The following is a 44,462-nucleotide window of genomic DNA, read 5'->3' on the forward strand; positions in this document are numbered from 1 at the left end:
GAGAGCACCTCCCTTACAAGGAGGGGGTCACTGGTTCGAGCCCAGTAGCGACCACCATATTCTGTAATACATAAGTTATATCCCAGGTCGCTTAGCTCAGCTGGGAGAGCACCTCCCTTACAAGGAGGGGGTCACTGGTTCGAGCCCAGTAGCGACCACCATATTCTGCAATACACAAGTTACATCCCAGGTCGCTTAGCTCAGCTGGGAGAGCACCTCCCTTACAAGGAGGGGGTCACTGGTTCGAGCCCAGTAGCGACCACCATATTTATCCCCCCAATAAACTTTACCAACACGCTGACTCAACTATGCTTGATCTCAATCAGCGAGTGCTAAATTTTACTATTTCGCCTTTTATAATCCGTAAAATACCAAGCTCTATCGACACTCAGCCTGATTTCATTCTGCTTTTAGCATTGTTTGGAGATCAACATTATGGCCAGCGTCAGTCAATCCGCTTCTCTTGCCAATATTGCCGCATATTTAAAGCATACCCACGCTTGCGATGAGCAAACGGCGCTCAAGGAAGCACGGGAAGTCATGCATAATCTCGTCAGTATGCGCCAAAAGGGCTTTATTACCGGTTGGTACTTTGACGAACAAGGCCACTTAGAGTTGTTGCCTAGCGATGCGATCCTAAAACGTATCCTTTTAGATGATGATTAACTGCACCAACTGTCCCTTTGTCTTGATTGACGACAAACACCATCGACTTGACCACAATTGACCATACAATCAGCCTAAATTCATATCCCGAAATAACCCATCACGCATTTTCAGCGTAGCGCATACTTTTGCGGCATTTTTTGATCTCAAAATAACTAAGTTTGTTTAATAAACCTGCACCGCTAAGGGTTATCTATTTGAGGCAGATCCGCGCCATGGGTGGGTTTCCACCCAAATACAAAATCACTGTGAGCGAGATCTCACCCACAAAACTAAAAGTGTGACAAACATCAAATGAACTACACTTTAGTAACCAAACACTTACAGAAGTCAGTGTAAGTTGGCGTGGTATTTGCCTTTAGTAAGACAGACCTCAGGGAAATCAAGGCTGTATTCCTACTCAAACTTGGTAACAAACTAACCAAGACTGAGGACAAATCCTAACAACAGAAAAAGGAACTCAAGATGACATTGAATCAACAAACTGGATTGACCCGTCCACTCAAAACCTTAGTCAAAATGCTCGCCGTTGCCTCCGTGTTCGCAACCAGCTTTAACGTATTTGCAGAACCTATTGAAATTAAGTTTTCGCACGTTGTGGCAGAAAATACGCCCAAAGGCCAAATGGCACTTAAGTTTAAAGAACTCGTTGAACAACGTTTACCGGGTGAATACAAGGTCAGTGTATTTCCTAACTCACAGTTATTTGGGGATAACAACGAGTTAGCGGCACTACTGTTAAACGACGTGCAATTTGTTGCGCCGTCACTCTCAAAATTTGAACGTTACACTAAACGCCTACAAGTATTCGATTTACCTTTCCTCTTCAATGATATGGATGCGGTAAACCGTTTCCAACAAGGTGAAGCAGGTCAAACACTGCTGAACTCTATGACCCGTAAAGGGATTGTCGGTCTAGGCTATTTACACAATGGTCTGAAACAGTTCTCGGCTAACACGCCACTTAAAAATCCTGCTGATGCAAAGGGCTTGAAGTTCCGCGTAATGGCGTCTGATGTTTTGGCGGCTCAGTTTGATGCTGTCGGCGCTATTCCAGTGAAAAAACCTTTCTCTGAAGTATTTACCCTGCTGCAAACCCGCGCTATCGATGGTCAAGAAAACACATGGTCAAATACTTACTCACAAAAGTTCTATGAAGTGCAAAGCCAAATCACTGAAAGTAACCACGGTGTGCTCGACTATATGGTCGTGACCTCTGACACTTTCTGGAAAGGCTTACCCGCTGACAAACGTAAGATCATCAAAGAAGCTTTAGATGAATCTATCGCATTAGGTAACAAAATTGCCGCTGAGAAAGATAACCAAGACAAACAGTTAATCCTAGATTCTAAACGTTCACAGTTAGTGACTTTAACGCCTGCTGAACGTCAAAAATGGGTCGATGTGATGAAACCAGTTTGGGCTAAGTTTGAAGAGCAAATCGGTAAAGATGTGATTGATACTGCTGTAGCTGCAAATAAATAATAATGATGATAGCCGCTTAATCTCAGCCGAGGTTAAGCGGCCATTTCAGCGAGGGGATTATGGCTGTGATATCGCGAATATTTGGTTATTTTGAAGAAGGTGTGCTCAATTTATTGATCACTCTGATGACGTTGTTAGTGTTTTCAGAAGTCGTCGCACGATTCTTCTTCAATACGGGTTTTCTGTGGATCCAAGAACTCACACTGACCTTTTGCGGTTGGTTTGTGTTGTTTGGTATGTCTTATGGGGTAAAAGTTGGCGCGCACATTGGTGTCGATGCCTTCGTTAAAAACTTAGCGCCTCGGGCCAAAAAGATAACGTCCCTCGTTACCGCCTTTGTCTGTATTGTCTATTGCGGACTCTTTTTAAAAGGCAGTTGGGATTACTTAAGCCAGATGTATCAAATTGGTGTGCCTATGGAGGATATTAATTTCCCCCAATTTTTGTTAAAAAGCCTCGACCCAGACTTTGCTTGGAACACCTTACGGATTGATGTTGAAGATGGCGCGGTACCGATTTGGTTATCCCAGAGCATCTTGATCATTGGTTTTTCGATGTTGACTTGGCGATTCGCCGAACTCTTTATTGCCATCCTACGTGACCAAGTCACTGGCTTCCAATTTGCTGATGAAGCGAAAGAAAGTATGCATTTAATCGATGAAAGCGTTAAAAACGCCAATGAAGAACCCGTCTCTGACGAAAAGGAGACTAAATAATGGCGATTGCAACCCTATTTACCGCCCTATTAGTGTGTATGTTTCTCGGTATGCCTATCGCTATCGCGTTAGGTTTTTCCAGCATGCTCACCATTTTGTTTTTCTCGAATGACTCCTTAGCCTCAGTGGCACTCAAACTGTATGAGTCTTCATCGGAGCATTACACCCTACTCGCTATCCCCTTCTTTATTCTGTCATCCGCCTTCCTCTCAACCGGTGGCGTCGCGAGACGGATTATCGATTTTGCCATGGACAGTATTGGACATGTCCGTGGTGGATTAGCGATGGCATCTGTTATGGCCTGTATGCTGTTTGCGGCGGTTTCAGGCTCATCACCCGCAACCGTAGCGGCGATTGGTTCAATCGTGATTGTGGGCATGGTTAAAGCGGGTTATCCCGAGAAGTTTGCGGCGGGGGTTATCACCACCTCAGGCACACTTGGTATTTTGATCCCACCGTCCATTGTGATGTTGGTGTATGCGGCAGCGACCGAAGTGTCCGCAGCCAGAATGTTTATGGCAGGTTTAATTCCAGGCTTAATGATGGGATTCATCCTGATGATCGTTATCTACATAGTCGCCCGCTTTAAGAACCTGCCTTCGCGTCCTTTTCCAGGCTTTAAACAACTGGGGATTTCAAGCGCTAAAGCTTTGGGTGGATTAGCACTCATCCTTATCGTACTCGGCTCTATCTATGGCGGCGTTGCTAGCCCGACTGAAGCTTCAGCTGTGGCTTGTATGTATGCGTACTTTATTGCGGTATTTGGTTACCGTGATATTGGGCCATTAAAAGAGGTGGCTTGGCGCAATCAAGGTGAAAGCTTACCTAAAGCCGCTGCACGTAACTTAGGTCACATGTTCCTAGGGCTAATTAAAACGCCTATCGACAAAGACATACGTAACGTAGTGCGTGATGGTGCTAAGGTCAGTATCATGCTGCTGTTTATCATAGCTAACGCTATGTTGTTCGCGCATGTATTAACCACTGAGCGTATCCCGCATATTATCGCTGAGCATATCGTTAACATGGGTTTACCCGCTTGGGGCTTCCTGATCATCGTTAACTTACTGCTGCTTGCTGCCGGTAACTTTATGGAGCCATCGGCGATTGTACTGATTATGGCGCCGATCCTCTTCCCTATCGCGACTCACTTAGGAATAGATCCTATTCACTTAGGTATCATCATGGTGGTAAACATGGAGATAGGTATGCTCACGCCGCCGGTGGGGCTCAACCTCTTTGTTACCGCGGGGATCACGGGTAAGAGTATTGGTTGGGTCATTCAATCGGTTCTGCCTTGGTTACTGCTGATGTTAGCCTTCTTAACCTTGATCACTTACGTGCCACAGATTTCGCTCTTCTTACCAGAATGGTTGGATTCGATGCGTGGTTATTAATCTGCAATGCAAGGTTGTGAGATTACCCCTTGATTATAGTTAGTTTTTAAGCGAGCCTAGTCAGGCTCGCTTTGTTTTATGATGCACAGTCTCAGTGATTGATACCGTCGCTTTATCAGGATAGCCACCATGTTGCCCATGACGCCTAAGGCCAAGAAACGCCTCTTTCTCACTGTAGTGTTACTTGCAGGCCTATTTGCAACGCTCAAACTGACCTATTGGGTGCATTTGCATCAAGGTAAAATAGAGATCCAAGCGCAATCGGAGAAACAACTAAAAGAATTAGTCAGCTTTCTCGATGGTGCATTATCGCGCTACGAAAGCATTCCCCACGTGCTCTCGACGAACCCTATGCTCGCCAATGTACTCAACGACCAACAAAACCCCGATAAGATCCAAGAACTTAATTTATATCTCGAAGAAATACAGCATGTCACTGAGGCGTCCGATATTTATCTGATTGATGCCTTAGGGATCGCGATTGCCGCCAGTAACTGGCAACAGAGTTTCTCCTTTATTGGCAAGGATTATTCCTTTAGACCCTATTACACCGATGCTATTTCGGGCAATTTAGGCCGTTATTATGCCGTGGGTACCAGCTCAGATAAGCGTGGGTTTTACTTTTCTTACCCTATTTATCAGCAAGGCGGTAAAGGCATACTCGGCGCTATCATAGTCAAAGTGGACATTAGCGGTATCGAGCAGCAAAGCACGAGCATTGCCATTGCGGGTCAATACCAATTCCTTATCAGCGACCCTGAAGACATTGTTTTTATCTCTAGCGTCGATGAGTGGCGGTTAAAGTCACTCACTCCACTTACCCAAGCCAAACAATATGCGCTTAATGCATCAAAGCGTTACGCGGAACGCCCCATAGGTGAACTGTTGATGAAACCACCCTATGAGAGTGGCAGCCAAGCCATGATCTACCAATTGCAAACGGGCAGAGATCATGAGCAATACATGGATAATCATCAGTTAATGGCCAAAGCTGGCTGGCGGGTGCACATCTTAGCGCCCATCAAACCCTTGATGTCGTCTTTACCTGCACTAATGTTACTGTCAGCCAGTATTTATCTGTTGCTGGCACTCAGCATCTTATTTAGCGCCGAGCGTCGCCGCAACCTACAGCGCATGCAGCTGGCACAAAGCCTGTTAGAACAGCGAGTCGAAGAACGGACTCAGGACTTGCAGCAGGCGAACCATCAGCTGAAAGACACTCAGGATGAACTCATCCAAGCTGCAAAACTCACAGTGATCGGCAGTTTATCCGCCAGCATTAACCATGAGCTTAATCAGCCGCTTGCGGCACTGCGCAGCTACGCCCAAAATACTCAAACCTTTCTAGCCCGTAATATGCAAGATAAGGCACTGGATAATATCAAGATTATTATTGAACTAACCGATAGATTGGCCGATATTGTCGGCCAATTTAAAAGTTTTACTCGCAAGAGCCAAGGCACGGATAGCGCCACCGATATTGGCCGCTGTATCAAACAAGCGTTGACCATAGTTCAGCCCGCAATAGACAAGCAAGGCGTTGAACTCGATGTGCAGTTACCCAATGGCAACTATCAGGTTTGGGGCGATAAAGTCCGATTACAGCAAGTGTTTGTCAATATCATGAGCAACGCCATTGTCGCTATGCAACAATCGGTTAAACGCAGCTTGGTCATCCGCGTGACCAGTGAAGATAAGTTCTGCATCAGCATCCAAGATTCAGGCCCAGGTGTGCGCGAAAGCCAAATGGAAAAAATATTCGAACCTTATTTTACCACTAACGAGCGACACGGATTAGGCCTGGGCTTATCGATTTCACAGCGTATTATCGAATCCATGCAAGGCCAAATTAACGTTGCCAATGCCGAAGAGGGTGGCGCCATTTTCCAGATTATTTTACCTATTTATTTGCTTGAGGAACGTTAGTCTTATGAGTGTGCCCAATTCCATCCAAGATTATTCTGTTCTCATCATCGACGATGAGCCGCACATAGGCACAGTTCTCGTTCAGCTATTTGAACTTGAGGGCATTAAGGCACTCGCCACCACAGAGCCTAAAGGGATCGCTAAGCACCTGCATAAAGATTGGGCGGGAATGGTGATATCGGATGTCAACATGCCGCAATTAGATGGCATCAGCTTAATGCAACAAATCCGGCTGCAGGACCCCGACCTCCCCGTTGTGCTATTGACAGGTTTTGGGGATATCGCCATGGCAGTTAATGCCCTGAAGCAAGGCGCCTACGACTTTCTCGAAAAGCCCTTTAATAACGAGCATATACTCGATGTGGTCAAGCGCGCCTTAGATAAACGCAGCCTGACCTTAGAGAACCGTAAGCTTAAAAAGGATCTCGAAAGTCAGAGCGTACCAGGCCCTCGCATTTTGGGTAACAGTGTCGGCATCAACCGCATGCGCCACATCATAGATCAAGTGATAGATACCCCAGCTGATGTGTTAATCGAGGGTGAAACAGGCACAGGTAAAGAACTCGTCGCCCGTTATTTACACGATCATAGCAGCCGCAGCCAAGCCAACTTTGTCGCCATCAACTGTGGGGCGATTCCCGAGAATCTGATTGAAAGTGAACTCTTTGGCGCCGAAGCGGGTGCCTTTACCGGCGTCGATAAGATGCGTATTGGCAAATTTGAATACGCCAACGGCGGTACGTTATTCTTAGATGAGATTGAAAGTACGCCACTGTCGCTGCAAGTAAAACTGCTGCGAGTGCTTGAAGATCGAAAAGTTGAACGCTTAGGGTCAAACAAAAGCATCAGCCTTGATATACGGGTGATTGCCGCCACTAAGGTGGATTTAAAAAGCCTATGTGACACGGGGGAATTTCGCCAAGACTTGTTGTATCGCTTAAATCTGGTGACTGTGCCTATCCCTCCCCTGCGGGATCGCCGTGAAGACATTCCTTTGCTGTTCCTGCACTTTGCCCGCGTCGCATCGGCACGCTATCACAAAGCACTCATCGCCTTAAATGCCGAGCAAAACGCCATACTCACCTCACACGACTGGCCGGGCAATGTGCGTGAGTTACGTAATCTTGCCGAACGCTTTGTACTGCTCGGCGGAGAAGCCGCCTTTGCTGGCACTTTGGGCAATACCCCAAGCCTGCACTCGAGTATGTCCTTGTTACAAAGGGTAGAGTTTTTTGAAAGGGTATTGATTGAAGAAGCGCTCAGCCACAACAAGGGCAGCATTAAGCAAACAATGGAGCAGTTGGAACTGCCCCGTAAAACCCTTTACGACAAAATGCGTAAATACGATTTAGACCGCAAACAGTACATTAATTCAGAGGATTAGTTCATTCCAATGACAAGATAGTAGAGAACCCAACTTGAGCTGGGTTCGCTACTACAAAATAAAACTGGCCAGAATCATTTATTACGCCGATGTTTTATTACTTGAATGTATAAAATAAAGTGCAATTCCCAAACAGATCACGGCGGCGATTCGACTTGTAGAAAAGTGAATCGTTTCATTGCCAAACCAGCCAAAATTATCAATCAACATACTCATTAGTAGCTGTCCAAAAATAACAGCAACGGTTGCGACGGCCGTACCTATCCGCTGAACGGCTAGCACCATGATGACGATATAAGGCACGCCACACATTGCACCTAATAACTGCCATTTAGGCACATCCAACAGTGTCACTGCTTGAGGTGGTTCAAAATAAAAAATTAACAATCCAGTGATCAAGGCTCCAGTCGAAAAAGTTAAAAATGCACTGCGAAACACCCCCACTTTACTCCCCAGCTGTCCATTTATTGCTGCTTGCATGCTCAAGGTAGCACCGCCAATCACAGCCAACATAATCATAATCAATGTCATAACTCGCCCTTAACTTTGCGCCATCAGCACTAATGCTGCGACGATAAATAGCAGTGCAACAATACGTTTAGTATCAATTCGTCTATGCGCTGTACCAAATAAACCGTAATGATCAATCAGCAAACTCTTCGCAACTTGGCCTGCTAAAATACCGATCATTGTCATAGCAATACCAATTGCTGGTGTTGCGATCGTGAGTATCACCACGTAAATAGGGCCAAGCACGCCGCCCGTTAATGTCCAAGAGGGTTGCGCGAAAAATGATGGACTATTTCGAGGGCTGAAAAACAGCATCAAGATAAAGGTGAGTGCTGCGCCGACACCGAAAATGCTAAAGGTTGCCCATAACTCCCCTACTTCAGCACCTAAAGGTCCTAGGAGGCCCGCTTCAACGGATAATCCCGCTCCTCCTAGCACAACAAAAAAAATAATTAAAAACTGCATACATAAGCTCCTGTGATTAAGGGCAGCAAGAGTACCCTAGTCGATAAAACCAATAAATGAGACAATGCAGGAAACACCTATGCAGAATTTGCAAAAATGAATGATATAAACTCAATCAACATGCGAGCGTTAAAGTTTTTTATCGGCGTTTATGACAGCAAAAGCTATTCTGTTGTGGCTCGAAAGGAAGGCGTCTCTCCCTCGATGATTTCCAGAGTCATCAGCCAACTAGAAGATTCTCTTGGACAGCAGCTGTTTTATCGAAATACCAGAGCAATCATACCCACGGAATCGGGCAGGATTTTCATTGAATATGCGCGTTCCATGGCAGATCAACTGAATGAAGTCCGCAATGAATTATTAGATAGGACGATAGCACCTAAGGGATTGATCAGAATTAATGCCCCGGTTTTTTTCGGGCAGCGACATATTGCGCCTTGGTTAGCGGGGTTTTTAAGGCGATATCCGCAGGTACAAGTGGAGCTCACACAAACTGACGATTATATCGACCCGCATGTTAGTGCCGCAGATATTATCTTTCGTATTGGCACTTTGGTTGATTCATCACTCCACTCAAGAATACTGGGAAGCCAAACCTATCATCTTGCGGCGTCCAAAGCGTATATAGCACTGCATGGCATGCCCACTGAACCCGCCGATCTCAAAAACCATCAATGCTTAGTCTATAGCGGATCTTCGGGTCAAAATCGCTGGTTTTTTAACAAGAACAAGACGACATGGCTGCATCAGCCTATCACCCCAATCCTCACCTCAAATAATGCGGAAACATTACTCATAGCTGCATTAAATGATATGGGAATCGTCCTCTTTCCTGACTGGTTAATCGGTGACTCTCTTAAAAATGGACAACTTATTTCATTGCTCACGGACTGCGAATCAGCGATAAAAATTGATCAGCATTACATTACTGCCATTTATCCAAACTCCCGTACTCCCTCATTGAATGTCCGCGCCGTAATTGACTACTTTCTTGAGGTGTATAGCAATCCGCCCTACTGGAAATATCAAGGTTAGTGAATCGCTGTACTTAAGCCGCAACAAATGCATTAAATCGGGCACGGTATGGGATGAGTTTAAATATTAACCACAAGACTCAAGGCATGAAACTCATGCCCCAAATTTAGCATAACCAGTAAGGTTTGCAGGTTTGAGTCAACTTATTAAACGACCCACACCAAAAATAAAGGCCAACGGTTGATGTTGGCCTTTATTCATTTGATTTAATCAATTGATATAATAGCTTAGCGACTTCGTTTACGTTTCTTGCTTTAACAACAATAGCCCTGTCAAAGCCTATGCAAGCGCACGAACGTCATTGGTTTGATGATAATGCAAACGTGTGATGGCCAAGGCAATCAAAGCCAGTAAGGTTAACGACCCCATCACCACACCGCGCCACTGCGCCTCATGCCAGAACATCATTAAATAAGGGCCGCCAATCGCAGCACCTAAGTAATAACAACATAAATAGAGTGACGTCGCCTTAGCCCGATCGCGACTGGCGCGCATCGCGACAAAAGAATTACAGCAACTGTGGGTGAGGAAGAAACCACAAGCCGTCATCAAAAAACCTAAGCTAATGGTTAAAGTGGTATCAAACAGGGTCAGTAAGCTTCCGAGCAACATCACGCACCAAGACCACTGATATAACTTATGTTGGCCAAATTTGGCGAGCCATTTCGCGGTGAAATACGACGCAATAGTGCCGCTGGAATAACACAGGAAAATCAAGGTTGCTTGAAAGCGGCTCCATTCATAGGGCGCCGCCATCAAGTGCAGCTGAATAAAACTAAATTGATTCACCATCATCATAAAGGTTAAGCCGCCAATCGCGTAGACCAAGCGCATTTGTGCATCGGTGAGATGATGGCTAAAGCCATGAAGATCTTGGGCTAAACGGGCGCGTTTTGATAAAGAGGGCTCAGTTTTACTCTTTGACATGGCTTGCGCATCGGCAAGTGAAGGCAGCAAATAGTTCACTAAAGCCACGCCCGCTAAGGTGACTAAAAACAGCAGCCACATGGATTCTTGCCAAGATAAAAACTGCGACATAACGCCGCCGAGTAAACGGCCAACAATGCCACCAATGCTATTCGCCATAATGTAAATGCCCGCGGCTTTGAGCATAGTGCTCGGTGACAACTGCTCCTTAAAGTACGCCATCGCAATTGCTGGCACGGCAGCGAGTAATGCACCTTGCAGCAATCGCACTAGCACTAACCCGTTAAAATCCGAAGCCCAAATCAACAATAAGTTAGATAACGCCAACAACCACAGGCTGACAATGATCGGCGTGTGTCGACCGATACGATCTGACAGTACCGCATACAAGAGCAATGAAAAGGCCAAGGAAAAACTGGTTACCGACAGGATTAACGTCGCTTTAGACCCTGATACCGCAAAATGCTCCGCAATTAGCGGCAGCATGCCTTGCATCAGATACAAGTTGATATACACCACCACAGAGGCAACACATAGCGCCCACATCAGTCGGGTATCACGCTGTTTATGATCAATCATAGTATCTAACACGGCTTGCACAGGAGCCTCGACAAAGCATCACTCATAGGATAGACAAAGGTTATCACTGGGCATAACATAACAATAATAGATAATATCTATCGCTATCATTGATTTTTGTTATAGCCACAACGCACCGACCTTGCCACTATTCAACAGTATGGGCCCGATTGATGGATATCCGCCAACTCAAACATTTAGATGCCCTTGCCAGTACTGGCAGCTTTACCGCCGCAGCCAAGAAACTGAATATGGCCCAACCGGCGTTAAGCCAAAGTATCAAGCGCTTAGAAGTCGCACTCGGCGTGACTTTAGTCAATCGTACGAGCAACAAGAATGACAAGCTGCTCGCACTCACGGCCGAAGGTTTAGTCCTGCATCAACATGCCACTTTGATCCTGAAACAGATGAAGCAGGCCGAAGCGCAAATCCGTGCCATGGCCAATCTCACCTCGGGGGAAGTCCGTATTGCCGTGCCGGGCATGCTGGGTTCTTTCTACCTGCCCTCGCGCTTAATGGCTTTTCGGCATAAATACCCCGAGTTAAAACTATCACTGTTTGAAGGCGGGACGCGGGACGCACTACGTATGTTGCAACAGGAAGAAGTGGATATTGCGATCATTACCGCCCAAGACCTGCAACCCGAATTTGATAGTCAGCTGTTGATCCGTGAGCAAATGGTGATCGCTATGGGAGCCGAACATCCTTTAGCGGAACATAGCGCCGTCAGTCTCAATGACTTTTTCGACCATGAATTAGTGATGTTCAAGACAGGTTATTTCCACCGCGAGTGGATCTTATCGCAAGCCAAGGATCTGGGGAAAAAGCCCAATGTCGCCTTCGAGACTAATTTGATTAACCTTATCAAACAGATTGTTTCCCAAGGATTTGGGATCACCAGCGTGCTCGAAATGGCAATCAGCTCAAAAGATGACATTCTAGCTAAACCCTTCGATCCACCAGTATTTTTGAACCTGCATATCGCATGGAAAAAACAACGCCCCGTCAGTCAAGCAGACCGTGCCTTTGTCGATTTTTTGATGAGTAATCGCTAACCTCAATCGATTAAAACAAAAAGGGCTGATATCAATATCAGCCCTTCTCTTTTTACTATTAAATTACTGTTAAACCTCTCGATTTAACCCTGAGCGATTAGCCTTGTTTACGACGACCAAAGGCAAATGGTAGCAATAACAAGCTTAACCAACCTAATGAACCACCATCATCTTTCTTAGCTGGTGTTTCAGTCACAGACACAGACACGACACTTGAATCTTTGTTGCCATGGTTGTCCGCTACAGTAAGTTGGAATGACACTGTTTGAGCTGTACCACTCACTTCTGGCGCCACGAGATTAAGCTTGGCTGCATTAGCGTCAAAGTTGAAGCTCGCGCCGCCTAACTGAGTCCATTTGTAGGTCAATGGGTCATTGTTGGCATCGGATGACTTGCTCGCATCGATAAACAGTGGTTTACCTTCTTGAACAGATACCGGTGCTTCAATCACTGCCACTGGCGCCACTTCTGGCACATCAAATTGATATTCTTGCTTCAAGATTTCAGCCGACTCGTTGTTCACTTTGTTGGTCAAAGTCACAAGGTTGTCTTGGCTTGCCTTACGTGGCACTAAGTCAAACGTCACATCTTGCGCCGCGGCACCAGAGGCCATCTCGATAGTCCAAGTGATCTTATTGCCCACTTGCGAACCTTGATGGCTGATATTAGCCACTTCATGACCTTCTGGTAATAACGCTTCTAAGGTGTAAACGCGGGTTTCTTGCGTTTTGTTCGCTTCGACACGGGTCTTCATCACTTTAACAGCGCCTGGCGTTAACTCGCCAGAAACAGTGCTACCTAGAGGGGGTAAAACATCATCACTGACGCGCTCAAATATAACCGGAATTTTAACCGGTGCGACTTTGTCATCAGTAGTGGTCAGAGTCAGCATTGCCAAGCCAGCATCGCCCACTAACATCGCTTGTTTCCAAGCTAAGTTGACGTTGAAATCTTTATGATCACCGGTAAGATTTGCCGTTAAGTTATCACCCGCTTCATCGTATAAGGTCACTTGTTTCAAACTAAAAGCATCATCCGCATCGGCTGCAGATGCCTGATAGTTTTGTATCACGACAATATACTCACCTTTCACTGGGTCCTTAATAGACACACTTTCTTTTGAACCACCAAACGCAGAAGATGCCGCGATAGAAAGCTTACTACCATCTTTCTTATCGAGTATCACAAACATGTCTAAGTCAGGAGAGGTGGTATTACCGATTGATGCATTGAAATATAACGCTTTGTCTTCAACGTTAAAGCTAAATACTTTTACGCCATCGGCTAAATCATCAAATGCACTATCGGTATTTGAATCTTGTTTCACACTTGATTCATAAGTAGCGCTTAACTTAAGTTCAGTCACTGTCGCCGCAACACCCGGTAGATCAATCGCTTTCAAGTGAGCCAAATTGCGCTCATCGGCATCACGTGAGGCTGAAACATTAACAACCGCAGGTAAGTCGCGTTTAGCAATTTTAGCCACGATCGGCATGTTAGCCGTTGGGAAGGCTTCCGAAGCTAATACTAAGTTACCAAAGCCCCAACTTGCACCGACGTTAGTCACATCCGCAGTCACAGTGATAGTTTGACTCTCACCTTTTTTCAGGTTGAAGCTTTCTGGCGTCACAGTTAACGCGAACTTATCGGTTGCGGAAACACCTTTTGCAGTCCAGCTACCGTCAGCCGTTGCAGTGACAGTACGTGTCCAAGTACAAGTATCGATACAACGTGAATCAGCCATGCTTGGAATGTTTAACTTACGTGGATCGCCACCTGTTGTAGGGTTAGCAATCTCGTAGTTTAAGGCACTTTCATCCATCACTAAGCCAGATTTAGCCGCTAAATCCACACGAATACGGCCTGCGCCTACGTCAAACGGATCTGCAACAGTTTTGCCATCAGCCTTTTTCATCGCTTGGGCTGTCGTTGCTGTCATCATTAGCGCAGAACGAATGTTATCTGGGGTCCAATCTTTATGCAGTGATTTAAGTAACGCGCCAGCACCGGCAACGTGAGGACTCGCCATCGAAGTACCTGACATCAACGTGAAATCAGCAGGATCAGTTCCCGTCTTATCATGGCCGAATTGTTGATCTGCATAAGCAGCGTAAATGTCACTACCCGGTGCAGCAACATAAGGCACGAGTACATCGTTAGTCAGGTTAGGTCCAATCAATGAGCTGGCAGCTAAAACATCCGCTTCTTTACTGATGACTTTAGGGGTTGGAGACAGCGTGATTTCAAGCGCTGGATTTGCTGCCATAGCAGCAATCAGTTCTAAGCCATCGATATCGCCAATAAATACCGCTGGAATATCCAATTTATCTAACCCAGACATGATCAGGCGCGCATTATTTTCACCATCTCTATTGAAAACAATCACACCCTTAGCGCCAGCTTTCATCGCCGCTGCCACTTTAATATCGAATGAACAACCACCGCGTCTTAAAACAGCGATCTTATCTTTAAAAGCATCAGCAGCGAATGGTTTACAGGCTTCAAAATTGGCCGCATCAATTGTGCCTGCATAAACAGGCACACCTTTGAGCACTTCAGTTTGAACAGGGCCAGAGCCAGCAGTGTAGTGGTAGTTTTTACCATTAAATTCAACGGCGCGTACTATGTCGCGATTGTGGGTCGAGTTAGCAACCGACGTATACCAAGGCGCATTTTTAGGCGTTGAGTAAGGTGTTTGATTAATAGCAGGGCTAGTGTTTGTCGCGGCACGTGTGTTACCCGCAGCTACTGCAGCAAAAATACCCGCATTACGCGCAGCTAAGAAACCTTGTTCTGTTGCACTATTCCACGGATTTCCACCACCGCTGATTGAAAAGTTAATCACATCGACGCCATCTTTGATTGCATCGTCTAACGCTTTCAAGATAGGTGCAGTCGGGCAGCCAGAATAAGTGTCGCCCGCATTACCCGGATTACAGATTTGATAAGCAATGATGTTTGCATGTGGTGCAACACCTGAGATTTGCGCAAATTCAAGACCCGTCGCAATACCATCACCTTCTAACTTACCGGTTTCACCTTGCACATAAGGGACATTCACTAAAATGTTACCCGCTGCTGTACTGGCGACATGCGAACCGTGTCCGCCGTAATCCTCACCATTTTTTGCCGGAGGGGTGTCACCATACACTTTTACGTCATCAAAGTTATTGGTGATTTCTGGATAGCTACGGACACCGATCAGTTTATCGTTACACATGCTGGCGAAATCAGTTTTACAGTCACCAATATAGATGCCTTGACCTAATGGGTTTGTGTGGTCATAACCATCTTGACCAACATCCGCAAATGAAGCATGGTCAGAGTTAATGCCTGAGTCGATGATACCGACAATCACACCTTCACCCATGGCTTTCGTGCCCGTTGCACTACCATCCCATACATTTGGAGAACCGATAAGCGCTTGGCTGACGTCGGTTTCCATTTGTTCCATGCGCTCGCGCTCAACAAACGCAACCTCAGGTAACTCAGCCATTTTCTTCGCTTGAGCTTGAGTCATGCGAACTGCCATACCGTTTAACGCATACTGATAGGTCGTTAATGGCTGCAGATTGGTACCAATAGCCGCACTCGCGTTAGCTAAAAATCGGTTTTGTTTGACTTTCAAATAGCTAACATAACTTTTAACTTCAGGTCTTGAAGCATCGAGTTTACCATTCACCGCGACTTTTGAAGTGCCACTTGCCTGCACTCTCTGTGAGCTCGTCGCTTTAAAGCCAGGAGTCGTTCCTTGATAATTGGCGACTGAACTGTCACGTAAACGAACGATATAAGTAAATTCACCCTCGCCTAAATCCGCTTCTGGTACAAACTTAACTTCAGCCCCGGCAGCATTACCGCGTAATGATGTGGCTTGTAGTTCACTTGGAATATCTAACTGCAAGGTTTCACCCGTAGGTGATAAAACGGTTTGCGCATTTGCCGCCGACGATAACAGCGCCATAGACACTGCTAGTGCTATTTTAGTTTTCATTGTGACTTCCCTAATTCTTATAAGTTGTATGATTTATAAAACTCAGGTTGGTGGCTTGAAAATATTGCAACAACCAAGAACGTCACCTGTAACTGACATTTTTTATGAATAACCATTCAATTTACTGTGATGATGATCACTGAGTTTTATCGCGACAATTTGTAACACACGCAGATACAAATTGAAACACCAAGTTAACAGAATGTCATTCGGTAAATCGTATATCAGCTTCTATTTATTTTAAAAAAGAGAAATAGATTGTTTCACAGGTTAAATAGCCGGTAAATTAAAGCTCATAAACAAAAATGCTAAATATAAATAGTTATTTAAAATCATCATATTAACTTGAACACTTAAATCTTGGAGCACCAAGAAAGCGCACCAAAAAACAGAACGAGTGACCGTAAAAATATTATTATTCGCAAAAACCTCCCGTTACAAATCAAACATCTCAACAAATAAAAGTAAACAAATTTAAATCAAATCAATAACAATATCAAGACCAACCATTAACAGCACCGGTGAAAATATCTTTTTACAAAATGGCACCCCTTATAAATAGAGACTAACTTATGCATTAATATTCTTAGCTCTGTGTAAAGCAAAATCATATTTGATTTTACATTTACAGCATGAATACCCGAATATTAACCAAAAAAAGCCCTTGCAATATAAATTGAAAGGGCTACATCTTCAGTAATACAAAAATAATGCGCAGGCAATAATTAGGAGTGATTAATTCGCCATGACCGCCTTCATTAACACTTCTGTCGTGAACTTATCATTATTGACGACAGGGAACCTGTCATAGGTTTGAAAGATCACTTGGTCTTGGAACTTGATCATCGCCACTACGCCATATTGGATACTCTTATCGATCGATTTTGCAGGCAGCGTAAATTTAAACGGCACTGGCGCTCTGGCGATATTAAAGGTTTTCTGTGCGACGATAACACCCGGGGTATTCAAATCAATGATTGCAATAGTGATTTGGCAACCTTGAGGCAAGGGAATTTTCTCTAAATAACCCGCTGCGCCATTGATAATAATCGGGGGTTCAGGTTTCACCGTCACGCAGCCATTGAGCAAAATTGCCATGAGCGAGAACAATACAAACGACTTTATTTTCAGATACATATTAACGTCCTTTTACCATGCGGATCAGGCCTTCTTGGGTAGAAGAAGCCACTAATTCACCTTGTTGATTGAAAAACTGCCCTCTGACATAACCTCTGCCACCGCTGGCATTGGGGCTATCAATGCTATAAAGCAACCACTCTCCCATATTAATCGGGCGGTGGAACCACATCGCATGATCTATGGTAGCCATGCGCACTCCAGGACTTAAGAACGACACGCCGTGGGGCTGAGCCGCTGTCACCAGAAAGTTAAAGTCCGAGGCATAGGCGAGTAAATATTCATGAATATGGGCGTCATTTGGCATGGGACCATTGGCCCTCATCCACACATGACGGTAGGGCTCAGTTTCTTTGGGCGCAAAGGGATGTAATGGATTAACCAGTCGCATCTCAATGGGCGCATCGGCCATAAACTTTTCGAGTATGCTCGGTGGCACTTTATCCCGCATAGTCAGCGCTAGTTCCTGCTGATTCAATAAACCTTCAGGTCCAGGTACTTGCGGCATCATCGCTTGATGACTAAATCCTTCTTCAGGTTCTTGGAAGGAACAGGTCATATGGAAAATCGGTCGACCTTTTTGAATTGCACTCACGCGGCGGGCACTAAAACTGCCGCCATCACGCATGTTTTCAACTTCATACACAATCGGTAACTTCTCGTCACCTGCACGTAAAAAGTAAGAGTGTAATGAGTGGACCTTACGCTCAGCGGGGACGGTTTGTTTAGCGGCGCTCAGCGCTTGCCCCATCACTTGACCACCAAACACATGCCCAAATCCCAGATCTTGGCTCTGACCACGAAAGAGGCCGATTTCAATTTTCTCAAGGGAAAGTAATGATAAAAGATCGTCTAATACCTGACTCATGGGATCCTACTGCATAATTAGCCATTAATGCTAAAGGGTAACTCAGTTCGCCTTAAGCTGACCAGTCTTCTATCGATTATTCACAATCAAATCAATCAATTTTAATATGGTGTTCTAGCGCGCTTAACTGAGACCAAGACAAGACTTTATCCTCACCACTGGAGTGCAAAGTAACAGGAAAGGATTGGTATAGCTGGGGCCACTGCTGCGCGAGATTATCAGGCGTAAAAAGTCCCTCATTAAAATACATCGGCTGAAACTCTACAAACATGCCATGGCTGACGCTGCCCGCACCTGCGAGCAAGTGTTGACCATTGGGCGCCTGTTCACTCACCAAAAAAGCCGTTGTGGCGGTTAATGACTCAAAGGAAAATAACGGCTGAATCGCACTTGCTAAATGTTTGGCTGTCATCGCTGTGACGGCCTGCGGGCATAAACTATTGACGCGAATATTATGAATTTCTCCTTCTATCGATAAGCAATTTACCATGCCCACCAGCGCCATCTTACTCGCGCTGAAACCGACTTGATGCAAATCACCAAACAAGGCCGAAGCCCCCGTCGTCATCATGATCCGACCATAATCCTGTTGTTGCATATAGGGCCAAACGGCTTGCGTCAGATAAAAACTGCCATTGAGATCGACATCCAATTGCCGTTGCCACTGCTCAAGCTTAATGTGCTCGAACGGACAAGCACCGTAGACCCCCGCGTTATTAATCAAGATATCAATGCGATGCCAACGTAGGATCACCTCTTCGACCATGCGGTTTACTTCACCCCGCTGGCTAACATCAAGCACAAAGTAGAGACAGTCACCGCCGAGTTTAATAATGCTGCAGTAGGTTTGCATCAATGCTAAGTTGGCCGGAATTGTTTGAGCACCATAGGTAGAAATAGACTCGGATGACGATAACGGCTGATCAACGAGCACCACCTTCGCGCCCCGCTCAGCCAACATGATGGCATAGGCTCGACCTAGCCCTGCTCCCGCCCCAGTGACTAACGCCACCTGATTATCGAAACGCATCCAAATATATCCTTATCGGCATGACAGTAGCGGCAAAACGCCGCCAATGAATGCTCAAAAACAACCCGCATAAGGCGACTAGCACCTGTGGTATCTCCAGTTGAACATAGGATTTAGCGTTACGCCTATGTCTTGGGCGGCGCAGTGTCTCCAACAACATCCGCTATAGAAACACAGACTTTTTTGATTTTCTTTGAGCTTGACGACAAATCTTTGCCTACATCAGTGAACATATGTGCGCCAATTCAAACTCTGTTAAATGCGTTTATTAGATAGTGCTCACTTTCGTGTTAAATCTTGTTATGCTATGCGCTAATTGAGCCCTTGTTCGATACCATTCCCATTTACCAATAACGACTGGACGCCATGAATCCTTGGATTTTAGCTATAAGACCCCGTACGCTACCCGCGGCCATAGGTCCCCTATTGATAGGCAATATTCTCGCCCTGCATCTTGAGAGTTACAGCTGGTTAATCGCTGCCACTTCTATGCTGTGCGCTGTGCTATTACAAATTGCCGTCAATCTCGCTAACGACTATTTTGACTTTAAAAACGGCATAGACACGGCCGAACGCTTAGGACCCGTTCGCGTGACACAAAGTGGTTTAATTCCACCAACGAGCGTCCGCAATGCCATGATATTTTGCCTATTAATGGCACTTGCTGTGGGTTCCTATTTAATTTGGCACGGAGGCTGGCCTATCGCGATTCTCGCCGCGGCCGCCATTTTAGGTGCACTCGGTTACAGTGGTGGCCCCTATCCCCTCGCGTCCCATGGGCTGGGCGAAGTCGCGGCCTTTATCTTTTTCGGATTAGTCGCCGTCGTGGGGAGTTATTATCTGCAGGCGGGCGATACAACAATCAATGCTTGGTTATTAGGCTGCGCCATTGGGCTGTTCAATGCGGCTATCATGCTGGTGAATAACACCCGCGATATTCGTACCGACACCCAAGCTGGCAAACACACTCTGGCAGTACGTATCGGCGAAGCACAATCAAAAGTGTTATATCAAGCGCTGATTTACCTGCCCTTCGGCTTAGTGATTGCAGGCTTTCTACTGGGTATTTTACCTGGGTTACCAGTATTGCTCGCGGGGTTGTCACTGCTTATCGCCCGTAAACTCAGCAGCGATTTCTATGCGGTGTCTGGTGAAGCGTTAAATCCGTTACTCGGCCGCACGGCTAAGTTAACCATGATTTTCAGTACTTTGTTTAGCGTGGGTTTAGTGTTTACCGCATAAGAGTAAAGCCGCTAGGCTAATGCTATAAGCCGCTAAAAGCTTAATACTGAATACAAAAAAGGTTCGTATCTGTCGAGGATACGAACCTTTTTTATTGGCTGAATATGCTTAATCTTAGGTTTACTGCCATGTTCAATGACACAAATCCAGCATCAGATTATTGCCAGACTATTGCCAGATATAGCCTGAGATCAGAGTATTTAGCAAAATGCCGTTAAAGTTACGTAGCGCTTGGGATGAATCACTGTGACCAGCGCCGAAACACACATGCAGAGGCAATAAATGTTCTTCCCGCGGATGACTAAACCGCGCCTCAGGAGCGGCTTGCCAGTGAGTCAATGCTGTTTTGGCCTCGGCAGTGTTCACGCTTGCGGTTAATGTTTGCGTCAGCCAATAGTCAAACTCTGCGCTGCGACTTTGGACCGTTGGATCGCTTGAGAAAAACGCCCGCATATTGTGAAACGACATGCCAGAGCCCACAATCAATACCCCCTGATCCCGTAGCGGCGCTAAAGCTTCGCCAATAGCTATATGGGTTTCAGGATCGAGACTGTGGACTAACGACATTTGTACTACGGGAATATTCGCCTCGGGATACATCAACTTAAGTGGTACAAAGGTACCGTGATCAAATGCGCGTTCGCGATCTAAGCGGGCGGCGATACCTTTATCCGCAAGCATATTCGCAATCTGCACCGCTAATTCTGGCTGACCCGATGCAGGATACGTCAGCTGATACGCTTCGGGTGGAAAACCATAGTAGTCATATAAAATACCGGGCTTAGGGCTACTCGACAAGGTCACCACAGATTCTTCCCAATGGGCGGTGATCAGCACAATCGCCTTAGGGGTTTCAATGGGCGCGGTCACTGAGGTTAAAAAAGTACGCAACTCTTTATGATTGGCATCATTTAGCAAAGGCATTGGGCCACCACCGTGGGGCACAAATAGCACAGGCATACGACTCGCTTTAACTTGCATCATGGCTTTCTCTTGTTGATTAACTTATATCGGTACGACTGACTTCAGACTCTATTTTTATCACTTAAAATGCGGAGCGACTTAGCGCCAACTGCCGCTGAAATTGCACTAAACGCTCAATAATTTCATCCAGTTTGATAACTAGAAAGAGTCCAGCCGATAAACTCAATGCAGGCAGTGCATTAATCGCCGCTTCATAGTTAAAGTGGAAATAAATCGCCCCCATCATAATCGCCAGCAAACCGCTCGCCGATAGTACTCGGTAGTCACGTAGACACAATCCAAGGGCGCCAATCACTTCCATCAAACCAATAAAATAGCCAAACCCTGTGGGAAGATTCATCAAAGTAAACGGAACATGGAACATAGGCACGCCAAATAACTTGGCAAATCCCGAGATAAAAAACACTATGCTCATCGCCAGTGTAACGGTTGCGGCGGCGCGATTGAGTGTATTGGCACAAAGGAATAGCTTCTGCGTATCGGCCTCAGCAACTAAGCCATTGATACTTGAGCCCTTAGCACCACATAAGTTTGAAAATCGCATCGCACACACCCCATTGATCTTAATATTGCCATCAGTCTTGGGCATAAATGCGCAGACCACGAGCGAGAATGGAGTAGATTATGAGCCGATAAAAGATAAATAAATATGGAATAAAATCTAATATCTCATAAACTAATAATTTATGACTTGCGAGCAATCCCAGTGACCTTAGACCAACTGCTGATGTTTAAAACCGTGGCTGAGGCGGGCTCACTCAAAGCCGCCAGTGACAAGCTACATAAAACCCAACCCGCCATTAGTCAAAGTATCAAACAGTTAGAATCTCAACTCGACCTCATCTTATTTAACCGTGAAGGTTATCGACTCGCCATCACAGAGCAAGGCCGAAAACTGCTGCAACATACCCAGCGGGTACTCAATGAAGCGCAGGAAATGAAGCAAGTCGCGAAACATTTAGCCAAAGGCAACGAAGCAAGTATCACCTTAGCTTTTGAAGCTTCTTTCAATCTCGCTCGAATTCTACCGATTTTAGAACTGACTCAAAATGAGTTCCCCTATACCCAAATTATTCTCAAACAAGAATTTTTAACTGGTGCACTCGAAGCGTTGAATCAAGATAAAGCTGAAATCATCATCTCTGCGGGCGGAATTGAACCCATACGTTCGAGCCATTTAGAATTAGCCTATCTTTTTTCCGGTAGCCTGCTCGATGTCGCCGCGCCGCGCATGCTTGAGCGTCATCCGACACTGAGCTACGCACGAGAGCTCGTTAACGAATATCAAATCGTGATCCAAGATACGGGCTCAGGTACTGCGAATATTGAGTTTGGGGTACAGGCGGGGCAACGACGTTGGTATGTTAATGATTTTGATACCAAGAAAATGCTTATTCAAAGTGGCATGGGCTGGGGCAAACTGCCGCACTATATGATTGAAGATTCACTCAAACAAGGTGTATTGATTGCATTGGATCTACGCGAAAGACAAAACAACATTCAACTCGATTACTATGTGATGCGAAAACCCCACTCGCCTTTAGGCCCAGTCGCCCAAGCACTCTGGCAAAAGCTGATCGCTTTTTCTGTAGATGAATTTAAAACATAACGCCAAAGTAAAAAAGGGCCAATAGGCCCTTTTAAATCAAACAAAAATTACTGCACTTCTTGCTTGGCAATGGCGCGGTCTAACTTAGCTCGTTCAACTTCAGGGGACGCTTTAATCGCGTTCACTAGGTTGATGAGATCAGTGCCATCTTCAGCGGCTAACAAGAGTAAATTACTCTTGTTTTGCCAATCCACTTTCAGGCCATGAACTTTTGCAAAATCCTCAGCTGAAACGCCAGGTTTAAGCTTAACAACCAATTTACCTGTCATTTCTGCAAATGGCTTACCAGACTGAGTCACTACTTTCTGTCCTTTTGTTAACTGTTTCGCTTGCTTCACGCCAGCATCAGTTTTGACAAAATATTGGTTGTCAGTACCCAAAAATTCAGCACGACTGACTGTGACGCCTTGTGTTTCACCTTGAGGTTCAACCAAATCAACTTTGTCATGTGCCATAACTTGTGCAGATAACGTAAGAGCAACTGCAACTAATGATAAATTCAACGCTTTCATTTAATACTCCTTAAGATGCAGACTTGGCAGCATGGCCATGGAAACGAATTGACCAACCTTTTAGTTTTCCATCAGCTTCATTAGGAATAGAGATATAACCTTGATCATACTTAATAAATCTATAGTTACCACTATTCACATCAATAAGCTTGATAGTCCATTCTCCCTTAGCTGATTCACCATAGAAAGCATTAGACAGCATAGGCGTTGCATCAAAGCCTGTAATGAGATCTTCAGGATCTGTTTTATCCATAACTCCTTGATATACCAAACCATTATAAGGTGTCATTAATACACTTTTCGTTCCTGCTGGAGATATTAGCTCAACAGCAAGATCCGGTAGACGTAAGTGATCTGCCGTTAACTCGATTTGTACAGCTTCAATGATTAAATCATCCGCTACCATCTGAGTATCACTAACACCATTGACGTCCGCATCAGGAATAGGTTTTGCCAATTCTTGGCTCGCTTGCCATTCAGTTACCACGTATTCACCTAAATCCTCAGCATAGGATTTAGCCAATTTTACCGCTTCGCTTACGTTAACTCGGCCAAAACCATAAAAATTATGGAATGAATAACCAGCGGCGTTTTCTTGCCATTCCGGAATAGCAACATATTCTTGAGCGGCATCGCCCTCACCAATAGTAACGGTTTTAGCCGCAATATCAGCATTCACTTTGGTTGAAGTCTTGGCAAGAACATTGCGTACATCACGCCACGTCAAATCTGGGTTTGCACTCATGATCACGGCGACTGCACCTGAAGTATTTGGTGCAGCTGAAGATGTACCGTTCATTGTCGAAGTGTAATCACAATTTGAGTTTAAAGGATGTAACCCACCGTGGAACGGTGTGCTTGGGCGATCTTCTGCAATCGCAGATCCATTTTCACAACCTACACGGTCTGTTGTTACAATCGCTGGATTAACTTCACCATATTCGCCACCTGGAGCAGTGACAAAAATATTAGACCCTACAGATGAATAGCTCGATAACACGCCTTTAGCATTAATTGCACTAACGACTAAGTTGTAGACGTTTGCATTATCACTGGACATGTTTGAATTATGGAAAGGTAATCCATGGTTAGCAGGGTTTTCGGCTGTAGCAGAAAAATAATCACCTGGAAGCCAAAAGGTGCTGAAACGGTAATAGTCATAACCATTACCTGCAGATTTAACAAAAATACTCCCTTTTCCATCAAAGCTCTGAGTGGCCACATCGCGATATACCTCAGACTCATCCTCATCAAAACCGTGTGGGAAAGGAACACTGTAACCATAGCTTTGGTTAAAAACACGGGCACTATCGCTGTAAGCACTAGCGCCATGTGATTTAGTAAAGTTTTCAAATGTTTGAACATTTGTCACTTTACCTGTCGGATCGGAATCTAAGAAGTTAAAACCAATTAGTTGTGCCTTTGGGGCGACACCACGACCACCAATACCGTTCCAACCTTCTGCTGCGATAATCCCGCCCACTGCAGTGCCGTGACCAGATTCACCAGAAAAAGGTGTAGGATCAACTGAACCTGTGATCAGATTATACGATCCTCCCTTGACAGTATTATTCACCAGATCAGGATGAGAAATTTCCAAGCCATCATCCACAACGGCAACTGTGATGCCTTGACCCATAACTTGCTTTGAAATTGCTTCACTAACATTCATGTCTTCGCCAGCGATACCACGATTCAATGCAAAAGAATTCTGGCCTGTGTTTTTCAAATGCCATTGATAAGCATATAAGGGATCGCCATTTTTGATATGAATTGTTAATGTGCCCTCAGCTTGATACTGACCGTCAGATACTTTAAATCTGACAACATCAGTGCCTTCACTGGCATTGGAAGCATAAGTAAATTCACCGGTACTTTTATTAACTAAAGTCAAAGTACCTAGTTTTAAATCAGTTGGATCAACTAAAGAGTAAGTCAAACCGCCTTCGGCATCTGTCGCGTCTAATTTGCCAGTAAATAATAGAGACTGCGACACATCAATGGTCATATCAGCAGTTGTTGGTGCTGTGTTGATCTTAGCGACTGGCTCTGGAGCCTTTTTGTCACTTCCACAACCTGCCAATAAGGCGGCCGTGATGCTTAATGCAACAATGGACATACGCATAGATAGACATTCCTTCTTGTCATTACATCTTATAATTTAATATTGGATAGCTAGAATTCACTCGCCTTTTATCCGCATTAAATACTGTTATTTTAGTTATTATTTAACCACCAAAAAACCAATATTAGCATTTGATGGCGATACATCTTTTAACACACAAGTAATCAAAATGAAAACAACAATAAACAGAAAAGTAGATTTAATGTGGACTAATCATCCATGCGCAAAAATAGCAACAACCTTAGCACCTCATTTGTAAAATCAAATAATTTAAACAAAATCAAAAAGTTAATATAAGATCACAAATATTTGAGTTAATAAAAGCTATTTAGTAGAATGTTTAAAATTTAAAATAAATTGTTACATCTTTACGAAAGATGTATATTTTACAGCATGGAACACCTATTAATGTGAGAAATAAATACGCTAAAGCTAGTATGACAAAACATACTTAGTCTAAATGCCGAACAGCAATATTATTAAAAAACTATTCTTATGGCGGATTGAAAAGAGAGAATACATATAAGTATCACTAACCATACTCAGAAGACTAGAATTCATCAACTTGATCTTACAAACTCATATTTAACTTTATAACCCAAGGCATAAGGTTAATCTCGAAAAGTAATAGGCTATTGCGGAAATAAACTATTATCTTTGGCGCTAATGAGTTAATTGTCATTTCGTGCAAGCATAAAAAAACCCTCAATATTGAGGGTCTTTATAAAATACTATATACGAGTTTTCACGAACATTAGACCTTAGCTAAGGTGCGCTCTTTAGCGCTCCAATCTAAGTGGTATTTCTCGCCTACAGGGGTATCGATCCGCTCGAAGGTGTGAGCGCCGAAAAAGTCACGCTGACCTTGGAGCAAGTTTGCTGGTAATGTTTCGCAGCGGTAACTGTCATAATACGCCAGTGCCGAACTAATACATGGTGCAGGAATGCCTTGCATTACCGCTGTCGCTACCGCAGTGCGCCACAGGCCTTGCTGTTCAGATAAGGCTGACGCAAAACTGTCGGCCATCAACAGATTGCTAAGATCGGCATTATCTTCATAGGCTTGAGTGATTGATTGCAAGAACGTCGCGCGAATAATACAACCCGCACGCCAAATTTTTGCAATTTCAGCAAAGTCTAACTGCCATTTTTGTTCATGGGCCGTCATCGCCATCAACTGGAAGCCTTGCGCGTAACAACACACTTTCGCGCAATATAAAGCACTTTCAAGGGCTTCAATCAACTGCGCTTTTTGCGCATCATCGATAGCAGGTGCATTTGGCCCAGCCAATTTCTGGCTAAGTTGTAAACGTAAGGATTTTTGGGTACTTACGGCGCGAGCATATACAGCTTCAGCAATCGTCGGTGCCGGACAACCAATTTGTAAACTGCTTACGGCCGTCCACAAACCCGTGCCTTTTTGGCCCGCTTTATCTAAGATCATTTCCACCAACGGTTTACCCGTTAATGGATCGGCCTGTTTTAAGACTTCGGCACTGATCCCCATCAAATAGCTGTTTAAGCTGCCTTTGTTCCAGCGTTCAAACACATCGCCCACTTCTGCAGCGCTCATGCCTAAACCGTCATGCAGCATTTGATAGGCTTCGCAAATCAACTGCATATCAGCATATTCAATACCGTTGTGCACCATCTTCACGTAATGGCCAGAACCCGCAGGACCAATATAAGTCGTGCATGGCTCGCCTTCTGTCACTGGATTACCCGGTTCGAAGCGCTCTATGGGTAAACCTGTACTTGCATCAACCTTAGCGGCAATGGCTTTCCAAATAGGTGCAACGTGATGCCATGCATCGATATCGCCGCTTGGCATAAGTGATGGACCGAAACGCGCACCGACTTCACCGCCCGAAACCGCAGAGCTGAAAAATACAAATTGACCTTTGTAGCGCGCTTCACGCTCAACAGTGTCGGTCCATAGGCTGTTACCGGTATCGATAACGATATCATCTGACTCAATTCCGGCAGAAATCAAAGCACTACAGACACCATCGACGGGTGCGCCCGCGGGAACAGAAAGCACAAGAATGCGGGGTTTTGTGAGACTGGCTAACATTTCGGTAAGATTAGCACAGCCAAGAATGCGAGGTTCGAGTCCAGCACGTTCCTGTTTTTCTTGCTGTATAACACCATTAACTTTAACAGGATCGAGATCAAATGCGCTGACGTGATATTGGTTATCCGCGATGTTTAGCGCGAGGTTTTTACCCATAACGCCAAGGCCAATTACGCCGATATCATTAAGATTGCTGTGGTTTTGCATTATATAATTCCCACGGGTCACAGAGGTTAGAGCTAACCAATTTTGAGGGGTAATTATACCGATCTTTGTAACTTAATTACCAGAGACATACGATTGGCAATTTCGATTGTGCTGAAAGCACCAATCGTTTACGTCTCATTTATCCAATATAAGCGTCAATTAATGGGCGAGTTTAAGCCCTAAAACCCCCAGTAAGATCAGTATCAAACTGGCGATTTTCAGTAAGCTAACTCCTTCTCCTAACAGGATAATTCCAGCAATAGCTGTACCCATGGCGCCAATACCGACCCACACACCGTAAGCAGTACCGATGGGCAGTTGCTTAACCGCGAGTCCGAGTAGCAACACACTCACGGCCATCGACGCCACTGTAAAGATACTTGGCCACAAACGCGTGAAACCTTCGGTATATTTAAGCCCTATGGCCCAACCAATTTCGAATAAACCCGCAAGGACTAATAAGAACCAACTCATAGTGAACTCCCAAAAAAGGGGTCGTCCCCATGTTAGATTAGGCGTATTTAGGGTCGTCCCTAAGCCATGTGATTACCGTAAAAACTATAGGTGATATAGCTGTACATGACAGCAGTACGTAATAGCTGCTCATGATGAGCCTGCAAGACTAGCAAATTTAAGGTAGAAACTTCAATCTCTGATCCTAACTAAGTAATCTGATCCTAACTGAATAAAAGTGCCGTAAACAAAAAAGCGATAGCAAGCTTGGTCAGTTTACTATCGCCTTGATATTTCTACTCTCAATAAGACCTTTACACTCTTTATATAAAAGCCTTTACGCTCTATTTCTTACACTAAGGCATCGGCATAACCCATGCGAGTGAGTGCGGTGCGTACTAGCTCTAAGGTCTGTGGATCTTCTATGGTCGCAGGTGCAGTATATTGCTGATTATCGGCAATTTTTCGCATAGTACCGCGTAGAATCTTCCCTGAGCGCGTTTTAGGCAATTTTTGAATCGCACTCACTAACCTAAAGGAGGCGACAGGACCAATTTCTTGGCGTACCAGCGTAATTAACTGTTTATGCAGCTCTTCATCGCTGATCGTCACGCCTTTCTTGAGTACCACTAATCCGAGGGGAACTTGACCTTTAAGCTGGTCATCCACACCAATCACAGCCGCTTCGGCCACATCAGGGTGTTGACACAATACTTCTTCAAAACGTCCGGTCGATAGCCTGTGTCCTGCTACATTTATGATGTCATCGATACGACTCATAATGTAGAGATAACCGTCTTCATCGGTATAACCCGCATCGCCAGTTAAGTAATAACCTGGATACATAGACAAGTAACTATCTTGATAGCGTTGATCATTTTGCCACAATGTAGTTAAGGTTCCCGGCGGCAAAGGCAGCTTGATCACCACATTCCCCGAGGTATTGGGCGCAACTTGTTCACCCAATTCATCCACTACTTCAACCGCATAACCAGGCACAGGTAAAGCGGGTGAACCCGGCTTAATGGCGACGGGCGCTGTGCCCATCAAATTTGCCGCGACTGGCCAACCCGTTTCGGTTTGCCACCAGTGATCGATAACAGGTTTAGCGAGTTTAGTGTGTGCCCAAACTAAAGTGTCGGGATCGCAACGTTCACCTGCCAAAAACACGTTTTTAAGACACGCTAAATCAACACCTTGTAGATACTCACCATCAGGATCTTCACGCTTGATTGCGCGAATGGCCGTCGGCGCGGTGAAAAAACTTTTGACTTTATATTTGGCAATCGTGCGCCAAAAAGCGCCGGGATCGGGCGTACCGACAGGTTTGCCTTCATACATTAAGGTTGTGGCGCCCACCAGCAGTGGTCCGTACACTATGTATGAGTGACCCACAACCCAGCCCACATCAGACGCAGCCCAAAACACATCGCCCGCTTGAATATCGTAAATATGTTGCATCGACCAAGCCAGAGCCACAGCATGGCCGCCATTATCGCGCACCACACCTTTAGGCTGACCCGTGGTGCCTGAGGTATAAAGTACATACAAGGGATCGGTGGCCTTAAGCGCGGCACAATCGGCCTTAGGCGCAGTCGCTAATGCAGCTTGCCAATCTAAGTCACGGCCCTCAAGTAAATCAGCCTGATACTGGCTGCGATTTAAAATCAGGCAGTAATCAACCTGATGTACTGACTGAGCTAACGCTTTGTCTAGCAAAGGTTTATAAGGAATCACGCCCGAAGGCTCGATGCCGCAAGATGCCGACAAGACCAATTTAGGTTTGGCATCGTTAATCCGAGTCGCGAGTTCATTGGCGGCAAAGCCACCAAAGACCACAGAATGAATCGCACCTATGCGGGCACAGGCCAACATAGCGAAAGCGGTTTCCGGCACCATAGGCATATAAATCACCACACGGTCGCCCTTCCCGATACCAATTGATTGCATAAAGCCCGCGAGTCGGCTCACTTGAGCCTGTAGCTCCGCGTAGCTAATGCCGTATTCAGTGTCCGTTACTGGGCTCACGTACTGGATCGCCACTTGGTCACCGCGTCCGGCCAACACATGGCGGTCGACGGCGTTGTAACAAGTGTTCATCTCACCATCGGCGAACCAGTGATAAAACGGCGCCTGCGATTCATCGAGCACAGTGTGCGCAGGTTTAATCCAATCGAGCGTCTTCGCCGCTTCTCCCCAGAATTCGGCTTTATTAAGCAAGGATGCTTGGTGCAACGCTTGATGTTTTTGTTGGTTCTGTTTTTGATTTGCGGCTTGCGCTACAGATGCATTTTGCTGTTCGGTCAACATATGTCCTCCAATCAGGACTGCGGCTAAAATCGTCAGCCGCAATAACTACCCCTTCCAACGACCATTATTAACAGGGGGGCATCAAGCCCACTATTAGACGTTAGCCTATAACCAGAAAAGATATGTGGTTTTATGCGAGAACACTAATTTAAAGCACTCGTTTTAATCTCGCTGCACAGGCTTATGGCAATTGGGATTGACACTTTTTTGCCAACAGAATAAAAGCCAAAATCTTTACCTTTACGTAAACTTCATATATCTTGCTTAAAACTGATTATTTAGGGTGCATGAATGAGCGCAACGAACACACCACAAACGACTTACTCGATCAGTGATCTCTCAAAAGAGTTTGATATCACTACTCGTAGTATTCGTTTTTACGAAGACCAAGGTTTACTTAAGCCTAAACGCCGCGGCCAAACCCGTATTTATAGCCTCAAAGACAGAGTGCGCCTCAAGCTCATTCTTCGCGGTAAACGCTTGGGCTTTTCGTTGGCAGAAACCCGTCGCTTGTTCGAATTATACGATGCCGACAAGAGCAGCACCTCACAGCTCAATACCATGCTAGCGCTAGTGGAAGAAAAGAAATCCGCCCTACAGCAGCAAATGGACGACATTAAAGTCGTGTTGATGGAACTCAATTCCGCCGAGCAGCAATGCCGCTTAGCCTTAGAGGATAACAAAACGGCAAAAGCCTAAATCCCAGTGACAACAAGATCAAGTCAATATGATTGACTCGCGCATCTCAAGACGCAGGATGTTAGCACTAGGATTAAGTACAAGATTTAAAAGACTCAAGCACCTAAAAATCATAAAAACTATAAATTTAAACATCAGAGTTTAACCATCTGAAATTAGAACATCTGAAAGGACACAAGCAATGAACTCTCTCTACACAAGTCTGAATTTTGGCCTAGGCGAAGACGTCGACATGCTGCGCGATGCGGTGCAGGATTTTGCCACTCACGAAATCGCCCCGATTGCCGCGAAAGTGGATCACGACAACGCCTTCCCCAATGAACTTTGGCCTGTGCTAGGGAGTATGGGACTGCTCGGCGTAACCGTCGCTGAAGAGTTCGGCGGCGCGAACATGGGCTACCTTGCCCACGTCGTGGCGATGGAAGAAATCTCCCGAGCATCGGCCTCTATCGGCCTAAGTTATGGCGCCCACTCAAACCTGTGTGTCAATCAAATCAACCGTAACGGTAATGCCGCGCAAAAAGCCAAGTATCTGCCAAAACTGGTGAGCGGTGAACATATTGGCGCACTCGCCATGAGTGAGCCAAACGCAGGTTCTGACGTAGTATCAATGAAGTTACACGCCCGTAAAGAAGGCGACCGTTTCATCTTAAACGGCAACAAGATGTGGATCACCAACGGCCCCGATGCACACACCTATGTGATTTACGCCAAAACTGACTTAACCAAAGGTGCACACGGTATTACCGCCTTTATCGTTGAGCGTGATTCGAAAGGTTTCAGCCAAGCACAAAAACTCGACAAACTCGGCATGCGCGGCTCTAACACCTGCGAATTAGTGTTTGAAGACGTGGAAGTGCCAGAAGAAAACATTTTAGGTGGCCTCAACAACGGCGTAAAAGTGCTGATGAGCGGCTTAGATTACGAGCGCGTCGTGCTTTCTGGCGGCCCGCTGGGGATCATGAACGCCTGCATGGATATCGTTGTACCTTACATCCACGAGCGTGAGCAATTTGGTAAATCGATTGGTGAATTCCAACTGGTACAAGGTAAGTTAGCCGACATGTATACCGGCATGAATGCCGCCAAATCCTACGTGTATGCGGTGGCAAAATCCTGCGATCGCGGTGAAACCACCCGTAAAGACGCCGCTGGCGCCATTCTGTATAGCGCAGAACTCGCCACTAAAATGGCACTGGATGCAATCCAACTGCTGGGCGGTAATGGTTATGTGAACGAATACGCCACCGGCCGTTTACTGCGTGATGCCAAGCTGTATGAAATCGGCGCGGGCACCTCTGAAATTCGCCGCATGCTGATTGGCCGCGAACTGTTCAATGAGTCGAAATAACGCGAGTTCCAATAATCTCTCACAAGTGAATGGGTAGCCCCTCACTGTAATTTACAGTTTGCGCCACCCATTCGAGCAAGGTGATACCGAGTTTCCGCTTTATAAGGACAATCAAAGTGACGCAAATAAGCAGTCGTATCAACGCCCGTAGCGATGAATTTAAAGCAAAATCCGACGATATGGCCGCCCTAGTGGCCGATCTTAAAACTAAACTCAATAAAATCGAACTCGGCGGCGGCCCAGTGGCGCTGGAGCGCCATTTATCCCGTGGTAAATTACTGCCACGTCAACGGGTTGAAAAGCTGCTCGATGCAGGTTCACCCTTTTTAGAACTGTCGCAATTTGCGGCGTTTGAAGTCTACGACGAAGAAGTGCCCGCAGCGGGCATTATTGCCGGTATCGGCCGTGTGAGTGGCGTGGAATGCATGATCATCGCCAACGACGCCACAGTGAAAGGCGGCACTTACTACCCGATTACCGTCAAAAAACACCTTCGCGCCCAAGATATTGCCAGCCGTTGTCACTTGCCTTGTATTTATTTAGTCGACTCGGGCGGCGCTAACCTGCCCCGCCAAGATGAAGTGTTCCCAGACCGCGACCATTTCGGCCGTATCTTTTACAACCAAGCGCAAATGTCCGCCAAAGGTATCCCACAAATCGCTGTGGTCATGGGCTTATGTACCGCAGGTGGTGCCTACGTGCCCGCCATGGCGGATGAATCCATTATCGTAAAAGATCAAGGCACTATCTTCTTAGCGGGCCCGCCATTAGTGAAAGCGGCCACTGGCGAAGAAGTTAGCGCCGAAGAACTGGGCGGCGCCGAAGTGCACACCAAAATTTCCGGCGTGGCGGACCATTTAGCGCAAAACGATGAGCACGCGCTGGAGCTTGCCCGCCGCGCGGTATCACGCCTTAATCATCAAAAAGAAATCAAATCACTGCTGAGCCCAGTCAAGCCGCCAAGATTTGACATTAGCGAACTGTACGGCATTGTCGGCACCGACTTGAAAAAGCCCTTTGATGTCAAGGAAGTGATCGCCCGTATCGTCGATGATTCTGATTTTGATGAGTTTAAAGCCAACTACGGCGCAACCTTAGTGTGCGGGTTTGCCCGTATTCACGGTTACCCTGTCGGTATCGTCGCCAACAACGGCATTCTGTTCTCAGAGTCGGCGCAAAAAGGCGCACACTTTATTGAACTGTGCTGCCAGCGCAAAATTCCGCTGCTGTTCCTGCAAAACATCACCGGCTTTATGGTGGGTAAAAAGTACGAACACGAAGGCATAGCTAAACACGGCGCTAAAATGGTGACCGCGGTTTCTTGCGCCAATGTGCCTAAATTTACTGTGATTATCGGCGGCAGCTACGGCGCAGGTAACTACGGCATGTGTGGCCGCGCGTTCGAACCGACCATGATGTGGATGTGGCCTAACGCCCGTATCTCTGTGATGGGCGGCGAGCAAGCGGCTGGCGTACTCGCCACAGTGCGCCGCGACGGTTTAGCCCGTAAAGGAGAAGAATGGTCGGCTGAAGCTGAAAAAGCCTTTAAAGCGCCAATTGTCGCCCAGTACGACAAAGAAGGTCATCCGTATCATGCCAGCGCCCGTTTATGGGATGACGGCATTATTGACCCAGCGCAAACCCGCGATGTGGTCGGCCTTGCCCTATCGGCGGCGTTAAACGCCCCTATCGAAGACACCCGCTTTGGTGTGTTCCGTATGTAAAGGCACATGTGAAAAACATATGTCACACAAGAAGATAGGGGAAAGAATAATGACCGACAGATTAAACAGCACTAGCGACATAAAGGATTTAAGCAACTTGCAGCACGTGAGCTACGCACTCAATAACGGCGTTGCCGAGTTAATCCTTGATCGCGCAGAAGTACACAACGCCTTCGATGAAGTGATGATTAGCGAGATGATTAGCGTCCTTAGCTATTTTGCTGAGCACAAGCAATGCCAAGTGCTGGTACTCAAAGCGAACGGCAAAAACTTCAGCGCCGGCGCCGATCTTAATTGGATGCGCAAACAAGCCAAAATGGACTTTGAGCAAAATCTAAATGATGCCAAAGCCTTAGCAAAACTGATGCAGGATTTAGATACCTTTCCTAAGCCCACCATTGCATTAGTGCAAGGCGCAGCCTTTGGCGGCGCACTGGGGCTAATTTGCGCCAGCGATATCGCTATTGCCACGACGCGCGCCAGTTTTTGTTTGAGCGAAGTGAAACTCGGATTAATTCCTGCGGTGATAAGCCCTTACGTTGCCCGCGCTATGGGTAACCGCGCATCGCGCCGCTACATGTTAACGGCTGAGCGTTTTAGTGCAGACACCGCATTAAAGCTTAATGTCATTCATGAGATCAGCGATGACTTAGATGCCGCCGCAAAGCCAATGATTGATGCGCTACTTGCCAATAGTCCACAAGGCATGGCGTGGGTCAAAACACTGCTGTCGCATCTTGAAGATGGCGTGATAGACCAAAACACCATTGATTACACTAGCGAGCGTATCGCCCGCATTCGGGTATCAACCGAGGGCCAAGAAGGCTTAAACGCCTTTTTTGAGAAACGTCTGCCTAATTGGCAACAAGCGCTCTCAACTCCCCCCACGCAAAAGCCAAGTGATACCCAAGGAGCCCTTTGATGTTAACCAAGCAAATGTTTACCAAGCTATTGATTGCTAACCGCGGTGAAATCGCCTGTCGCATCATCAAAACCGCCCATGCCATGGGTGTTCGCACCGTTGCCCTATATTCCGATGCCGATAAAGAAGCGCGCCATGTCGCCATGGCCGACGAATCTTTCTATCTAGGTGGCAGTGCGCCGGCAGACTCCTATTTAAAGGGCGATTTGATTATCGACATCGCCAAAAAAGCCGGCGCCCAAGCCATTCACCCTGGTTATGGTTTCTTATCTGAAAACGCCGACTTTGCCCGTAAATGTGAAGCAGCAGGCATCGCCTTTGTTGGCCCAGGCAGTGATGCTATCGATGCCATGGGCAGCAAAAGCGCCGCTAAATCTATTATGACGGCGGCAAACGTGCCCTTAGTGCCCGGTTACCACGGCGATGACCAAACCGACGCGACCTTAAAAGCCGAGGCACTGAAAATCGGCTTCCCTATGCTGATTAAAGCGGCGTATGGCGGCGGCGGTAAAGGCATGCGTATCGTCGAGAATGAAGGCGAAATCATGGAAGCCGTTAACTCGGCGCGCCGTGAAGCGGCCTCTTCTTTTGGTAACGATAAGTTATTGATGGAGCGTTATTTACGCCAGCCGCGCCACGTCGAAGTACAAGTGTTTGCCGACACCTTTGGTAACGCGATTTACTTATCGGATCGCGACTGCTCGATTCAACGTCGCCACCAAAAAGTGGTCGAAGAGGCACCAGCACCAGGCTTAAGCGATGCACTGCGCGCCCAAATGGGTGATGCGGCCGTCGCGGCAGCTAAAGCCATCGATTATGTTGGCGCGGGAACGGTAGAGTTTCTGTTAGATACGGACAATAGCTTCTATTTCATGGAGATGAACACCCGTCTGCAGGTTGAGCATCCAGTGACTGAAATGGTCACAGGCCAAGATTTAGTCAAATGGCAATTGCTGGTCGCCAGCGGTCAGCCACTGCCCCTTAAGCAAGATGAAGTGCGTATTCACGGCCATTCCTTTGAAGTGCGTATCTACGCCGAAGATCCGCAAAATGAATTTTTACCCGCCAGCGGTAAGCTCAACTTTTTGCGTGAACCCGAGCAAAGCAAGTTTGTCCGTATCGATTCGGGCATTCGCGAAAATGATGTGATCAGTAACTTCTACGATCCTATGATTGCCAAGCTTATCGTCTGGGATGAATCGCGCCCGCGCGCCTTGCAGCGTTTAGTGCATGCCTTAGAGTCGTATCAAATCAGCGGTCTTAAGCACAACATTGAGTTTTTAGCGAACATTGCCGAACACCCAGCGTTTGCCAATGCCGACTTTAGCACTGACTTTATTGGCCGTTATGGCGATACCCTGATTGGCACAGCTTCAAGCGAAGCTGATACTGCGCTTGCCTTTGCCGCGCTATATCAAGTACTTGCCCGTAAAGAAACCGCCAAAGCGCAAGCGATCAACAGTGCCGATCCTTACTCGCCTTGGGGTCAAGTGAGCGGTTTTAGACTCAACAGTTGTAGTCAGCACAATATTGCCCTGCTCGATGACGCCCATGAATTGCAGCAGTTAGTGATGCTCGATTTAGGCGGCATGTATCAGCTGCCACTGCACGGTCAAGATTGGTTGCTAAACGGCGAGCTGAAACAAGACTTACTGCTCGCCGAAATCAACGGCCATAAGAGTAAAGTGCCAGTAAGTGCCCAAGGTGATGACTTTACACTGTTTTTATCCTCTGGCAGTTACCACTTCAAAGCAGTGCAAACGCTCGTGGTCGAAGAACAAGCCAGCAATGCTGACAAGTTAAAAGCGCCCATGAACGGCACTGTCGTGACCCATTTAGTCGATGTCGGCACACAAGTGAAAGCGGGCCAAGGTTTGCTAGTGATGGAAGCCATGAAGATGGAATACACCATAGAAGCACCCTTTGATGGCATAGTCAGTGAATTCTACTTTAAGGCGGGCGAGCTGGTGACCGATGGCGCAACCTTGCTTAACGTTGAGCCGTTAGAGACAGACGAGCCAACCGCGATCAAGGAAGCCTAAGATGTCTTTAGTCAATCTAAGCCAAGCTGCGGACGCCAAAGACAGGGTTAGTATCTTCGAGATGGGCGCGCGCGACGGCCTACAAAACGAAGTCGCTGTGCCAACAGCAGCTAAAATCGCCTTGATTGAATCGCTGGCAGATGCAGGGCTTAAGCGCATCGAAGCCGGCAGTTTTGTGTCACCCAAATGGGTGCCACAAATGGCCGATTCAGCCGATGTGCTCAAGCAAATACAGCGTCAAAGCGGCGTGGTGTATAGCGCGCTCACACCCAACGTCAAAGGCTTTGAACTGGCACTGGATGCAAAAGCTTCCGAAGTAGCGATATTTGGCGCCGCCTCACAAAGCTTTAGTCAGCGCAATATCAACTGCTCGATTGAAGAGTCTATTGAGCGCTTTATCCCTTTGATGGAATTAGCAAAAGCGCACAATATTCCGGTGCGCGGCTATGTGTCCTGCGTGCTCGGCTGCCCCTACGAAGGTGAGATAGCGGTCAGTGAAGTGGCCCGCGTGTCTGAAATCCTTTACAAAATGGGCTGTTACGAAATATCACTCGGTGACACTATCGGTGTAGGCACGCCGCAAAAAGCCCGTAGAATGCTGCAAACTGTGAGTGAACGAGTGCCTATTGAGAAACTGGCGCTACACTTTCACGACACCTATGGCCAAGCATTAGCTAACATTTTGGCCTGCTTAGACTTAGGTGTGCGGGTGTTTGACTCCTCGGTTGCAGGTCTTGGTGGCTGCCCCTATGCCAAAGGCGCGTCGGGCAATCTTGCCACCGAAGACTTAGTGTATATGCTGCACGGCATGGGATTAGAGACAGGTATCGATCTCAACAAGCTAGCGTTGGCAGGGCAAGCGATCAGCACGCAGTTGAATCGCAACAACGGCTCGAAAGTGGCCACAGCCCTGTTAGCAAAATAGAACAACAATAATTAACGACAACAACCGTTATTGAAAACGCGCGTTATTTCCCGCGCGTTTTATACAGCATAAAAGGACATCACAATGGCAGGACTCAATAAAGTCGTCAGCAGCTATGAAGAAGCGTTAAACGGCTTATCAAACGACATGACCATTATGGTCGGCGGCTTTGGCCTGTGCGGCATTCCCGAAGGCTTAATCAATCAAATGGTTAAGATGGGCGTTAACGGTTTAACGGCGATATCAAACAACGCTGGCGTTGACGACTTTGGCCTTGGCTTACTGTTAAAACATCGCCAAATCGCCACTATGATCGCCTCTTACGTGGGCGAAAACGCCACTTTCGAGCAACAAATGCTCTCTGGTGAACTGAACGTGATTTTGACTCCACAAGGCACATTAGCGGAAAAAATCCGCGCAGGTGGCGCAGGTATTCCGGCATTTTTCACTGCAACGGGTTACGGCACGCCAGTCGCTGATGGCAAGGAAACCCGCGAAATCAAAGGTCGCCATTACGTGTTAGAAGAGTCGCTGACCGCAGATTTTGCCTTAGTGCGCGCATGGAAAGCCGATACCATGGGTAATTTGGTGTTCCGTAAAACCGCCGCCAACTTTAACCCTATGATGGCGACCGCGGGCAAAATCACTGTGGTTGAAGCTGAGTTTATTGTTGAGCCGGGCGAGCTAGACCCAGATCATATCCACACGCCGGGCATCTATGTTGACCGCGTTATTCAAGGCACGTTCGAGAAACGTATCGAGCAGCGCACGGTAAAAGCCGCGAAATAAAAGGCGCAGGCAAAAACCTTGAAACACAGTTAACGCAATTGGCACTTAGCTCCCTAAAGTAAAAACTAAGGGTAAAACCTAAGAGTAAAGACCAAAGCGTCGAAGCCAAATAGAAAGGATAGATATCATGGCATTATCAAGAGAACAACTGGCTCAGCGCGTCGCCAAAGAATTAAAAGACGGCTACTACGTCAACCTTGGCATAGGCATTCCAACACTGGTCGCTAACTATATTCCGAGCGGCATGGAAGTGATGCTGCAATCGGAAAATGGTCTACTCGGCATGGGTGAATTCCCTACCGAAGACGCCATCGACCCAGATTTAATCAACGCGGGTAAACAAACCGTTACCGCCGTCAAAGGCGCGTCATTTTTCTCCTCGGCGGAAAGCTTTGCCATGATCCGTGGTGGCCATGTGGACTTAACCGTGCTCGGCGCCTTTGAGGTCGATGTGAATGGCTCTATCGCCTCATGGATGATCCCCGGCAAACTCATCAAAGGTATGGGCGGCGCGATGGATTTAGTCGCTGGCGCTGAAAACATTATTGTGACTATGATGCACGCCGATAAATACGGTAATTCTAAGCTGCTACCCGTGTGCGAATTGCCGCTAACAGGTTACGGCTGCATTAAACGCGTCGTCACAGATTTAGCCTTTATCGAAATCAAAGATGGCGCATTCCATCTACTAGAGCGCGCGCCAGGTGTCAGCGTAGAAGAAATCGTCAGCAAAACCGCCGGTAAGTTAATCGTACCTGAGCATGTACCCGAAATGGTGTTTTAAGCGTTCTCTAACCTAAGAGTTTAAGTTTGCTTCTTAACATCAATGCTCAAGTTTGATGCACTAAGTTTTATACCTTAAAAGCCCAGAAGATCATTCTGGGCTTTTTGTTTATCTAGCAATTAGCTAGCGCTGCGACTTGAGAGCTAATCCAAGTCAATGGCACCACTCATTCATTAGTATGAATTACCTGATTAACTCATTAGATTTGAGCAAATTACCTCTTTAAAAAGCGATAATACGCGGCAATTTGTAGGCTATGGCTCATTGCAAATCGTGATAAAGATGCAGAACGAATACCTTATTTGTCGTTCGCAAACCGTTCATAGCGATAAAAGTTTAGGGTATGGGTAACACGGAGAGCGGTATGCGGGTATGGAGGATCTATTTCTGGTTTTGTGTACTGCAATTAATCATGAATTACCGCGCGGCTATGATGTCCACTGTCGCTTGGTACGATGTTATCAATTGGCTGGTGATGTTGCAGGGATTAATTGGCCTTCAAGGCCAAGTCTATAAATTGCGGTTTTTCTCACAAAAAGTGTGGCAACGATTCTTCCCCATATTCTGCGTATGGAGCTTGATGTATGTAGGCATCAATTGGGCCAGTAATACGACAAATCCACCAGATATAAGCTCAAATATCGGCTATGTGATCATCCTAATGCTGACCATTCCGCAGTGTTTAGCCCTATATCGATACGCAGTTAATTGGCATCACTTACCCGCAAAATCGAAAAAGCCTTAACCCTAAAAATCGCCAAATAATTGTATAAATTACACAATTCGAGAAGCGTATCTAAAACAACTATCAGCACAAAGCCAGAGGAAAGCTTATGTACCAGATTGCGATTGTGATATTTGATGAATTTACCGATATCGATTTCTTCTTAATGCGCGATATTCTCGGCCGTACAAAAACCGATTGGACAGTAAAAGTACTCGGGACAAAGCCTAGCCACAGGTCGAGTTTGGGGATGACGGTTGCAACCGATGGTCATGTGGCCGAAGTCACTGATGCCGACGTGGTGTTATTTAGCAGTGGCTACAAAGGCGTGCCAGCCGCGCTCGAAGATACTGAGTTTATGTCTGCCCTTAAATTAGATCCCACACGGCAATTGCTTGGCAGTATCTGCGCGGGGTCATTCTTCTTTGCCAAATTAGGCTTACTCGACAATATCTCGGCAACGACTCACCCCGATGCAAAACCCGCATTAGTGGCCATGGGCGTGGATGTAGAAGACTGTGCTCTGGTTATCAATGGCAATATTGCCACCGCGGGTGGCTGCCTGTCCTCACTCTATTTAACCGGCTGGGTCGCTGAGCGCTTATTCGACAGTGCAAAACGCCGCGAAATACACAGGCAGCTTATTCCTGCAGGCCAAGCTGATATTTATGAGACGCTGATCCAATCATCAATAGCAGCTGCAATTCGCTAGCAAGTGGTTTAGGTTCGCAGCAAGAAGCAAGGGACTGCGTGATTAGACTGAAAAATCTTCTCGGGGCAGTAAAAGCCGAGCACCAGATCACTACCCAGAGTGAACTTGCGGCTTTGCTGTCACAAAATGAATTACTCGTTCAGCAAATCCAAACTGCCGATGCGCAGCATTGGGTGCATTTTGCCAAGAATACCTTCGATGGTTGGTATTGCATTCGAACACCTATGCTCAGTACCTTTGAAGTTTACTATCAAGAACGTGGGCAAAACTGTTGGGGAGAAGATGTCTTTACCGAGCAAAGTGAAGCCATAGCTTCAGTTATTTTTATGTCTGGCATTTGGGATATCTAAATCATCCTGTTAGGGTGACGTACTTAGATTGACTCACGAGAACAGACTCATTCTTAGCACTCAAATAAACTCTCTGTTTAACTCTCTCATTGTCCAAAGGAGCGGTATCTATGGACTGGCTTATTATTGCACTCGCTGGCTTTTTAGGCGGCATGCTCAATGCGGTTGCCGGTGGTGGCAGTTTTATTACTCTTTTGGCGTTAGTGTTTGTCGGGGTTCCACCGATTGCGGCGAATGCAACGGGGACAGCCGCGCTGTTACCCGGTTATATCGCCAGTGCTTGGCGTTTTAGAAAAGATATAGAATATCCGGCGAGTCTTAGTCTTAAGCATCTGATCTTGATTGCCCTTATCGGCGGCAGTATTGGCGCGGGTATTTTGCTGACCACCAGCGAGCAAGTCTTCGCAAAACTGATCCCTTGGCTGATTTTACTGGCCACCGCGGCCTTTATCATTGGCCCTTGGTTGCTCAAACGAAGAATTGCTGAGCAAGGCGAAAACACCTCAACGCCAATGTTAAGTCGGATGACAGCACTGATAATGCTGTCGGCTGTGTGTATCTATGGCGGTTATTTTAATGGTGGCTTAGGCATTATACTACTCGCGAGCTTTGGGCTGATGGGGCAGACCAATCTACACGGAATGAACGGTCTTAAAAATCTGATTTCTGCCCTACTCACCGCAATCGCCGTTGTGGTTTATGCCGCGGGCAATGTTATCGATGGGCAATATCTGTTGCTGCTTGCTGTGATGGCGATTATTGGTGGCTATGTGGGCGCGGCGCTGGCCTATCGTATTTCACAGCCCTTGCTGCGTGGTTTTATTGTGATTGTCGGTTTGGCAATGGCCTTAGGCTTTTTCATGCGCTAGGCTTTTCATGCGTTAAGCTAAACTTTTCATACATTAGGTTTTTAATACGCTAGTTCTTTAATACGTTAGCCTTTTAATACATTAGCCAACGCGCAGTTCTTGGACCCAAGGGAACAAGACTGTCAGTTTCGATACAAGGTCACATCGATAAATTGCCCTTAGGTTACTGGCTTGTTACTCTGAGCCATCATTTAGGAAAGCACTGTGACTAAGGATAGCGATGAAACGGATCACCTTTAAACTATGCAGCTTGAAGAAACTATGCAGCTTGAAGCTAAAGGCCTTGAAGCTCAGTACCTTAAGTCTTGCCCTGTGTCTTGTTGCAAGCTCACCCGCTATTTACGCGCAAAATACTAGCGCAGCGACCATTAGCGTCAAAACGGAAGCGGGTAATATTCAGGTAAAAACCATAGCCCAAGGGTTAGAGAATGTCTGGGGTATGGCATTTTTAGCCGACGGCAGCATGCTCGTGACTGAACGCGCCGGCAGAATGCGCATTGTCAGCGCCGCAGGCAAAGTGGGCCAACCCTTAACGGGTTTGCCACCACTATATGCCAAGGGACAAGGTGGTTTACTCGATGTGGTGCTTGCACCAGATTTTGCCAGCAGCAAAAAAATCTATTTCAGTTATTCAGAACCCGCTGAAGGTGATGCAAGTGAACTCAATAGCACTGCGGTGAGCTTTGCCACGCTTAATGGCAACAAGCTTGAAAATCTCAGCCGCGTTTTTAGTCAGCAACCCAAAATCAACAGCGGCCACCATTTTGGATCTCGTTTGGTGTGGGCGCCTGACGGCACTTTATTTATCACACTTGGCGATCGTTACAGCGAAAAAGATAGCGCCCAAACATTAGACAATCATTTAGGCAAAGTGCTGCGGATTAATGCCGATGGCTCAGTGCCTAAGGATAACCCCTTCATCAATACAGCGGGCGCTTTACCCGAGATTTGGTCTATTGGTCATCGCAATATGCAAGGCGCGGCCATTAATCCCACCAGCAAAGTATTATGGACTGGCGAGCATGGACCGCAGGGCGGCGATGAACTCAATATTGATGAGGCGGGCAAAAACTATGGCTGGCCTGTGATTACCTATGGTGAGAATTACGGTGGCGGCAAAATCGGCGAAGGCACCCACAAAGCTGGAATGGAGCAACCCGTCTACAAATGGGTTCCCTCAATTGCCACCGCGGGCTTTATATTTTACACAGGTGACAAATTTCCGCAGTGGAAAAATAATATTTTACTCGCCAGCCTAAAGGAAAAAACATTGGTGCGTTTAGTGCTTGATGGCGACAAGATTATTAAAGAAGAACGGCTGCTAAAAAATGAATTGGGGCAAAGATTACGCTCAGTCGTGCAAGGGCCTGATGGGTTGATTTATCTTGTGACCGATGAAGCGAAATCAAAAATTTACCAGATCTCACCGTAGTAATCTTAAGCACTCGCTTTAACCACAGCCTTTTGAACAGTGCAACAAGCTCAATGGTGGGAGAAAAATAAAGTTCGATATTGAATCGTCACATTTGCTTGATTCTACAGCGCCCGATTGAATACGTGGAAAAATAAAGCATCATACTCATCTGCGCTTAGGTGCATAAATAGAACAGCAATTGAGTATTAAAGTTTCATACTCAAGATAACTCATTTTTGGACATTTCCGAGTTAAAGCCTTAACTCTAACTCGTCAGTTTCGGATAAAAATTTCTATGGGTTAACGCCTAAAGCATGGGCGCGGCTTATCGCGTCCAATGCCTTTACTTGTGTACGCCCAGCATGGGCATGAACTAATGAGGTGAAAGTCCTCTGTAGGAAGGTCACCGTTCAATAACATGCTGTTATTAAACGTTAACTACTAGCGAATGGCAAGGGCTTATCCGC

General features: G+C 46.3%; 37 protein-coding genes and 2 tRNA genes. 25 read left to right on the forward strand and 14 right to left on the reverse strand.

The window, feature by feature from the left end; all coding sequences use genetic code 11:
- The first annotated feature begins 85 nt into the window (after positions 1–85).
- The 8 genes from FW758_RS17870 (at position 86) to FW758_RS17905 (ending at position 7,574) form a co-directional block, all read left to right on the forward strand.
- Positions 86–161 (forward strand) — tRNA-Val (locus tag FW758_RS17870).
- Positions 162–189: 28 nt separating this feature from the next.
- Positions 190–265: transfer RNA gene (locus tag FW758_RS17875), tRNA-Val, on the forward strand.
- A 170-nt stretch (positions 266–435) separates the two neighbouring features.
- Positions 436–666: a hypothetical protein gene (locus FW758_RS17880; RefSeq protein WP_006082294.1), complete on the forward strand. Its 231-nt coding sequence runs from the start codon at positions 436–438 to the stop codon at positions 664–666.
- Positions 667–1,131: 465 nt separating this feature from the next.
- Positions 1,132–2,151 carry a TRAP transporter substrate-binding protein gene (locus FW758_RS17885; protein ID WP_446446100.1) on the forward strand — a complete coding sequence of 340 codons (1,020 nt, stop codon included), beginning with the start codon at positions 1,132–1,134 and terminating at the stop codon, positions 2,149–2,151.
- A gap of 59 nt (positions 2,152–2,210) precedes the next feature.
- On the forward strand, positions 2,211–2,867 hold the full coding sequence (locus FW758_RS17890) for a TRAP transporter small permease (RefSeq protein ID WP_220776914.1): 657 nt from the start codon (positions 2,211–2,213) through the stop codon (positions 2,865–2,867).
- Positions 2,867–4,264 (forward strand): TRAP transporter large permease, encoded by a 1,398-nt coding sequence (locus FW758_RS17895; protein WP_006082297.1) that lies wholly within the window; start codon positions 2,867–2,869, stop codon positions 4,262–4,264. Before FW758_RS17890 ends, FW758_RS17895 begins: the two co-directional genes overlap by 1 nt.
- Before the next feature lie 129 nt (positions 4,265–4,393).
- Positions 4,394–6,190: a sensor histidine kinase gene (locus tag FW758_RS17900; protein WP_106650980.1), complete on the forward strand. Its 1,797-nt coding sequence runs from the start codon at positions 4,394–4,396 to the stop codon at positions 6,188–6,190.
- Between the two features lie 4 nt (positions 6,191–6,194).
- Entirely contained in the window at positions 6,195–7,574 is a 1,380-nt protein-coding gene (locus FW758_RS17905) for a sigma-54-dependent transcriptional regulator (protein WP_012197362.1), read from the forward strand.
- An 81-nt stretch (positions 7,575–7,655) separates the two neighbouring features.
- Here FW758_RS17905 and FW758_RS17910 read toward each other — a convergent pair whose 3' ends face one another.
- Both FW758_RS17910 and FW758_RS17915 read right to left on the reverse strand, forming a co-directional pair.
- Positions 7,656–8,105 (reverse strand): DMT family transporter, encoded by a 450-nt coding sequence (locus FW758_RS17910; RefSeq protein WP_106650981.1) that lies wholly within the window; start codon positions 8,103–8,105, stop codon positions 7,656–7,658.
- A 9-nt stretch (positions 8,106–8,114) separates the two neighbouring features.
- Positions 8,115–8,549, reverse strand: a complete 435-nt coding sequence (locus FW758_RS17915; RefSeq protein WP_446446101.1) for a DMT family transporter — start codon at positions 8,547–8,549, stop codon at positions 8,115–8,117.
- A 96-nt stretch (positions 8,550–8,645) separates the two neighbouring features.
- On the opposite strand from FW758_RS17915, the gene FW758_RS17920 reads away from it, so the two are divergent.
- On the forward strand, positions 8,646–9,584 hold the full coding sequence (locus FW758_RS17920; RefSeq protein ID WP_446446102.1) for a LysR substrate-binding domain-containing protein: 939 nt from the start codon (positions 8,646–8,648) through the stop codon (positions 9,582–9,584).
- A gap of 279 nt (positions 9,585–9,863) precedes the next feature.
- On the opposite strand, the gene FW758_RS17925 is transcribed toward FW758_RS17920, so the two are convergent.
- A complete protein-coding gene (locus FW758_RS17925; protein ID WP_413484469.1) occupies positions 9,864–11,111 on the reverse strand; it encodes an MFS transporter in 1,248 nt (415 codons plus the stop codon).
- A 152-nt stretch (positions 11,112–11,263) separates the two neighbouring features.
- Between FW758_RS17925 and FW758_RS17930 the strand changes: the two genes are divergently transcribed.
- Complete coding sequence (locus FW758_RS17930; RefSeq protein ID WP_226060278.1) at positions 11,264–12,145, forward strand: LysR family transcriptional regulator; 882 nt, start codon at positions 11,264–11,266, stop codon at positions 12,143–12,145.
- Positions 12,146–12,242: 97 nt separating this feature from the next.
- On the opposite strand, the gene FW758_RS17935 is transcribed toward FW758_RS17930, so the two are convergent.
- The 4 genes from FW758_RS17935 to FW758_RS17950 form a co-directional block, all read right to left on the reverse strand.
- On the reverse strand, positions 12,243–16,139 hold the full coding sequence (locus FW758_RS17935; protein ID WP_446446103.1) for a S8 family serine peptidase: 3,897 nt from the start codon (positions 16,137–16,139) through the stop codon (positions 12,243–12,245).
- 735 nt (positions 16,140–16,874) lie between these two features.
- Positions 16,875–17,276, reverse strand: a complete 402-nt coding sequence (locus FW758_RS17940) for a YbaY family lipoprotein (RefSeq protein WP_259481056.1) — start codon at positions 17,274–17,276, stop codon at positions 16,875–16,877.
- Position 17,277: 1 nt separating this feature from the next.
- Positions 17,278–18,144: an acyl-CoA thioesterase II gene (tesB, locus tag FW758_RS17945; RefSeq protein WP_446446104.1), complete on the reverse strand. Its 867-nt coding sequence runs from the start codon at positions 18,142–18,144 to the stop codon at positions 17,278–17,280.
- Positions 18,145–18,235: 91 nt separating this feature from the next.
- Positions 18,236–19,174, reverse strand: a complete 939-nt coding sequence (locus tag FW758_RS17950) for an SDR family NAD(P)-dependent oxidoreductase (protein ID WP_446446105.1) — start codon at positions 19,172–19,174, stop codon at positions 18,236–18,238.
- Positions 19,175–19,540: 366 nt separating this feature from the next.
- Here FW758_RS17950 and FW758_RS17955 point away from each other — a divergent pair, with 366 nt between their 5' ends.
- A complete protein-coding gene (locus tag FW758_RS17955) occupies positions 19,541–20,416 on the forward strand; it encodes a 1,4-dihydroxy-2-naphthoate polyprenyltransferase (protein WP_006082311.1) in 876 nt (291 codons plus the stop codon).
- 168 nt (positions 20,417–20,584) lie between these two features.
- Here FW758_RS17955 and FW758_RS17960 read toward each other — a convergent pair whose 3' ends face one another.
- Both FW758_RS17960 and FW758_RS17965 read right to left on the reverse strand, forming a co-directional pair.
- Positions 20,585–21,400: a DODA-type extradiol aromatic ring-opening family dioxygenase gene (locus FW758_RS17960; RefSeq protein WP_446446106.1), complete on the reverse strand. Its 816-nt coding sequence runs from the start codon at positions 21,398–21,400 to the stop codon at positions 20,585–20,587.
- A 61-nt stretch (positions 21,401–21,461) separates the two neighbouring features.
- A complete protein-coding gene (locus FW758_RS17965; protein ID WP_011847229.1) occupies positions 21,462–21,944 on the reverse strand; it encodes a DoxX family protein in 483 nt (160 codons plus the stop codon).
- A 162-nt stretch (positions 21,945–22,106) separates the two neighbouring features.
- Here FW758_RS17965 and FW758_RS17970 point away from each other — a divergent pair, with 162 nt between their 5' ends.
- On the forward strand, positions 22,107–23,009 hold the full coding sequence (locus FW758_RS17970) for a LysR family transcriptional regulator (RefSeq protein ID WP_446446107.1): 903 nt from the start codon (positions 22,107–22,109) through the stop codon (positions 23,007–23,009).
- 47 nt (positions 23,010–23,056) lie between these two features.
- Here FW758_RS17970 and FW758_RS17975 read toward each other — a convergent pair whose 3' ends face one another.
- From FW758_RS17975 to FW758_RS17995, 5 genes are all read right to left on the reverse strand, one after another.
- On the reverse strand, positions 23,057–23,521 hold the full coding sequence (locus FW758_RS17975) for a hypothetical protein (protein ID WP_006085523.1): 465 nt from the start codon (positions 23,519–23,521) through the stop codon (positions 23,057–23,059).
- 10 nt (positions 23,522–23,531) lie between these two features.
- Complete coding sequence (locus FW758_RS17980) at positions 23,532–25,646, reverse strand: S8 family serine peptidase (RefSeq protein WP_446446108.1); 2,115 nt, start codon at positions 25,644–25,646, stop codon at positions 23,532–23,534.
- Positions 25,647–26,400: 754 nt separating this feature from the next.
- Positions 26,401–27,927 (reverse strand): NADP-dependent phosphogluconate dehydrogenase, encoded by a 1,527-nt coding sequence (gene gndA, locus FW758_RS17985; RefSeq protein WP_446446109.1) that lies wholly within the window; start codon positions 27,925–27,927, stop codon positions 26,401–26,403.
- Between the two features lie 159 nt (positions 27,928–28,086).
- On the reverse strand, positions 28,087–28,401 hold the full coding sequence (gene sugE / locus FW758_RS17990) for a quaternary ammonium compound efflux SMR transporter SugE (RefSeq protein WP_006085526.1): 315 nt from the start codon (positions 28,399–28,401) through the stop codon (positions 28,087–28,089).
- A 330-nt stretch (positions 28,402–28,731) separates the two neighbouring features.
- Positions 28,732–30,690, reverse strand: a complete 1,959-nt coding sequence (locus tag FW758_RS17995) for a propionyl-CoA synthetase (protein WP_446446110.1) — start codon at positions 30,688–30,690, stop codon at positions 28,732–28,734.
- A 291-nt stretch (positions 30,691–30,981) separates the two neighbouring features.
- On the opposite strand from FW758_RS17995, the gene FW758_RS18000 reads away from it, so the two are divergent.
- From FW758_RS18000 to FW758_RS18060, 13 genes are all read left to right on the forward strand, one after another.
- Positions 30,982–31,389, forward strand: a complete 408-nt coding sequence (locus FW758_RS18000; RefSeq protein ID WP_006082318.1) for a MerR family transcriptional regulator — start codon at positions 30,982–30,984, stop codon at positions 31,387–31,389.
- Positions 31,390–31,570: 181 nt separating this feature from the next.
- Positions 31,571–32,740, forward strand: coding sequence for an isovaleryl-CoA dehydrogenase (locus FW758_RS18005; protein ID WP_115334271.1), 1,170 nt, complete (start codon positions 31,571–31,573; stop codon positions 32,738–32,740).
- A 116-nt stretch (positions 32,741–32,856) separates the two neighbouring features.
- Positions 32,857–34,464 (forward strand): carboxyl transferase domain-containing protein, encoded by a 1,608-nt coding sequence (locus tag FW758_RS18010; protein ID WP_006082320.1) that lies wholly within the window; start codon positions 32,857–32,859, stop codon positions 34,462–34,464.
- A gap of 49 nt (positions 34,465–34,513) precedes the next feature.
- Positions 34,514–35,386: an enoyl-CoA hydratase-related protein gene (locus tag FW758_RS18015; protein WP_259521832.1), complete on the forward strand. Its 873-nt coding sequence runs from the start codon at positions 34,514–34,516 to the stop codon at positions 35,384–35,386.
- Entirely contained in the window at positions 35,386–37,428 is a 2,043-nt protein-coding gene (locus FW758_RS18020) for an acetyl/propionyl/methylcrotonyl-CoA carboxylase subunit alpha (protein WP_446446111.1), read from the forward strand. The genes FW758_RS18015 and FW758_RS18020 overlap by 1 nt, the downstream gene beginning before the upstream one ends.
- A gap of 1 nt (position 37,429) precedes the next feature.
- Positions 37,430–38,353, forward strand: a complete 924-nt coding sequence (locus FW758_RS18025; protein WP_115334269.1) for a hydroxymethylglutaryl-CoA lyase — start codon at positions 37,430–37,432, stop codon at positions 38,351–38,353.
- An 84-nt stretch (positions 38,354–38,437) separates the two neighbouring features.
- Positions 38,438–39,142, forward strand: coding sequence for a CoA transferase subunit A (locus FW758_RS18030; RefSeq protein ID WP_006082324.1), 705 nt, complete (start codon positions 38,438–38,440; stop codon positions 39,140–39,142).
- A 127-nt stretch (positions 39,143–39,269) separates the two neighbouring features.
- Positions 39,270–39,926: a 3-oxoacid CoA-transferase subunit B gene (locus FW758_RS18035; RefSeq protein WP_012089642.1), complete on the forward strand. Its 657-nt coding sequence runs from the start codon at positions 39,270–39,272 to the stop codon at positions 39,924–39,926.
- Between the two features lie 343 nt (positions 39,927–40,269).
- Positions 40,270–40,671, forward strand: coding sequence for a hypothetical protein (locus tag FW758_RS18040; RefSeq protein WP_011847239.1), 402 nt, complete (start codon positions 40,270–40,272; stop codon positions 40,669–40,671).
- An 88-nt stretch (positions 40,672–40,759) separates the two neighbouring features.
- Positions 40,760–41,362: a DJ-1/PfpI family protein gene (locus FW758_RS18045; protein ID WP_011847240.1), complete on the forward strand. Its 603-nt coding sequence runs from the start codon at positions 40,760–40,762 to the stop codon at positions 41,360–41,362.
- Between the two features lie 38 nt (positions 41,363–41,400).
- Complete coding sequence (locus FW758_RS18050) at positions 41,401–41,712, forward strand: cytoplasmic protein (RefSeq protein WP_446446112.1); 312 nt, start codon at positions 41,401–41,403, stop codon at positions 41,710–41,712.
- A 110-nt stretch (positions 41,713–41,822) separates the two neighbouring features.
- The gene (locus FW758_RS18055; RefSeq protein WP_432320094.1) at positions 41,823–42,581 is read left to right on the forward strand and encodes a sulfite exporter TauE/SafE family protein; all 759 of its coding nucleotides are present in this window, start codon (positions 41,823–41,825) and stop codon (positions 42,579–42,581) included.
- A gap of 220 nt (positions 42,582–42,801) precedes the next feature.
- Positions 42,802–44,013, forward strand: a complete 1,212-nt coding sequence (locus FW758_RS18060; protein ID WP_446446113.1) for a PQQ-dependent sugar dehydrogenase — start codon at positions 42,802–42,804, stop codon at positions 44,011–44,013.
- The last annotated feature ends 449 nt before the right edge of the window (positions 44,014–44,462 follow it).

This window comes from Shewanella sp. 1180_01 (assembly GCF_052850535.1).

Bases quoted from the DNA above. Each gene is read 5' to 3' on its own strand.
- FW758_RS17880 (WP_006082294.1), top strand. From the start codon at position 436: ATGGCCAGCGTCAGTCAATCCGCTTCTCTTGCCAATATTGCCGCATAT.
- FW758_RS17885 (WP_446446100.1), top strand. From the start codon at position 1,132: ATGACATTGAATCAACAAACTGGATTGACCCGTCCACTCAAAACCTTA.
- FW758_RS17890 (WP_220776914.1), top strand. From the start codon at position 2,211: ATGGCTGTGATATCGCGAATATTTGGTTATTTTGAAGAAGGTGTGCTC.
- FW758_RS17895 (WP_006082297.1), top strand. From the start codon at position 2,867: ATGGCGATTGCAACCCTATTTACCGCCCTATTAGTGTGTATGTTTCTC.
- FW758_RS17900 (WP_106650980.1), top strand. From the start codon at position 4,394: ATGTTGCCCATGACGCCTAAGGCCAAGAAACGCCTCTTTCTCACTGTA.
- FW758_RS17905 (WP_012197362.1), top strand. From the start codon at position 6,195: ATGAGTGTGCCCAATTCCATCCAAGATTATTCTGTTCTCATCATCGAC.
- FW758_RS17910 (WP_106650981.1), bottom strand. From the start codon at position 8,105: ATGACATTGATTATGATTATGTTGGCTGTGATTGGCGGTGCTACCTTG.
- FW758_RS17915 (WP_446446101.1), bottom strand. From the start codon at position 8,549: ATGCAGTTTTTAATTATTTTTTTTGTTGTGCTAGGAGGAGCGGGATTA.
- FW758_RS17920 (WP_446446102.1), top strand. From the start codon at position 8,646: ATGAATGATATAAACTCAATCAACATGCGAGCGTTAAAGTTTTTTATC.
- FW758_RS17930 (WP_226060278.1), top strand. From the start codon at position 11,264: ATGGATATCCGCCAACTCAAACATTTAGATGCCCTTGCCAGTACTGGC.
- FW758_RS17935 (WP_446446103.1), bottom strand. From the start codon at position 16,139: ATGAAAACTAAAATAGCACTAGCAGTGTCTATGGCGCTGTTATCGTCG.
- FW758_RS17940 (WP_259481056.1), bottom strand. From the start codon at position 17,276: ATGTATCTGAAAATAAAGTCGTTTGTATTGTTCTCGCTCATGGCAATT.
- tesB (WP_446446104.1), bottom strand. From the start codon at position 18,144: ATGAGTCAGGTATTAGACGATCTTTTATCATTACTTTCCCTTGAGAAA.
- FW758_RS17950 (WP_446446105.1), bottom strand. From the start codon at position 19,174: ATGCGTTTCGATAATCAGGTGGCGTTAGTCACTGGGGCGGGAGCAGGG.
- FW758_RS17955 (WP_006082311.1), top strand. From the start codon at position 19,541: ATGAATCCTTGGATTTTAGCTATAAGACCCCGTACGCTACCCGCGGCC.
- FW758_RS17960 (WP_446446106.1), bottom strand. From the start codon at position 21,400: ATGATGCAAGTTAAAGCGAGTCGTATGCCTGTGCTATTTGTGCCCCAC.
- FW758_RS17965 (WP_011847229.1), bottom strand. From the start codon at position 21,944: ATGCGATTTTCAAACTTATGTGGTGCTAAGGGCTCAAGTATCAATGGC.
- FW758_RS17975 (WP_006085523.1), bottom strand. From the start codon at position 23,521: ATGAAAGCGTTGAATTTATCATTAGTTGCAGTTGCTCTTACGTTATCT.
- FW758_RS17980 (WP_446446108.1), bottom strand. From the start codon at position 25,646: ATGCGTATGTCCATTGTTGCATTAAGCATCACGGCCGCCTTATTGGCA.
- gndA (WP_446446109.1), bottom strand. From the start codon at position 27,927: ATGCAAAACCACAGCAATCTTAATGATATCGGCGTAATTGGCCTTGGC.
- sugE (WP_006085526.1), bottom strand. From the start codon at position 28,401: ATGAGTTGGTTCTTATTAGTCCTTGCGGGTTTATTCGAAATTGGTTGG.
- FW758_RS17995 (WP_446446110.1), bottom strand. From the start codon at position 30,690: ATGTTGACCGAACAGCAAAATGCATCTGTAGCGCAAGCCGCAAATCAA.
- FW758_RS18000 (WP_006082318.1), top strand. From the start codon at position 30,982: ATGAGCGCAACGAACACACCACAAACGACTTACTCGATCAGTGATCTC.
- FW758_RS18005 (WP_115334271.1), top strand. From the start codon at position 31,571: ATGAACTCTCTCTACACAAGTCTGAATTTTGGCCTAGGCGAAGACGTC.
- FW758_RS18015 (WP_259521832.1), top strand. From the start codon at position 34,514: ATGACCGACAGATTAAACAGCACTAGCGACATAAAGGATTTAAGCAAC.
- FW758_RS18020 (WP_446446111.1), top strand. From the start codon at position 35,386: ATGTTAACCAAGCAAATGTTTACCAAGCTATTGATTGCTAACCGCGGT.
- FW758_RS18025 (WP_115334269.1), top strand. From the start codon at position 37,430: ATGTCTTTAGTCAATCTAAGCCAAGCTGCGGACGCCAAAGACAGGGTT.
- FW758_RS18030 (WP_006082324.1), top strand. From the start codon at position 38,438: ATGGCAGGACTCAATAAAGTCGTCAGCAGCTATGAAGAAGCGTTAAAC.
- FW758_RS18035 (WP_012089642.1), top strand. From the start codon at position 39,270: ATGGCATTATCAAGAGAACAACTGGCTCAGCGCGTCGCCAAAGAATTA.
- FW758_RS18040 (WP_011847239.1), top strand. From the start codon at position 40,270: ATGGGTAACACGGAGAGCGGTATGCGGGTATGGAGGATCTATTTCTGG.
- FW758_RS18045 (WP_011847240.1), top strand. From the start codon at position 40,760: ATGTACCAGATTGCGATTGTGATATTTGATGAATTTACCGATATCGAT.
- FW758_RS18055 (WP_432320094.1), top strand. From the start codon at position 41,823: ATGGACTGGCTTATTATTGCACTCGCTGGCTTTTTAGGCGGCATGCTC.
- FW758_RS18060 (WP_446446113.1), top strand. From the start codon at position 42,802: ATGAAACGGATCACCTTTAAACTATGCAGCTTGAAGAAACTATGCAGC.